The following is a 44,761-nucleotide window of genomic DNA, read 5'->3' as shown; positions in this document are numbered from 1 at the left end:
CCCGCCGCATCACCGCTGATCGTGCGACGAACGGTCGTTGTTAAATTTGTCTCAGCTTGCCGCAGACTGCGCGGGCCGCCTTTCAGGCACGGTGGCGTCAGGACGACGCGAGGCTGAACCTCAGTGCACGCTTGCCTTCTCCGCTCCGGCCTGGCCGGCGCCGCGACCGCGAACGCGAGGGCGACCAGGAACGCAATGTTCTGATTCTTTGCGGCCATGCTGAGCACGATGGACAGGCCCGCCCGGCGCGATGCCGGGCGGACCTCAGGGTCTGTCGTCAGGAACTACCCGTGTTGCTCATTGGATGTCGCAAGGTCGTGCCGAACCGCAGGACTGGGCGCAGACCGGCTGTGCCCACCAGTGAGCGGGAGCCGGTAGTGGATGATGACCACGCCGTCGTCGACCGAGCCCTTACCCAGCAGCAAGGTGGACGAGCCGAACCGCGCGACGGTCGGCGCCAGCGCGGACGTGGCAACCATCCCGCTGCCCCCGCCGCCGCCACCACCGACGGTCGCCCCCGCCGCACCGCCGCTGCCACCGGCATACCCGGCGCCACCGCCGCCGGCGCCGGTCGGGCCGCCGGCCCAGGTGCCCGAGTGCTTGATGGTCGTCGAGGCGCCATAGCCACCCTCGCCGCCGCCGCCGCCCCAGTTCGCGTCGTAGCCGCTGTGACCGTCCAAACCGAGCAGGGTTCCCAGGCCGGCCCCGCCCGAGGGTCCGCATGCCCCCTCGCCGCCCTGGCCGAAGAAGTCACCCTGCCCATCGTCGCCACGGTCGCCGCCACCGGCACCGCCACCCGCCTGCGAGACGGCCGTCGAGGCCATGGCACCACCGGCGCCACCACCGCCACCGGCCACGATGATGCGGGGGTCCTCGCCGGGCAACTTGATCCGGACGCTGGAGGCGCCACCGCCGCCCCCACCGCCGGCGGCGCCGCCGCCGCCGCCGCCACCACCGTTGCGTCCGCCCACACCGGGTTTCGTGCCGTCCGCGCTCCGGCCGCGCCCACCCACCAGAACGTGCAGGACCTCACTGGGGTGGACCGGGAAGGTGGCCGCGGCGTACCCGCCGAGCCCGCCCTTGGGAGCCGGAACCTTGGAGTTGACGGTGCCGCCGTCACCGCCTGCCGCGCCGTGCGCCTCGATGCTCACGTCGCTCACCCCGGCCGGGACGTGCAGCACGTAATCGGCGACGGTGGGGTCGTTGTAGACACAGGTCACGCGCCCGAGCGCCTCGGAGCATTTCCCCGGGATCTGCTCAGCGAAGGCCGGCACTGCCGTGCTGGCAATAACGAACGCAATGGTGGCGCCGGTGGCCGTGACCTTCACTGCACCCAGCGCGGTGCGCTTCACCGCCGCGCCTGCCCGGTCGTGCGGAGGGATCGCCGCCATTGCTCACTGCCTTTCGTCCGCCTACCTGAACCACCAAAGTATGTCTAGCCCAGTCACAAATGGTGCAAACCGGGTCGTTGTTGGAGAAGGCTAACCCGGGGATCCCGACAAGACGAGTCTCCCGCACGGAGTGAGGGCCCGACCGGTGGTGACCGGTCGGGCCCTCGTTGTGTCGCTGATGTTGGGTGAACCACCCAACAACTACCTACCTACATGTGCTGCGAGGCATCCTTGATGGCTTCGCGGATACGCGGGTAGGTGTTGCACCGACAGACGTTGCGGATCCCGTCGAGATCGTTGTCGGTGATCTTCTTGCCCTTCTTCTTCGCGATCAGGGCGGACGCGGCCATGATCTGGCCGGGCTGGCAGTACCCGCACTGCGGGACTGAGTGCTTCATCCAGGCTTCCTGCACCGGGTGAAGACCCGCGCCCTTGTGGGTGTCGGCCAAGCCCTCGATCGTCGTGACGTGGTCGTGCGGCTTGATGTACTTGATCGAGACGGAGCACGGCGTGAAGGCCTTGCCGTTGAGGTGCGACGTACAGGCCTTGCACTCATTGATAGCGCAACCGTACTTCGGACCACGAACCTTCAGGATGTCACGCAGAACCCAGAGCAGGCGGACGTCATCCTCGACGTCGACGCTGACCTTCTTGCCGTTCAGGATGAACGAGTGGTTAGACACGGAGAACTCCTTTCGTTTTCAGAAGGTCAGGTCAGATGGGAAGGGCCTTGGTGGGGCTCTGCGGAATCGAAGGCGACTTCGGGATCGGCGTGAACTGCTGTTGCCGGAAGAACACCGGCAGTTCGGTGATCTTCTTGCCGAGCGCCTTCTGCAGGGCGATCGCGGCGGCGGCGTAGCCGGCACCGTTGCCCGTCTCACCAGTACCACTGGGCACCAGGCTGCCATCGTCGATGACGATGTAGTCGGACTCGAACGGGGTGTCCCACTGACGGGTCCAACCGTAGTCGTCCCAAGCACCCTGGAGGGGCAGACCATCCTGGTAGTCCAACGCCTCGGCGAACGCCGATGCGATGCCGTCCATCATGCCGCCCATGAACTGGGCCTTGCACGCGTCCGGGTTGACCGGGATGCCCATGGCGCCCGCGAAGATCGCCTTGGTGATGCGCGGGCCGATCCCGCCCATGGCCTTCTTCTTCGCGATCGTCGCCGGCCGGTAGTCGATCTCCATCAAGCAGGCCAGCTGGCACTTGTACTCGCCGTGGATGGCGATGGCCTGCGCGGTGCCCTTGGGCATCGTGCGACCCCAGTCGCCGCGCTTGGCAACCGCGTCGAGCGCGGCAACCATGCTCGGGTTCTTGGCGAACGCGCGCCGGAACTGGTAGCCGTCCATGCCGAACGCCTCGGCGAGGTCCTCGACGAGCAGTTCACGAGCAACCGCGACGTCGGGGGAGTACACGTTACGCACCGGCCCGGTGGGCAGGAAGTCGTACGTGAACGCCTCGGTGAGGGCGGTCCGGGTGGGCCCGAAGTTGTACGGGACCGAGGTGACGATTTGGTAGAACCAGTCGGTCACCGAGGTGTTGCCCCAGTAGTGACTCGGGTCCTTCTTCATCATCCGACCGGTGATGATGTCACCGGCGCTGTGGGTGAAGTCGCAGCAGCCGGAGCCGTGCCACTGGGTGTAGCTGGTGACGCTGTTGCCGACCTTCGTCGCCCGCACGTGGGAGACCGAACCGGGGTGCGCACGGCCGAACCGGACCTGGTCGGTGCGGTGCCACATGAGCCGCACCGGCTTGCCGATGGCCTTCGACGCGTACACGGCTTCCATGATGCGGTCACCGTGCAGCGTGGTGCCGAACGAGCCGCCGCCATAGATCACGTTGAGGGTGACCTTGTCCAGCGGCAGGTTCAGGTATTCCGCCGTCATCGCCAGCGGGGTACCCGGAATCTTCGACGCCGCCCAGATCTCGGCCGAGTCCTCGCGGACGTCCGCGACCGCACTGTTCGGCTCCAGCGGCCCGGAAACGCGGTACTGGAACGTGTAGCTGTTCTCGTACACCTCGGAACCCGGCAGTGCCGGCTCCATCGGCAGACCCACCGCGGCGACCTTCGACATGATGTCGTCGCTGTTCACCGGGCCCGTGCTGCCGACGTTCCAGTCGACATCGAGCGCGCGAACGGCGTCGATGCACTGGCCGAAGGTGTTCGCCCGTACCGCCACGACCTGGGACTGGTGCGTCCCTTGGCAGACCGCGACGTCCTGGACACCAGGCATGGCCTTCACCTGGTCCATGTTGTTGACCTTGTTGATCGTCCCGTTGAATGTCGGGGGCCGACACATCATGGTGGGCAGCGCACCCGGAATATCCAGGTCCATCGCGAACTGCTTCTGCCCGGTGACGATCTCGCGGATGTCCTTACGGGGCACGGACTTGCCGATCCAGCCGCCCTTGGGCGGGCCGAGAGCCGCGTTGAGCAGGGTGCCGACGAACTGGTTCTGCGCGGACGCGGCAATGTTCACCAGCGAGCCGTAGCTCGCGCGCTGGCCCTTCGGGCCGAGCACGAAGCCCTCGCCGTTGGTACGCAGGTTCTTCGGCGAGGTGTTCCACTGCTTCGCCGCAGCACCGATCAGCCGCTGCCGAGTGAGCTCACTCAGCTCACGCAGGGGCTCCCACAGCGAGTAGAGCGACGAGGACCCACCGGTGAGCTGTGCGTCCATCAGGTCAAAGCGGGCCTTGGACAGGGTGACGTCGACCTGGTCGTAGGCGATCTCCATCTGGTCGGCGATGATTTGCGCGACACCGGATTCCACGCTCTGCCCAACCTCAACGCGGGGCATGTCGAAGTGGACGCGACCGTCGGGCTTCATCTCCAGAGTCAGCAGCGGCGTGACCGCACGGGTCTGCTCCCGCATGAAGTCCATGAAGTCGTAGTCGTCGGCCGGCTCGTCGTTGCTCGGGATGGGGGACGCGCCGCTGTCGGCCGGGATCTTGTTGTCGGCAACAGCGGTGCCGTTGCCATTGCGCAGCGCAGCTGCGGAACCGTCCGCCGCCGCCGCGTTGTCGGGGTCGACGACGTACCGGCCGGCCACGACCAGCGTCGAGCCCGCGAGCACGTAACCGACGAAGCGCCGACGGGGGAGACCGGCAGCACCGTTCGGGGCAGTCGTACCGAAAGCAGTGGAACGGGACATGAGCGCGCTTGTGTCCACAGCGTTGTGGGACGCGTTAGGTAAGGAGTTAGTGCCAGATTGCGGTTGGGGCGACATATAGAGGCTCCCCTTCGCGCCGGATGTCGAGAACACCGGCATCGTTCGCCGCGAACCGCTTCGGAACCTGACGGGTCCGGAACGGGCGACTTAGTGGACATGGCCTTAAAATTCTAACCACCCGGGACTACTTCGGACGGCCGATCCTTAACGTTTGTTGAAGAGAATCCACCTGTGCAATCCCGCGCATAACGGACATCGCTGAGCGGTGGGTTTGCCGCGCCAAGCGGCGGACCGGCGGCTAATTCAACAATTCGCGAATGCGAATCTTAGACGCCATTGGCGAAGCAAATGCCCCACCCTAAGTCGCTCTGTGGCCGCAACTGCGAGGGCCACACCGGGATCCTCTTTATCTGACCGCCCGGGCTGTGGGCCAACCCGCAGGCTGCCCCGGAGGTCCGTCGGTCTTACCGTCCGCTCGCTTGGCGGAGCGCGGTCCTGAACGGGCGAGGGGTGATCGTCGAGGAGTCTCGGACCACCTTTGCCGCCCCCAATGTAGGGCCCGTCAGGTCCGCTCACCAGACCGGGTTCCCCGGTACGCCGGGCAGATCTCTTCCGCACGCCGCTGCGACCTGATCGAATCAGCCGCACCAATGGCGTGCGGTCCACCCGAAGGGGACGAGACATGCTCAGTTCGCTGGAGAACGTCCAGGCGCCCCCCGCCGCGGCCGATCTCGAGGAAGCAGCGTTTGAGGAATGGAACGCAACCTTCGAAGCCCATCGTCAGGTGTGGGGCGACGTGCTCCAGGAGAACCTCGATCGGCTCGAGCGGGGCTCGTACTCGCTGCACTGGACCAACACCGAGGACGCCCATTGGGGCACCCGGGCCAAGCCGTCGCCCCGCGGTCTGACCTTCAACGACATCAACCGGTCCAAGGCCTACGGGACCATTCCCGACGTTGCCGAGTGCCGGAACCTCTCGCCCCGGGGCTCGGTCCGCAAGCCGTATGCAGACCGGATGCCGGTCATCGAGGAGTACACGCTGCTCGAGAAGTACGAGGTGTGGGCCGACAACGTCACGACCCTCTACGAAGAGGCGAAGGCCCGGCAGTGGAACTCGACGACGGACATTCCGTGGGCCGAGCTGGAGCCGGCGTCCGAAGAGCTGGAGATGGCCATGTGCCAGTTCTCCACATTCCTCACCGAGGTCGAATTCGTCGCCGGTGACTTCCCGTCGCGGTGGATCCACAAGATCCCGGCCGACTACTACGAAGTGAAGAACTTCCTCGTCAGCCAGATGATGGACGAGGCCCGGCACACCGAGGTGTTCCGCAAGCGGGCGCTGGCCGGCGGTGGGGGCCTGCTGCACGCCAGCCCGGCCTTCGAGTGGTCGCTCAAGGCCATCCTGGAGGCACCCACGCACACCTCGGGCACGTATTTCCTGAACGTGCTCGGCGAGGGCTTCGTGCTCTCCATCTTCCGCGCCGGGGAATTCCTGGCCAAGACGCACACCGACCGGGAGATCTTCCGCCGCTGCATGCAGGACGAAGCTCGCCACGTCGCCTACGGAACCCTGGAATTGAAGAGCTACCTGGAGAACCACCCCGACCCCGCGGCCGCCATGGAGCGCATGCACAGGTTCGCGGACCTGGGCGAGAACATCCTGCTCACCTCGTTCGTCGATCCCTGCCTGCTGGAGCCCGTTGCGGTGCTCATGGGCGGCAGTCTCAAGGACATTGACGAGGGCATGGACGGCGTGGGCTTCCTGTGGACCACGCTGCGCGAGGAGTACCTGCAACGCTGCGATCGGGCCGGCTTCAACCGGCGGGACCGCTGCGGAATCCCGGAGAACCTGCCCGGGCGGTCGTGATGGCGGCGGCCGTCGGCTTCCCGTCCGTCGAATGGTTCGAGGTTCTCGGCAAGCTCATGGATCAGCAACGAGACCTGCACATGCGGACCGGAACCATCGATTGCGTTGCCCAGTTCACTGTTTTCGAGGCGACCCCGCACGGCGGTGCCCGGCACTTCCAGGTCACCTTCGAGGAGTTCTCGGTCACCAGGGTCGACGAGGTCGACGACGAGGAGGTGGACCGCGCAGATTTCGTGCTGGAGGCCGACCTGGACATTTGGCAGGAGATGATCGAGAACGTCGCGGCGGGTAATGGACGACCGGACCTCGAGCACTCGCTGAACCGGTTGAGCCTGCCGGGGACCCCAATGCGCGCCTGGTCCGAGGATCCCCTGCGGCGGGACCTGTTCTTCCGGTTCAACCAAAGCCTGCAGGAGTTCTTCAACGCCTCGGCGGAGATATCGACGATCTTCCCCGAAAGCCGCTGACCGGTGGCGTCCGGTCGTCCCGGCCATTTCTATGTCGACGAAACCTGCATCGGGTGCGGTGCCTGCGTGCCGGCGTGTCCGGGCAAGGTCGAGGCCATAGAGCAGGTCCCGGACGACTTCATGGGTCGCGTGGTGATCGAACTGGAGAAGTGCATCGACTGCGGACTGTGCGTGCCCGTGTGCCCGGTGGACGCCATCCACGATGCGCGGAAGCTGGGCTTCATCGCGGGATCCGGCGGCTACATGAAGATCAAGGATCTGCAGGCCTGGGCGAAGGGCCGGGGCTGAGCGGCGGTGCACAGGCCGTTCTCGAAGGTGTTGGTCGCCAACCGGGGCGAGATTGCCGTCCGGGTGATCCGCGCCTGCCGGGAACTCGGTATCGCCACCGTGGCCGTCCATTCCGACGTGGATGCCGATTCTCTGCACGTGCGACTGGCCGACGAACGGTATGCCCTGGGTGGACAGACCGCGGCCGAGTCCTACCTGAACACCGCGGCCGTGCTGGATGCGCTGGCGCGGTCCGGCGCCGAGGCCCTGCATCCCGGCTACGGGTTCTTCTCGGAGAACGCCGATTTCGCCCGGGCGATCACCGCCGCCGGAGTCGTGTTCGTCGGGCCGCCGCCCGCGGCCATCGAGATCATGGGCGACAAGGTGTCCTCCCGCATCGCCGCGGAGAAGGCCGGCGTGGCCGGCGTGCCGGGCACCACCGAGGTCTTGACCTGCGCCGACCAGGTCGTCGCCTTCGGTGAGCAGTGCGGCTGGCCGGTGGCGATCAAGGCGGCCTTCGGCGGGGGTGGCCGGGGAATTCGGGTGGTGCGTTCCCCCGAGGAGGTGCCCGCCGCCTTCAAATCCGCGCGCTCGGAGGCGCTGGCGGGTTTCGGGCGGGCCGAATGCTACGTCGAGAAGTACCTGACCTGGCCGCGCCACGTCGAGATGCAGATCCTCGCCGACGCGCACGGCAACTACCTGTGGTTGGGCGAGCGCGACTGCTCGGCCCAGCGCCGCCACCAGAAGTTGGTGGAGGAGGCGCCGGCCCCGGACTTCCCCGACGACCTGCGCCGGGCCATGGGCGAGGCGGCCGTGCGGGTGGCCCGGGCATGCGGCTACATCAACGCAGGGACGGTGGAGTTCCTCTACGACCCGCCCGGGGATTTCTGGTTTCTCGAGATGAACACCCGGTTGCAGGTCGAGCACCCGGTCACCGAGCTGACCACCGGCATCGACCTGGTGGTCGAGCAGTTGCGGGTGGCGGCCGGGGAACCGTTGCGCCTCACCCAGGCCGAAGTCGCCTGTCGAGGGCACGCCATCGAGTGCCGGATCAACGCCGAAGACCCCACCGGGGGAAGGTTCCTGCCCTCCCCCGGCACGATCACCGCACTGGTCGCGGCCGGTGGGCCCGGTGTGCGGTGGGACGCGGGTTACCAGGCGGGCGACGAGGTCCCACCGTTCTACGACAACCTGGTGGGCAAGCTGGTGGTGTGCGGAGCAGACCGCACAACGGCCATCGCGCGCATGGTCCGGGCGCTGGGTGAGACGAAGATCCAGGGCATCGCCACCACCATCCCCGCCCATCTCGCGATCCTCGCCCACGCCGACTTTCGCGCCGCGCGGCATTCCACCCGCTGGGTCGAGGAGCGGCTCGACCTGGCCGGCGTCGTCGTCCCGCAGGCCGCACCGGCGGCCGGCCCACCGTGCCCCGCCGCCGAGGTTGAGGTGGGCGGACGGTGGTACACCGTGCCCCGTTTCACCAACGCCGTCGAGGCCGCAGCGCAGCGCGGTGTGGCGGCGAGTGCGCCGCCGAGCGGACGGCGTGGGACCAAGTCCGCCGGCTCACGCGGGTCCTCGGGCACCGTCATCAGCCCCATGCAAGGGCGCATCGTCAAGGTGCTGGTGGAGGTCGGTGACCGGGTGGTGGTCGACCAACCGGTGTGCGTGATCGAGGCAATGAAGATGGAGTCGACGCTCACCGCCGAACGCGCCGGCACCGTGCTCGAGGTTGCCGTGACGCCAGGGCAGGCGGTGCGCGCCGACGAGGTCGTCGTGCTGATCGGCGACGGCGACACCACCGAGGAGGCGCGGTGACCACCGAACGCGACGTCCACGCGGAACTGGCCGATCGGCTCGCGACGGCCCGCCTCGGCGGGTCGGAAACGGCCCGCGCCAAGCACGTGGCCGCGGGGCGACTGCTGGTGCGTGATCGCCTCGCCCTGCTGCTCGACGACGAGCCGTACTTCGAGGACGGCCTGCTCGCCCGGTCCGAGGAGGGACTGGCCGGCGACGCGGTGGTCACCTGCATGGGCCACGTCGACGGACGGCCGGTGGCGGTGATCGCCAACGACTACACGGTGAAAGCGGGCACCTGGGGGCGGCGCACCTTCGAGAAGATCACCCACCTGCAACAGCGGGCCGACGCCATCGGCGTCCCGATCCTGTATCTGGTCGACGCGGCCGGGGCCCGCATCGACGAGCAGTTCGACAGCTACGCCGGCCGGCACGCGTGGGGCAACATCTTCTACAACCTGGTGCAGTTCTCCGGGCGGGTGCCCCAGGTCTGCGCGCTGTTCGGCCCATCGCCCGCCGGTTCGGCCTATGTGCCGGGGCTGTGCGACTTCGTGGTGATGGTGCGCGGTCATGCCACCGCGTACATCGGGTCGCCCCGACTGGCCGAGATGGTCACCGGGGAGCAGGTGAGCATGGAGGAGATGGGCGGCGCGGAGATGCACTGCCGCGACTCGGGGCTCGGCGACATGCTGGTGGACAGCGACGCCGAGGCGATCGCGGCGCTGCGCGTCTGGCTGTCCTACCTACCGTCCTCCTGGGAGCAGCAACCGCCGGCGGTCACCGGGTGGCCGGCCACCGCGGGCCGGTCGATCGAGGAGATCGTGCCGACCCACGAAGCGGTGCCCTTCGACGTCGAGGAGCTCATCGACGCGATCGTCGATGAGGGCACGTTCTTCCCCTACAAGGAACTGTTCGCCCGCGAACTTGTCTGCGGATTCGCCCGCCTGGGCGGGCGTTCGGTGGGCATCCTCGCCAACCAGTCGCTGCACAAGGCCGGCGTGCTGTTCGCCGATTCCTCGGACAAGGCGGCGCGCTTCATCTGGATCTGCAACGCGTTCAACGTGCCCCTACTGTTCCTGTGCGACAACGCCGGCTACATGGTCGGGGCCGAGGTGGAGCGCCAGGGGATCATCCGGCACGGTGCCAAGATGCTCTTCGCCGTCTGCCAGGCCCGGGTCCCCCGCATCTCGGTGCTGGTCCGAAAGGCCTACGGCGGCGGCTATCTGGCCATGTCCGGCAGCCCGACGGCGCCGGACGCCGTGTTGGCGCTGGCCACCGCGAAGCCGGCGCTGATGGGGCCGGCCGCGGCCGTCAACGCGATCCACTACAACCGGATCGTGGCTATCGAGGACGAAGTGGAGCGCGCCGCGTTCATCGACGCCAAACGGGTCGAGTACGAGGCGAACATCGATGTGTTCCGGGTCGCCTCGGAGAACTCCGTCGAGGAAGTCGTGTCCGGTGCCCGGTTGCGCGACGACCTCATCGTCCGGTTCACCGCCTACTCCCGCCGGCCGGCCCTTCCGGCCGAGCGCCGCAACGGCATCTACCCGGTCTGAGGCGGAGGTCGCTCACGTGAAGCTCGACCTGTTGCTGGTGAACCCGGTTCTGGAGGATGCGGCCACCACGGTGCGGCTGGCCGAGGACGCCGGCTTCGACGGCGCGTGGACCACCGAGGTCGCCGGCAATCCCTTTCTGTCGTGCGCCACCGCCGCGCAGGCGACCAGCCGCATCGACATCGGCACGGCGGTCGCGCTGGCGTTCGTGCGCAGCCCAATGGTCACCGCCCTGACCGCCTGGGAACTGCAGCGGGCCAGCCGCGGCCGCTTCATTCTGGGCCTGGGCACGCAGGTGAAACGGCACAACGAGCGGCGCTTCTCGGTGCCGTTCGCCACGCCATTGGCCAAGCTGCGCGAACAGGTTCTGGCGTTGCGTCAGATGTACGCCGCCTTCCAGGGCGATGCACCGCTCAAATTCCGCGGCGAGCACTACCGCCTGGACATGCTGCCCGACTTCTTCAACCCCGGCCCGATCCAGTTCGCGCCGCCGCCCACCTACCTCGCGGCGGTCAACCCCGTCGCGTTGCGCATGTCCGGCGAGGTGGCGGACGGGGTGCACATCCACCCGTTCCACAGCGCCCGGTACCTGCGCGAGGTGGCCCTGCCGGAGATAGACGCAGGTCTGTGCAGGGCGGGCCGCGATCGGGCAGATTTCACGGTCAGCGCGCAGGTACTCACCCTGGTCGGGCAGGGCGAGGAGGGCCGGCGGATGGATGAATACATCCGTACTCAGTTGGCCTTCTACGGCTCCACCCGGACCTACCGCCCGCCGTTGGAACTGCACGGCTACGGGGCGCTCAACGACCGGCTGCATGAACTGATGGCCAACGGCGACCAGGCGGGTTTGCTGCGCGCGGTGCCCGACGAGTTGGTGCCCGAGTTCGCCGTGGTCGCGGACACCTGGGAGGAGGCGGCACGCAAGGCCCGGGAACGCTACGACGGCCTGTGCGACCGGATCAGCCTGTACACGCTGCCGCCGCTGGCCGATCCCTCCGCGCGCAAGATCACCGCAGCGTTCGCCGGCTGATCGGGATGCGCCGGGCGTTCGCCGAAGGCGGACTGTTACCGCTCATTTCGCGTAATTGCTCGCGCCCCACCAATCCACGACCACGACGGGCTCCTCACCCACCACCCAGGCGTCGTGTCCGTGCGGCAAAGCGGTGACGTCGCCGGCCACGGCATCGAACTCGCTGCCGTCGTGCATCCGGATCCGCAGCGTGCCCTGGACGTGGTACTGGAAGTGCGGGGCCTCGCACAGCTCGGTGCCCGCGAGCGGCTTGACGTGGTCCGACCAGCGCCAGCCCGGCTGCAGGGTGAGTCGACCGATTTCGCTGCCCGCGATCTTCATCAGGTCCAACGCGCCGCGTTCGAAGGCGCGCGTCTCGTCGGGAGTGGAGAAGTTGCGCTGCTCGGCGGTGCTCATGGTGTGCTCCTCGGGTCAATGTTCGGGTGACATCGACGAGCGTGGCCCTACGGGTTTGCAGCCGGCTTGCAGATCAGTGGCGCGTTGGGTGCCGGCGGCGGTTGGATCTGGCTCGTGGCGACGCTGACCGTGCGGCTACTGGGGGCCTTCGCTGTCGACGGCGTCGATCTCGCCGATCTCGGCAGCCGCAAGGCCCGCCAGCTACTTGCCCTGCTCGCCCTGGGTCGCGGGGTGGGGGTGCGAACCGACGTCATCGTCGAAGCGCTGTGGCCGACGACACCGCCGACGAACCCGAGCGACCAGGTCGCGGTGCTGGCAAGTCGCATCCGCCGCCGCATCGGCACCGACCGGGTGCAGCACGGCGACGGCAGCTACCGGTTGGCCTACGACTGGCTCGACCTCGACGAGCTGGACGCCGTGGTCGCGGAAACCGAGAGACGGGCCGCGGCGGGCAACCCGGCCGGCGCGGTGGCCACCGCCCGGATCGCGCTGGCGCTGGTCCGCGGCCGACCCACAACGCTCGATCTGCCGGGCAACTGGGCGCAGACAGAGGTGGCCGCGGTGCAGCGCACCGTGCGACGGGCCCGACAAACGGCGGCCGGCGCACTGGTCGCGGCCGGGCACGGTCTGGACGCCGTAGCGATCCTGGACGCGGACGTGGCGGCGGAGCCGTTCGACGAGCATGCCGTGCGGCTGCTGATGCGGGCTCAGATGGCGGCCCGTCGGCCGGGTGAGGCGTTGGCTGCGTACGCACGGCTGCGCGACCGGTTGGTCGATGAGTTGGGTGCGGAGCCGGCCGCGGAGACCGCCGCACTGCACGTGGCAATCCTGCGCGGCGAACAGGCCGCCACCCCAACCACCGGCCGGAGCGAGCGCGCGGTGCCGGTCGGCCGACGGGCGGAGTTGGCGCGGCTGGACGAGTTGGCAGCCCGCGGCACTGCGGACACCGAGCTGGTGACGGTGATCGGCGAAGCGGGAATCGGCAAGACCACCCTGCTGCAAGCCTTCGTGACCCGTCGGCGGGCCGCGGGTGACGCGGTGCTGGCCGCGGCGTGTGGCCGGTTGGAACGGTCGGCTCCGCTGGACGCGGTGCTGGTCGCGCTGGGCGAAGAGCTGCGCCGGCTGCCCCCGGCCCGGGCTGCGGAGGCACTCGGGTCGGATCAGTCGATGCTCTCGCCAATGCTGGACCCGACGCTGGGCGGGGCCTCGACGGAACCGCTGTTGGCCAACCGAGAGGTCGGTCCGGCGGTGCTGTACACCGCGTTGGCCGGCGTGCTCGCCCGGCTGCCCGCCCGGGGCCGGGTGCTGCTGGTTCTCGATGACGTGCACCTGGCGGGATCGGCGCTCGCGGACTGGTTGCGGTTCCTGGTGCGTCGGCGGTTGGGGTTGTTGGTGGTGGCCGCTGCCCGTACCGGCGAGGGCGAGGAGTTGCCCGCTACCGCGACAATCGAGCTCGGTCCGTTCGACGCGGACGCGACCGCCCAACTGGTGGGTGTCGCGCGGGCCGAGGAACTGCACGCCCGCTCCGGCGGCCACCCGTTGTTCCTGTCCGAGCTGATGGCCGCACCGCCCGGCGAAGTACCCGCCTCGCTGGTCGTGGCAGTGTCGGCGCGCTGCGCGGAACTGGGCCCGGCCGGTGATGCACTGCGCGCGGCCGCGGTGCTCGGCCCGCGCCTGGACGTCGACCTGTTGGCCACGATCCTCGGGTCGAGCTCGCTGACCATGCTGGACCATGCCGAGCTCGCGGCCCGGCGGGGACTGCTGATCGAGGATGGCGGGCAGTTCCGGTTCCGACACGAGTTGGTGCGGGGGGCGCTGACCGCCGACGCGACAGCGGGCCGGGTCGCGCTGCTGCACCGGGAGGCCGGGCGAGCAATGGCCGGGCGCCCGGACGCCGACCCGCTGACGTTGGCCGAGCACGCGCGGCTGGGCGGCGACCGACCGTTGGCTGCGCGCTCGTTGGTGGTGGCCGCATCGCGGGCCGGGGAGCGATTCGACCACGCCACGGCCGAACGGTTGTTGGACGAGGCGCTGCAGTTGCACCCGCACGGTGAGGCGCGGCGGGCGCGGGCCCACGTGCGGACCCGGCGGGGCCGCTACGCCGACGCGCTGGCGGACGTCGAGGCGGCGCAGGCCGATGGCATCGACGCGCAGGAGGTCGGCGCCTGGGCGGCGTATTTCGACCGCGATTTCGACCTCGCGATCTCCTACGCCCGCGCCGGTGAGCTGACCGCGGCCGACCCGGCGGTACGGGTGCGTTGTCTGATGGTCGGGGGTCGGACCCTGCACGCCCGCGGTGAACTGGGCGAGGCAGAGCACCGGCTGATCGCTGCGCTGGCCGCCGCGACGGGGCGGGACCGGATCACCGCCTCGGCCTGGCTCGGCATTCTGAGGGCCCATCAGAGCCGCGTCGACGAGGCGCTGACGCTGATGCGGCCGGCGGCCTCGCACGGCGCCGTGGAGCACACCGCGGCGACGTTGCACGCGCTGTTGTTCAGTGGGCACGCGCAGGCCCTGGCCGGGCGCCCGGCCGAGGCCTTGGCGGCGTTGGCCCGGTACACCGAGGAGGTGGAGCGGCGCGACATGCCGCGGTTCGGCGGCCGTGGGGTGAACTTCTCCGGCTGGGTGCTGCGCAACATCGGCGCGATCGACGAGGGCGTCGAAGCGCACCGAACGGCACTGGCCCTGGTCGAATCGGAACGGACCGCCGACGTGCAGATCGCGGCCCTGCAGGACCTCGCCGACGAACGGCTCACCGCCGGGGATCCCGACGGCGCCGCGGCGTGGTTGCGGCGGGCGGATGCGCAGGCCACGGCGACCCTGGTGTTCGGCTGGCGCTTGGCGTTGAAGTCGCGGTTGCTCCGCGCCCGGTTGGCGTTGCTGACCGATTCGTTCGAGCAGGCGGCCGACCTGGCCGGAAAATTGGCCGAGCATGCCGAAGCGCTCGGGGTGCCGCGATACGCCGCACCGGCGCGGCTGCTCGCGGCCCGGGCCCGGCGCCGACTGGGTGTGCCGATCGACCTCGACAAGATCGCTGCCGACCTCGCCGAGATCGAACGCACGGTGGCCATTGAGGCATGGTGGTGGGTCGGTGATGCCGGCGCCGATCTCCGCGTTACCGACTGGGTCGATCGGGCAGAGGCCTCGGGCCGCCGACTGGCGGCCGACTGTGGCGAGCGCAGTGCGCTGGCGTTGGCGCACGTCGCTCAGCAGGCCGCGCAGTGGCGGCGCGGCGCCTGCTGAGGGTCGCCGTTCGACTCAGTCGTCCGCGGCTTCCATCTCGGCCAGCAGCGCCGCCGGCCAGCGGCCGCCGCAGATGACCGTGTCCCGCGCGATCCGACCACCGTCGATAGCCAGCACGTGCAAATGGTGCGCCGCATGCGGCATGCCCTGCTCGGTCCAGGACAGCAGGTAGCCGACCACCTCGCCGCCGTCGATCGGCCAGCGTCGCAGGTCCTCGAAGGTGCCCTTGTCGGCGAACCAGCGCGCGTACTCGCGGCGGATCTCCGCGGGACCGCGACGGTGGAAACGCCAATTCGGCACGGTGGCATCCAGTACCGCGTCGATGGACCACACGTCGCAGTCGGGAATCGTGGCGTTCTCCACCGCCGCCAGGAACCGGTCCACCGCAGCAGCCATTCGTTCCTCCTCAGTCCGCGGCTACCGTGCGCCGGCCGGGTTGCAGTGGCTTTGCAGTGCGCGGCGAGTGCGTGCCTACCGCGGCAGGAAGGTCAACGTTTCCGCGATGCACGCCGGCTTGGCCGCACCCGCCACCTGCACCACATAGCGCATGGTCAGCAACGAGCCGGTCTGTTGCCGGGTCAGGTCGAGCACCGTTGCCGAGCCGTGCAGCGCTGATCCCACCGGCACGATCGAGGGGAACCGGACCTTGTTCAGGCCGTAGTTGATTCGGGCTGTGGCGAAATCCAGCGAGTACAACTGCTGGGCGAAGTATGGGATCAGCGACAACGTCAGGAAGCCGTGCGCGATCGTGGTCCCGAACGGGCCATCCGCCGCCCGGGCCACATCGACGTGGATCCACTGATTGTCCTGCGTGGCGCCGGCGAACCCGGCGATGCAGTCCTGGTCAACCATGAACCCCTCGGTGGGCCCGAACGTGTGGCCCACCGCCTCCGCCACTTCCTCCAGCGAGGCGAAGGCGTGCATCACACACGCTCGAAGATTGCCGCCAGGCCCTGTCCGCCGCCGATGCACATGGTTTCCAGTCCGTAGCGGACCTCGCGGCGCGCCATTTCCCGGGCCAGCGTGGTCAGGATCCGGGTGCCGGTGGCGCCCACCGGGTGGCCCAGCGAGATGCCCGAGCCGTGCACGTTGAGCCGGTCGAAGTCGCTCGCCGCCAGTCCCCACTCCCGAGTGACGGCGAGCACCTGCGCGGCAAACGCTTCATTGAGTTCGATCAGGTCGATGTCGGCGAGTTTCAACCCGGCGCGGTCCAACGCCGCCGCGGTGGCCGGCACCGGGCCGATGCCCATCCGGGACGGCTCCACGCCGCCGACGCCCCAGGACACCAGCCGCACCAACGGGCGCAGCCCGAGTTCCACGGCCCGCTGCGGGTGGGTGACCAGGCACACGGCCGCGGCGTCGTTCTGCCCGCTGGCATTGCCTGCGGTCACGGTGGCCTCGGGGTCCTGTTTGCCCAGTACCGGACGCAACTTGGCCAGTGATTCCGTCGTCGTGTCCGCCCGCGGGTGCTCGTCGAGGGTGACCACCGTCGGGCCGCCCTTGCCGGGCACGGGCACGGGCACGATCTCCTCGTCGAACACCCCGGATTGCTGCGCGGCCACGGCGCGCTGGTGTGAGCGCACCGCGAGTTCGTCCTGTTCCGCGCGGGGGATGCGGTACTCCCGACGCAGGTTCTCCGCGGTCTCCAACATGCCGCCGGGGACGGGGTAATCACGCCCGCCCGCCGTGGCCCGCCCGCGGGCCAGGGCGTCGTGCAGACTGACCGCCGGAGTCCTCACGCCCCACCGCATGTCGGTGGCGTAGAAAATCGCGTTGCTCATGCTCTCCGCGCCGCCGGCCACCACCACGTCGTTGACACCGGTGGCCACCTGCATGCCGGCCTGCAGCACGGACTGCAGGCCCGAGCCGCAGCGGCGGTCGAGCTGCATGCCGGGGACGGTGATCGGCAGCCCGGCGTCCAACGCGACGACCCGGCCGATGGCCGGCGCCTCGGCGCTCGGATAGCAGTGCCCGAGCACCACGTCGTCAATCGCGGCCGGATCCACTCCGGTGCGCTCGAGCAGACCGCGCAACACGATCTCGCCCAACGAAGCCGCGGTCAGGGATTTGAACGAACCACCGAAGCGCCCGATCGGCGTACGCACCGGCTCGCAGATCACCACATCACGCACGCCGAACACTCCTTCTCACATGAACCGTCCGCCGGACACCTCGAGCACGGTGCCGGTCATGTACGACGACAGATCGCTGGCCAGGAACAGCGCCACCGACGCGATGTCGCTGGGCTCCCCCACCCGTTGCAGGGGAATCTCGGAAACCTTTTGGTCCCAGATGTGCTGGGGCAGCGCCTCGGTCATCGCCGAGCGGATCAGGCCGGGTTGGATGACGTTGACCCGCACCCCGTGGTGCGCCATCTCCTTGGCCGCGGCCTTGGACAACCCGACGATCCCGGCCTTGGCCGCGGAGTAGTTGGTCTGCCCGACCATGCCGACCTTGCCGGACATCGAGGAGATGTTCACGATCGCGCCGCGCTGCTGCCGGCGCATGATCGCCGACGCGGCTCGGGTGCCGTTCCAGGTGCCCTTCAGGTGCACGTCGATGACCTGGTCGAACTGCTCCTCGGTCATCGTGCGCATGGTGGCGTCGCGGGTGATGCCCGCGTTGTTCACCATCACGTCCACCGATCCGAAGGCCTCGACCGCGGCGGCCACCAACGCGTCGACCTCGGCGGACTGCGTCACGTCACAGCGCAGCCCGCGGGCCACCTCGGGGCCACCGAGTTGCTTGGCGGCCAACTCCACTGCATCGCCGTTGAGGTCGCCGAGCACCACCCGGGCGCCCTCGGCCGCGAACAACTCCGCGATGGCGTAGCCGATGCCCTGCGCGGCGCCGGTGACCACGGCCGTGCGGCCGGCCAACAACGGCTGTCCCATGTCCACTCCTTGCCTCAGCCGCGGGCGCGCCGCTGCGCCGCGCGCACCAGCCCGCCGCCGATGATCAACCGCTGGATCTCGCTGGTGCCCTCGTAGAGCCGCAACAACCTAACCTCGCGGTAGATGCGCTCCACCGGCACGTCGCGCATGTACCCGCTACCCCCGTGCACCTGCACGGCCAGGTCGGCGACCTTGCCCACCATCTCGGTGCAGAACAACTTCGCCGCCGAGGGGCCGATGCGGGTGTCCGAGCCGTCGGCGTACGCCCGGGCCGCCTCGCGGACCATCGCGCGCCCGGCCATCACCCCGGTCTGCTGGTCGGCGATCATCGCCTGCACCAACTGGAAATCCCCGATCGGGACGCCACCTTGGGTGGCCACCGCGGCGTAGCCGACAGATTCGTCCAGCGCCCGCTGCGCGATGCCCACGGCGAAGGCGGCCACGTGAATGCGGCCGGCGGCCAGTGAGGTCATCGCGGCGCGGTAGCCGGCCTCCTCGTCGGCGCCGACCAGTGCACCTGCGGGCACCCGTACGTCGGTGAACGAGACATCCGCGGTCCAGGCGCCCTCCTGTCCCATCTTCTTGTCCTTGGGCCCGACCTCGACGCCGGGCGTATCGGCGGGCACCAGGAACACCGCGATGCCGGTGCCGGTCTCGTCGGCCGGTCGAGTGCGGGCGAACACCACGAACAGCCCGGCCAGCGGCGCGTTGGTGATGAACCGCTTCTGCCCGTTGATCACCCAGTCGTCGCCGTCGCGTTGGGCACGGGTGCGCAGCCCGGCCGGGTTGGAGCCGGCGCCGGGTTCGGTGAGCGCGAAGGAGGCGACCACATCACCGGAGGCCAGCCGGGCCAACCAGGCACCCTTCTGTTCCGGGGTACCGAAATTGACCAGTACCTTCCCGGCGATGCCGTTGTTGGTGCCGAACATGGAACGTACGGCGACGGAGCTGTAGCCCAGCTCCATGGCCAGCTCGGCGTCCTGCACCACGTCCAGCCCGAGCCCGCCCCACTGCTCCGGAATCGTGTAGCCGAACAGGCCCATCTCCGCAGCCTGCTTGCGCAGGTCCTCGGGTACCGCGTCGGTGTCCATGATCTCTTGCTCGCGCGGCATCACCCGGTTGCGCACGAAGTCCCGGACCAGCAGCCGGATGGCCTCGAAGTCCTCGTCGGACACCTCGGGGGTGCGCACCGCGCGCTCACTCATGCCAGAACCTCCGCGATCCGCCGGATCCTGTCAAACCTAGACGGGCCCGCCGGTTTACATTCACATAGCTCTTGTAAAGTTACTTGACATCTTGTACTTTTGTGTCAAGTCGACCAGAAGGGAGCCTGCGGTGAGTGCAACGACAATCCCCGCGCCGAACGCGAGCCTGGCGTGGCGGGACGGCAAGCGGTACCTGTGGCTGCTCGGGGCGTTGATCCCCGGCCTGCCGCTGCTCGGTTGGGGGCTGGTCGCCGCCACCGGGTGGAGCGTGTTCTGGTTCTCCGGGCCGTTGTTCCTGTTCGTCGTGGTGCCGCTGGCCGATGTCATCGTGCCGACCGATCCGAACAACCCACCGGAGGAGATGGTCCCGTCGCTGGAGGCGGATCGCTACTACCGCTGGCTGACCTACCTCTATCTGCCGTTCCAGGTCGCCGTGTTCGTCTGGGGCGCCTGGATGCTGAGCCGCGGCTCGTTGTCCGTGGTCGACAAGATCGGCATCGCGTCCAGCCTCGGTGTGGTCGGTGGCGTTGCCATCAACACCGCGCACGAACTCGGGCACAAGAAGGAGGAGCACGAGCGCTGGTATGCCCGCGTCGCCCTCGCCCAGAGCTGGTACGGCCACTTCTTCATCGAGCACAACCGCGGGCACCACGTGCGGGTGGCGACGCCCGAGGACCCGGCCAGCTCGCGGTTGGGCGAGAGCCTGTGGGCGTTCCTGCCGCGGAGCGTGGCCGGCGGCGTGCGCAGCGCGTGGCACCTGGAGCGCGAGCGGTTGGCTCGCTGCCGGCAGCGCACGTTCTCCCCCACCAACGACGTGCTCAACGCCTGGGCCATGTCGCTGGTGCTCTGGGTCGGCGTCACGGTTGCCTTCGGGCCGGGGATCCTGCCTTACCTGCTGGCGCAGGCCGTGTTCGGCTTCTGGCTGTTGGAGGTCGTCAACTATCTCGAGCATTACGGCATGCTGCGCGGGCGCACCGCCTCCGGCCGCTACGAGCGGGTGGCGCCGCGGCACTCGTGGAACTCGAACAACATCGGCACGAACGTGCTGCTCTACCACCTGCAGCGGCACAGTGATCACCACGCCAACCCGACCCGGCGCTATCAGGCACTGCGCGACTTCGAGTCCGCCCCGGTGCTACCCACCGGGTACGCCGGGATGATCCTGCTGGCCACCGTCCCGCCCTTGTGGCGCCGGGTGATGGACCACCGGGTGCTGGCCCACTACAACGGCGACGTCACGCTGGCGAACCTGCAGCCACGCAAGCGCGAGCAGCTGCTGCGCCGCTACGCCACGACGGCCGCAGCGAGCATCGGATGAAGTTCCGCTGCCCCGGATGTGGTTACGTCTACGACGAGGAGAAAGGCGCTGTCCGGGAGGGCTGGAAGCCGGGGACGCCGCTGAGCGCGATCGATCCCGACTGGTGCTGCCCCGACTGCGGCGTGCGCGAGGCACAGGACTTCCAGGAGGTCGGCTCGTGAAGATCTGGCGTTGCGCGGTGTGCGGGTTCGAGTACGACGAGGCCGAGGGCTGGCCCGAGGAGGGCATCGCGCCGGGCACCCGTTGGGAGGACCTCTCCGACGACTGGTCCTGCCCGGACTGCGGCGCCGCGAAGGCCGACTTCGCGATGGTCGAGGTCACCCCGGCATGACCGCCGCGCAACCGGACTTCCACCAAACCGTGGCGACGCTGCTGCACGAGCGGTTGCTGGACGCGGCCGCGGCGATCACCACCGAGTCCGGATGGACCGCGGTCACCATGGCGAAGATCGCCGAGGTGGTCGGGGTCAGCCGGCAGACCGTCTACAACGAACTCGGCTCCAAGCCACAGATCGCCCAGGCGCTGGTGGACCGCGAGCTGGCCCGGTTCCTGGAGATCGTGCGCGACCGGATGACCGCGCAATCCGAGCTCGGCCCGGCGCTGCAGGCCGCCTGCCGCGGCGCGTTGGAGACCTCGGTGGCCAACCCGTTGGTGCACGCCATTTTCGAATCGGCGCACACCGGCGGCAGCGACCTGCTCCCCCTGCTCACCACCGACTCCGCCGACCTCATCGCCAACGCCACCGGCTTCCTCGGCACGGTGATCACCGAGCACGGCTACCCCATCCCGGTTACCGCCGACCGGCTGGCCATGATCATCGAGAACCTGGTCCGCCTGACGCTCAGTCACATGATGCAGCCGAGCGGCACCCCGGAGCAGACCGCCGCCGACGTCGGCTGGCTGATCGAGGCGGCCCTGGGCTAGACCTGCTCGAGGACTTCGCACAGGTGTTGGCGGTGAGTGACAGTGTCGCCGACGCTGACGCGGAGGTCGGTGATGGTCCCCGCCACGGCCGCGGTGACCGGGTTCTGCATCTTCATCGCTTCGAGCACCGCGATCAGGTCGCCCGGGGCGACGACGTCACCCTCCTTGACCGCGACGCTGACGATGGTGCCCTGCATCGGGGCCAGCACCAACGAATCGGCGGGGCCGGCGTCACCGGCCCCGCGCAGGGTGGCCGCGACCTCGGCGGCACGCTCGCCGAGGGTGGCCAGACCGGGCAGGTCGACCGGCATGCTGCGCCGGCCGACGCGGACGACGATGCGATCGAGCGGGACCTCGGGTTTGGGCAGGTCGGCAATGACCGCCTCGACCCAGCGGTTGTGCACCGCGAAGTCCGGGCCGGCGAAACCCGGGTGGTCCAGTAGCCAGCGGTAGAAGGCGATCGGCGTGGGCACCCCCGCCACCTCGAACTCGGCCAGCGCCCGACGGGCCCGGCGCAGCGCGCTCGGCCGGTCCGGACCGGACACGATCAGCTTGCCGAACATGGAGTCGTAGCGGCCCTCGACCGTGTCCCCGGCCTCCACTCCCCCGTCCCAGCGCACCCCCGGACCGCTGGGCAACCGCAGCGCGGTGACCGTGCCGGGGGCGGGGACGAAGCCGGCATGCGGGTCCTCCGCGACCAGGCGGAACTCGATGGCGTGGCCGTGCGAGACCGGGTCCTGCGCCGACACCAACCGGGCACCCGCGGCGATCCGGAACTGCTCGGCGACCAGGTCCACGCCGGTGGTCTCCTCGGTGACCGGGTGCTCCACCTGCAGCCGGGTGTTCACCTCGAGGAAGGACACCTCACCGTGGGGGCCGACCAGGTACTCCACCGTGCCCGCACCGCGGTAGCCCGCGGCCACACAGATGGCCCGCGCGGAGGAGACCAGGCGATCCCGAACGCCGTCCGGCAACGACGGGGCCGGTGCTTCTTCGACCAGTTTCTGGTTGCGCCGCTGCACCGAGCAGTCCCGCAGGCCGATGACCAGCACGGTGCCGTGGTCGTCGGCGAGCACCTGCACCTCGACGTGCCGGGCACCCTCCAGCAGTCGCTCCACGTAGACGGTGCCGCGACCGAACGCGGCTGCCGCCTCCCGGCTCGCCGCGGCGAACGCCTCCGAAATAGCGGCCGCCTCGCGCACCACGCGCATCCCGCGCCCGCCGCCGCCGAACGCGGCTTTCAGCAGCACGGGCAGCCCGTGCTCGGCGACGAAGTTTTCCACCGCAGCGATGTCGTCAATGGCATCGGTGCCCGCGGTGAGCGGCGCCCCGACGGACCGGGCGATCCGACGGGCCGTCAGTTTGTCGCCCAGAGCGGCAATCACCGGCGCCGGGGGGCCGATCCACACCAAACCCGCGGCGGTCACCGCGGCGGCGGCCTCGGCGTTCTCGGCGAGAAAGCCGTAGCCGGGGTGCACTGCCTCGACGCCGGCCCGCAGCGCGGAGTCGACCACCGCGTCGATGTCCAGGTAGTCCTCGATCGCGACCGACTCCACGGCGCGGCGCACGTGCAGGGCGCCGGCATCGGGCGGGGTGTGGATGGCCACGCCGCGCATCCCGGCATCCGCGGCGGCCCGCAGGATGCGCACCGCGATCTCGCCGCGGTTGGCGACCAGCACCGAGCGCAGCGGTCGGCCGGGCTCGTCGGTCAGCCTCATCGCAGTTCCCCGGCCCGGCTCAGCACGTCACGGGCCATGCGCACGTGCACCGCGTCGACCATCACCCCGTCGACCATGCCCACGCCGTGGGTGGCGGCGGCCAGTACCGCGTGCGCGTGCGCCACCGCCGCGGCGTCCGGGGTGAACACCTCATGCGCGATGGCCACCTGCGTGGGGTGCAGGCAGATCTTGCCGCCGTAGCCCAGGTTCCGACCGACGTTCGCGTCGCAGCGGAACGTGTCCTCGTCGCGCACCGCGACGACTGCCTGGTCGAGGGCGGGTACCCCGGCCAGGGTCGCGGCCAGCAGCACCGCGCTGCGGGCGTACAGCACCTCGGTGCCGGCGGCCGTACGCCGCCCGCCGAGGTCGGCGACGAAGTCGTCGGAACCGAAGTACACCGACTGGGGTTCGGCGGCGAGCAGGGGGCGGGCATCAGCCACGCCGAGGGCGTTCTCCACCCCGACCATGATGTGGCTGCCGCCCGGCAGCGCGGCCTGTAGCTGGGTCAGTTGGGCGACGGCTTCGTACTTGGGCAACACCACGCCGTCCAACTCGCCGGCGCCGATCAACCCCGCACACGCGGCCACGTCCGCCTCGTGGTGCTCGCTACCCACGGCGTTGATGCGCACCAGCAACAGCCCGCCGAACTCCGGTCGACCCGCGCGCAGGGCGGCGGTGACCTCCTCGCGCGCGGCGTCCTTGCCGTCCGCCGGGATGGCGTCCTCCAGGTCCACCGCCACGGCATCCGGCGCGGACCGGCCGACCTTGGCCAGCAGCTCCACGCGGTTGCCGGGGACGAACAGCAGGCTGCGCATTCAGCCGTTCCCCCGTCGATACATCAGCACGGTGCGCTTGCACCGGCACACGACCTCACGGCGTTGGTTCACCCCGACATGCGCGATCTCCAGCACTCCGACCTCCGGTCGGGACTTGGACTCCCGGGCCATGGTCACCTCGGAGGTCACCGAGATGGTGTCCCCCTGGAAGACCGGGTTGGGGAACACCGCCTCGCTGACGCCCAATTGGGCAACCACGGTGCCCTGGGTGAGTCCCTGCACGGACAGCCCGACCACCAGCGCGAGGGTGAACATGGAGTTCACCAGCGGGCGGCCGAACTCGGTGCGCGAGGCATAGTCGTGGTCCAGGTGCAGCGGCGCCGGGTTCATGGTCATCGTGGTGAACAGGACGTTGTCCGTCTCGGTCACCGTGCGGCGGGTGGCGTGTTCCACCGTGAACCCGACCGGGCAGTCCTCGAAATACAGGCCGGTCACGGCGCTCAGACCGGGCTGATGTGGTGATGGCGCCGGCCGGCCTCGCGGGTCCAGCCGTCGGCGTCGGCGAAGCGCGCGATCAACTCCGCGCGCAGGTCCCCCGGCTCCACCACCGTGTCCACCACCAACTCACTTCCCATCCGCAGCAGGTTGATATCCGCCTGTTGTTCCACGATGCGGGCCGCGATGAACGCCGCCCGCTCCGCCGGGTCGGCGATCGCGGCGATCTTGTTCGCGTACACCGCATTCACCGAGGCCTCGGCTGCCATGGGTCCGATCATGGCGGTCGGCAGGCCGAGCGTGGCACGTGGGGCGAACCCCGGGGCACACATCGCGTAGTACCCGGCCGCGTAAGCCTTGCGCAACACCACGCTCATCTTCGGCACCTCGGCGGAGGACATCGCGACGATCATCTTGGCGCCGTGCCGGATGATGCCCGCGCGTTCCACCGCGACGCCGACCATGAAGCCCGGCACGTCGTGCAGGAACAGCAGTGGGATGTTGTACGCGTCGCACAGGGTGATGAACCGCGCCGCCTTGTCCGCGGAGTCGACGAAGATCGCGCCGCTGCGCACCTTCGGCTGGTTGGCCACGATCCCGATCACCCGGCCGTCCAGCCGAGCCAGGCCGACCACGATCTCCTCGGCCCAACGGGCCTTGATCTCGAAGAACGACCCGCTGTCCACCACGCCCTCGATGACGTCGCGCACGTCGTAGGCGGCGTTGGGGTCCGCCGGCACCATGCCTTCGGCAAGTCGATGCTCGGGCGGCACGGAGGGCGCCGGCACCGGCGCGGAACGGAAGTCGTCGGGCAGGTAGGACAACAGCAACCGCAGCGCGCCGAGCGCCTCGATGTCCGAGCCGAACACCTCATCACCGCACCCGGAAACGGAGGCGTGCATGAGCGCACCGCCCATCTCCTCCAGCGTGGTGATCTCGCCGGTCACCTTCTCCGCGACCCGGGGGCTGGCCAGGTACATCGAGCCGTTGCCCTGGACCATGCCGACCCAGTCGCAGAACGCCGGCTGATACGCGCCGCCGGCCGCGGACGGGCCGTGCAGGATGCACAGTTGCGGCACCCGGCCGGACAGCCGCACCTGTAGGTGGAAAATCGCCGAGGCGCCGCGTCGGCCGGGGAAGAACCCCATCTGGTCGGTGAGCCGGCCACCGGCACTGTCCACCAGGTGCACCACCGGCAGCAGGTCGCGATCGGCCCGCTCCAGCAACCGGATCTGCTTCTCACACGTGCGTGCGCCCCAGGACCCGGCCTTGACGGTGAAGTCGTGCGCGATCACCGCCACCTTGCGACCGTGCACCCGGCCCACGCCGCAGATGACCCCGTCGGCGGGCAGTCGATCGTCGCCCTCCGCGGCGGCCAGCAGCCCGTCCTCGACGAACGTGCCGGGGTCGTAGAGCAACGCCAACCGGTCGCGCACCGCCATCTTGCTCGGCCAGCGCGACCCGTCCGATCCCGCCCGCGCCCACGCCGCAATCTCCGGCAGCGTGGGAGCTGTCACGGGGCCAGGCCCTTGGTGAGGATCTCCAGCTGGATCTCGTCCGTGCCGCCACCGATGCGCAGGATGCGCGCGTCGCGGTAGTGCATGGAGATGCCGGTCTCCTCCAGGTAGCCGGCTCCGCCGAACAACTGCATGGCGTCGTCCACGACCTTGTTGGCCACCACGGCGGCGAAGTACTTGGCTTGCGCGACGGTTTTCAGCGCCACCGGGTGGTCGGCGTCCAACCGAGTGGCGGCCTGATACACCATCAGCCGCGCGGCGGCCACCTCGAGATCCATCACGCCGATCTTGTGCCGGATGGTCTGCAGCTGGGTCAGGGGGGCGCCGAAAACCTCTCGCTCGCTGACGTAGGCGCGGGCCAGGTCCAGACATTCCGCGGCGTGCCCGATAGCCATAGCGGCAAGGGAAACCCGCTCCAGCTGGAAGCCCTCCATGATCTGCTGGAAGCCGCGGCCCTGCGTGCCGAGCACGTCCTGCGGGCCCACCACCACGTCGTCCAACAGCACCTCGCGGGTGTCCGAGGAGTGCCAGCCCATCTTCTTCAACGGCGCCCCGAAGGACAGCCCGGGTGTGTTCTTCTCCACCACGAACAGCGTCACGCCGTGGTGGCGGTCGGTCACGTCGGTACGTGCGGCGATGATGATCACGTCGGCGATGCCGGCGTTGGTGATGAACATCTTGCGGCCGTTGAGCACCCAGCCGCCGTTGGCGGTCGGCTTCGCGGTGCTGCCCAGGCCGGCCACGTCGGAGCCGGCGCCCGGCTCGGTGACCGCGATCGCGCAGATGGCCTCACCGTGCGCGAGCGGGGCCAGCCAGCGCGCCTGCTGCGCGGCGCTGCCGTGGCGGACCAGGTGCGGGCCCGCCATGTAGGCGCTGACCAGCGGAGTGATGGCAATGCCGCCGCTGGCCCGGGCCAACTCCTCGGACAGCAGCGCCACCGCCAGACTGTCCCCCTCGACACCGCCGTGCTCCTCCGGGGTGCACAGGCCGAGCAGGCCCGCCGCGCCCAGGCGCTTCATCAACTCGACGGGGAACGTGCCGGTGGTCTCCGCCTCGTGCACCAGCGGGCGAATCTCCCGATCGGTGAACGCACGACAGGTTTCCTGGAAGGCGACGTGCTCAGGGCTCAGCTCGAAAGTCATCTCGGCACTCCGAAACTCGACCGACCGGTAGGTCGAGAATAGACTGCGCGGGTACATCTCCGTCAAATCGGCCCCCTGCTGAACGCATGTCATGCGCAATATGCGCTTGTCGTGCGTCCAGACGCCGGACAACGCCGTATTGCGGATGACATGCGCAACGAGGGGTGGGGCATGACCGGGACTGCGACGGCACGGGCGGACGCGCAGCGCGCGCGGATCGTGGACGTGGCCATCGACATGTTCAGCAGGCAGGGCTTCCGGGCCACCTCGATGAACGAGATCGCGGGCGCGGTCGGACTGTCCAAGCCGACCCTGTACCACTACTTCGGGAGCAAGGAGAAACTGCTCGTCCACATCTATGCCGCGGTGCTGGACGAGAGCCTGGACGGCGCCCGCCGGGTCATCGCCGCCGCACCGGACCCACTGAGCGCGATCCGCGATTTGATCGCCGCGCGGGTGGTCTACACCTGCCGCAACGCCGCGCTGCTCAAGGTCTGCTTCGAGGAGGAGCACGAGTTGCCCGTTGATCTGCAGCCCGCGCTGCTGTCCCGGCGCAGGATGTTCGAGGATCTGTTCATCCAGACCGTGCGAGCGCATCTCGCGGAGCACCCCGATGCACTCGGCGGCGTCGAGCCGAAGATCTGGGTGAACGCCGGACTGGGTGCGATCAACTGGACTTACAAGTGGTACCGGCCCAGCGGCCCCGCCACCCCGGAGCAACTGGGCGAGCAGATCGCCGCATCTTTGACCGCCGGCCTCAGGCCCTGACCCATACGGAGACGCCGATGTCGCATCCGTTCCACCGCACCCTCGATGTCGGAGTTGCCGGCGGCACCCTGCACGTCGGCGTGGCCGGACCGGATCCCGGCGCGGGCGCCCCGGTGGTGGTGGCCGTGCACGGCATCACCGGCTCGCACCGCTCCTGGGCCCCGGTGGTGCGGGCTCTCGGCGAGGACGTCACCGTGCTGGCCCCGGACCTACGCGGCCGCGGTGCCTCCTCGGGCATCACCGGCCCGTTCGGCATGGCCGCACACGCCGCGGATGTGTTGGCACTGTTGGATTTCTGCGACGTGCCGAACGCGGTGGTGGCCGGGCACTCCATGGGCGGGTACGTCACCACCCGATTCGCGGCCCTGGCCCCGGACCGGGTCAGCGCCGCAGTGCTGGTGGACGGCGGCCCGCCGCTCCCTCGCCCGGAGGGCATCAGTGCCGACGACCTGCTCGCGGCGATCCTCGGGCCGGCGCTGGCTCGGCTGTCCATGACGTTCGAATCGCGCGCGGCCTACCACGAGTTCTGGCAGGCGCACCCGGCGCTGGGTGGGCCCGACAAGTGGAGCGACGACGTCAGTGATTACGTCGACTACGACCTCGACCCGAACGCGGATGTCATCCGCTCCCGGGTCAACGGCGAGGCGGTACGGGCCGACGGCCGGGACTTGTTGGACGGCGACAGCGCGGCGGGCTCGTTGGCCGCCCTGAAGTGTCCGGCGACGTTGCTGTGGGCGCCGCGCGGTCTGCTGGACGAGGACCGGCCGTTGCTGCCCGCGCCGATTCGGGACGCGGCGCTCGCCGCGGCCCCCCAATTGGTGGTGCAAGAAGTGCCGGACACCAACCACTACCTGATCCTGCTGCGCGACCGCGACGCGCGTCCGGTGAGCGCCGCGATCCGGGCTGCACTGGTGTGACTGGCCGTCAGAGATCGAGCACGATCGTCCCGCACTTGGCGCGCGACACACACAGCGCCATCTTGGTGTTCGCCGCCCGGTCCTGCACCGAGAGCACCGCGTCCCGGTGCTCGATGTCACCGGACACCACCGAGGTGATGCAGGAGCCGCACACACCCTGCGAGCAGGACCACGGCACCTCGACCTCGCGCTCCGCGAGCACGTCGAGGATCTGCTTGTCCGCGGGCACGGTGAACGTGATGCCGGTACGAGCCAGCTCCACCTCGAACGGCTCGCTGTGCGTGGTGTCCACCACCGGCGCGGCGAACGACTCGCGGTGCACGGTGTCCAGCGGCCAGCCCTGTGCGGTGGCCTGCCCGGACACCCAGTCCATGAAGCCGTTCGGGCCGCACAGATACAGCTCGGCCCCGCCGCCCCAGCCGCCCAGCTCGGTGGCCGGGTCGAAGTCCGCCCGGCCCAGGTGCACGCGCACCCGGTCGGCGAACGGCAGACTCGCGAGCTCGTCGCCGAACGGCACGCTCGCCGCGTCCCCGGCGACCACATGCAGGGTGAACTCCGCTCCCGCGGCGTATAGGTCGTGGGCCATGGACAGCAGTGGGGTGGCCCCGATGCCGCCGGCCACCAGCAGGTAGCGGCCGGCATCGGCCAGCTCGAAGTTGTTGCGGGGTTCGGAGATGGTCAGCTCGGTGCCCACGGTCAGCGCCTCGTGTACCTCCAACGACCCGCCACGCCCGTTCGGGTCGACCTTCACCGCGATCCGGTAGGTGCTGTCCGGGGCGTTGCACAGCGAGTACTGGCGCACCCGGCCGCTGGGCAGGTGCACGTCCACGTGCGAGCCGGGGGTGAACAGCGGCAACGGGCCATCGACGCCCTCGAACACGAACGTGCGCACTCCGGTGCCCACGGCGCGGGCCTCAACGACCCGCACCTGACGCACCGTCGCATACGGTGTGCGCGGGAAGCCGAGGTCCGTCGGCCCGCGGAACAGCCCGCGGACGGGGATGCCCTGGTTGCGCAGCACGCCGCCACCGAGGTCCCACACGCGCTGGTACTTGTGGAACGGGATGTGCGGCAGGGCGTGGTGGACGCAGTGGTCGGTCTGGCCCAGCCAGTAGACCTTGCCCACCGCGGTGCCGCGCAGCACCACCGTGGACTGGAACGGCGCGTTCTGCCAGTTGGAGTCGTGCGGGTGCTGCACGTGCGCGAACGTGTAGGCCAGGATCAACATGCCCAGCTTCTGCGGGATCAGCCAGACCAGGATGAAGTCCATCCGGTACGGGGAGATCAGGAAGGCGGCCTGCAGGCCGACGTAGACGACCAGCGCCCACACGAACAGGGCAATCTCCCGCTTGGGGCGCGTGCGCCACAGCCGGGTGAAGTAGAACCAGGTCCAGATCCACTCCGGGCCCATCAGCACGAACGGCAGCACCGGCCGCGGCGCCTCGACCAGCAGCAGGTCCGGGTCCTTGCGCTTGTCGCCGACCCACCGGTGGTGCTCCATGTGCAGGATCCGGTAGACGGTGGTGCTGATGCCGGGCAGCAACAGGAACGCGGACACCGTGCCGATCAGATCGTTCAATCGCTGGTTGGACGAGGCCGAGTTGTGCACCGCGTCGTGCAACGGGGTGAAGCTGGCGTAGATCGCCGCCTGGTTGATCACCAGCATCACCAGAAACGGAAGGTGATCCGTCAGGTAGCCCCAGGTGGCCAGGCCGAACGCGCTGTAGGCACCGACCACCACCGCAATGTGCGGCCAGGACAGCAGCGGTTTGCGAGCCACCTGCGGGTACCGCGGGTCGCGAGTGACCTGTGCGAGCACCTGGCGCACGGACGGATTCGCGGTGATCGTCATCGAGGCCCCTCGGCAGCGGGTATGGACTCCCGGGCGATTCTGGCCCCTTTTGGGCGCCGGCGCATCCGCAGTAGCGTCCGGCGGTGGACTCTCGCCCGGCGGATCTGTTGGCGTCGATCGCCGCCACGCTCGTGCCGGATACCGCGACGGTGTCCAAAGCACTGACCGACCGCATCCTGGCCATGGAACCGGCCCTGGCCGAGGACAGCGAACTCATCGACGCGCTCTACCTGAGCGTGGCGGAGAACGTCGACCAACTCACCGGCACCCTGCGCGACGGTCCGCTGCCCGCCGATACCCCGGCACCCGGTGGCGCCCTGACCTACGCGCGGCTACTCGCCCGGCGCAACATCCCGATGGCCGTTCTGCTGCGCGCCTATCGGGTCGGCCAGGCCCAGTACCACCAGCTGGCGATGGCCGAGATCGCTCGGCTGGCTCCGGACGCGGACGGCGCCGCGGCCACCGCGACGTTGCTGTCCGAGGTCACCTTCGCGTACGTGGACCGCACCTCCGAGGACGTCATGGAGGCCTACCAGGCCGAACGCGATGTGTGGGTGCAGAACCGGGCAGCAGCCCGAGCCGCGCAGATCGTGGCCGTGCTGGACGGCGGTCCGGTGGACCTGGCCGAGGCCGAGCGGATCCTCGGCTACGCGCTGGACGGACCGCATGTGGGCGGGGTGTTCTGGTCCGACGACGGCGCGCTCATCGACGCGTCGGGGTTGGAGCGGGAGGTCACCCGGCTGGCCGAGCACCTGGGCGCACCGCGCGCAGCGCTGGTGGTGCCGGTGCACGCGAACACCGTGGCCGTCTGGTTCCCGCAGCGGAACCTGGTCCGGCCGAGCTGGCCGTGCAGCACCGAGAGTTCAATGCGCCTGGCGCTGGGCGACCCGGCGGCCGGTCCGGACGGCTTCGCCCTGACACACCGTCAGGCCATCGCCGCGCGCGGGGTCGCCGAGTTCGCCGACGCGCATCGACGGCGTGCGGTGACCGCCTGGTCGGCGGTCGGGCCGGTGGCGTTGATGTGCGCCGACCGCACTCAGCTCGCGGTGTGGGTGCAGGCCACGCTCGGCGGGCTCGGCGCGGCCGACGACGGCATGGAGCGGCTGCGCGAGACCTTGTTGCTGTTCCTGGGCAACCGCAGCTTCACCAGCACCGCACGCGAGCAGCACCTGCACAAGAACACCATCCAGTACCGGGTCAAGCGCGCCGAGGAGGCGTTGGGCCGGCCCTTGGAGGAGCACCGCGACGACATCGAGTTGGCACTGCGGGTGTGCCATTGGGTGGGTACCCCGGTACTGCGGGCAGTTCCGGGCAGGTAGCTACGGGGTGCGGATCAGCGAGGCCAACTTCATCGCCAGCCACGGCTTGCGGCCCCATGCGCGCAGCTTGAAGCGGGCCACCGCGGGCCACTGACTGGCTCGGCCCCACATCACCAACAGCAATACCGCCGGGTCGGCGGCGACCTTGCAGTCCACCCGCCGGGCCGGGTCCGGGTCGTGAATGTGCAATGCACCGTCGTTGATCAGGAAGTGGCGTGGACCGCTGCCGCCGGTCAGCCGCACCTCATAACAGGCCCGGAAGCCCCGACCGGCCTCGGCGTGCACGAACGCGGTCGGCCCGCCGAAGGAACCCGACGCGCCCACCGCGTTGACCAGCGGCACCACGAAGTCCTCCAGCGCGGCCAGTGCGGCGTCGGCGGGCACGGTGTGCGAGCGACCCAACGCCCTGGCCACGTCCACGGTGTGCACGGACAGCTCGCTGACGACGTGCCCATGCAGGGTGCGCAGCGGCAGCTTGGTGCCGCCCAGCCAGTCGTAGAGCTCCTCCGGATCCCGGCCGACGGTGAGCGCGGCGTACTCCGCTGCGGCGGCCTCGATGCGCCCGGCGAGCTGGTGGGGGTCCTTGACCGGCGCGTCCGCCACGTAGCTGACGGTGTACCGGCCCAGCGCGTCGAAATCGGCGACGTCGGCGATCGGCTCGCGTCGCGCCCGACCGAGCTCGAAGTCGAGCACGTGCAGCATGTGCACGGCCAGCTCACCGATATTCCAGCCGCCGACCGCCGCCCTGCTCGGGTCGTCCACCGCGCGCAGCATCGCGGCAGCCGCGCCCGCCGTGCGCACCACAGTCTGCTCCGTCACGTTGCTCATCGGGGCCTCCTCACACGCCGCCCAGCCGCTCCGACCGATCCGCCCAGAACCGTTCCCGTACCTCGCGGCGCAGCACCTTGCCCAATCCGGAGCGGGGCAGCGCTTCGACGAACTCAACCGCAGTGACCTTGTGCACCGACCCGGCCGCGCCCCGGGACAACTCGATGATCTCCTGCGCATCGATGGTGGCGCCGGCCAGCGGCACCACCACCGCGACCGGAGTCTCTCCCCACCGCTCGTGCGGAGCGCCCACCACGCAAACGTCCGCGACCAACGGATGCGCAGTGATGGCCTGCTCCAGTTGGGCGGGCCAGATGTTGTAGCCGCCGGAGATGATCAGGTCGTCCTTGCGGTCGACCAGGTACAGGAACCCCTCGTCGTCCAGCCGGCCCACGTCGCGGGTCAGCCAACTGCCGTCGGGCAGGGTGCGGGCGGCGGTGGCGTCGGTTTCTTTCCACAGTTCCCACATCCGCGCCGGGCCGCGCACCGCGATCTCTCCGACGTTCCCGGCGGGCACCGGATTGCCGTCGTCGTCGACGATGAACAGCACGTTGTTCGGGGTGGCCCGGCCGACCGAGGTGGGCCGGTCTCGGTGCTGGTGCGGCAGCAGCATGGTGATCGGCCAGGCCTCGGACTGCGCGTACATCTGATACAACACCGGGCCGAACACCTCCAGCGCCGCGGCCACCGTGGCCCCGGAGATCGGCGCGGCCGCGTAGTTCAGGCAGCGCAGGCTGGACAGGTCGCGCGTTCGCGCGTCCGGGTGGTTCACCAGCGCTTGGATCATGGTGGGCACCATCAGCGTGAACGTGGCCCGCTGGAGTTCGATGTCGGCCAACACCGCCGCGGGATCGAAGCTGGGCACCACCACGATGCGCGCGCCGACCTGCAACATTGGCCACAGAAACACCGCCGCCGCATGGGTGAGCTGACCGACCGCCAGGTACACATCGTTCTCGTCCAACTGCGGGGTCACCCAGCGGTACTCGTCGTCGCTGCGCAACCATGCCTCGACGGTGTGCAACACACCCTTGGGCCGCCCGGTGGTGCCCGCGCTGAACCGGATCACATGCGGGTCGCCGGCCTGCGTGCGCACCAGCGGATCGGCGTCCTCCGCCTTGGCCAGCAGTTCCTCGTAGTCCACCGCGCCGGGCGGCGCTTCGCCGTCGTACACGATGATGTGACGCAGCGTCGGCATTTGTGCCCGGCGGGCCAGCAGCTCCGCGGCGTACGGCGCCTGCACGATCAGCGCCACCGCGTCGACCAGGTCCACCAGGTAGGCGTTGACCTCCGCGGTCTGATGGCTGTAGAGCGCGGCGCGGACGTACCCGCCCATGGCCACCCCGGCGGCCTGCTCCACGGTCCACGCTGAGTTCACCCCGAGCAGCGCCACCCGGTCGCCGCGTTGCACGCCCAACCCGGCGAGCGCGTTCGCCAACCGGCAGCCGCGGTGGTGCAGGTCGGCGTAGCTCTGGTCGACGCGCAGGCAGGTGACCGCGACGCGGTCCGGGTGCCGCGCGGCCGCGGTGCGCACGATCTCGCCGAAGTCCCGCACGCCCGGGAGGGTACTCCCATGGATTCCGTGCAGCTGGAGATCACACCCCCGGTCGCGGTCGTCGCGATCAACCGACCTGAGCGTCGCAACGCGGTCGACCCGGCCACCGCGGCCGGGCTGCGCGAGGCGTTCGCCGCCGTCGACGCCGACGACGCCGTGCACGCCGCGGTGTTCACCGGTCGGGAGGGCTGCTTCTGTGCCGGCTACGACCTGCAGTCCTTCGCCGAGACCGGCGGCGAGCCCGGCGCGCTGGATGCCCTCGGCCCCGGCGAGCCCGGCCCGATGGGCCCGAGCCGACAGATCCCCGGCAAGCCCACGATCGCCGCGGTCGAGGGCTACGCGGTCGCGGGTGGCCTGGAACTGGCCATCTGGTGCGACCTACGGGTGGCCGCGGAGGACGCCATCTTCGGGGTCTTCTGCCGGCGGTGGGGGGTGCCGTTGATCGACGGCGGCACGGTGCGGCTACCGCGGCTGATCGGGCAGGGCCGGGCGATGGACCTGATCCTCACCGGCCGCCCGGTGGACGCGCAGGAGGCGTTGCGCATCGGGCTGGTGGACCGGGTGGTCCCCCGCGGGCAGACGCTGGGTGCCGCCCTGCAGTTGGCCCGGGAGATCGCCGCGTTCCCGCAGGAATGTGCGCGCGCCGACCGGGATTCCGCGTATGCGCAAGCGAATCTGGACTACGCCGCGGCGTTGGACAACGAGGCCATCGGCGGTCTGGCGGTGCTGCGCTCCGGGCAGAGTCGAAGCGGCGCCGCGCAGTTTGCCCGCGGCGCCGGCCGGCACGGCTCGTTCGGGAACTAGGACATGCCCTAACCCCTGGTCCAGGCGCGGCCTTGGATCAGCACCCCGTTATGGATGAGGAAGCCGCGAATCACGTTCGCCATCCGCACGGCATCCTTGCCGATCCAGTCGTTGGTCTGCACCCAGGCGTCGATCATCTCGTTGACCTCGACGCGGCGCTGCCGCGACAGGAATCGCTCGCCGGTGGCCCTCTTTTTCAGATAGCAAAACGCGACCATCTCGTCGGGATGCTTGCCGACGCCGGTCAGGAATCCGTCCAACGCCTCCAGGTAGCGCACCTGATCGGTCTCGGGTAGCTCGTCGTGGTGCGCGCCGGCGAACCAGGTGCGCACCCGCGCGTGCTGCTTCAGTTCGGCAACGGTCACAACGGCAGTCCGAAGCGGTCGGCGAGTTCCCGGAGCTCCTGGCGGCGCTGCGCCTCGCGGCCGTGCATACCGGGCTGGATCATCCCGGCCTGCTGCAACGTCTCGGTGACCGCCGGGTCCTCGTTGAACGGGTTGCCGACGTGACCCTCGAAGTAGTTCGCGGACAGCGGCGCGCGGGGGCGTTGGCCGCCGCCGTCGCCCTCCGCGGAGTAGCCGACCAGCATGGCCCACATGGGGATCCAGGTGTCCGGGACCTTGAGTAGTTCCTTGACCGCGTCGACGTTATAGCCGGACAGCGCCACCCCCAACCCCTCGTCGACCGCGGCCAACATCGCCTGGCACATTGCCAGTCCGGTCTCCACGTTGACCATCCAGGGTCCGAGCACCGGGTCGTCTGCGATCGGCTTGACCACCTGCGGATAGGCCACCTCGTCCACGTAGTTGTGCGACCAGCCGTGGGTGGGGGCCAGCGCCCCGAGGTCGAACAGCTCCTTGAGCCGGGCCTGCGCGCCGACGTGGAACTCGGTGTCACCGAACCAGAAGATGGCCACCGGGGCCAGGTCGAACTGCACCGTGGCCGTTGGGGTCTTCAGCGCCTGCAGCACCTCGGGGTCCATCTCGTCGCGGTAGCACACCACGGCCTTGGCGTAGTCGGCGTTCACCGAACGCGAGCAGCGGTTGGCCGCCTCGAGGATGGTCTGGATCTTCGCCCGTTCCACCGGCTTGTGGGGTTCGAAGAAGCGGATGGTGCGGCGGTTCCCGATGACCTGCTTGAACTCCACGGAAATCCTCCTCAGACGGACAGCACGGTGACCACGGTGGCGGCGTTGTCGGCGGACAGGAATCCGCCCGCATTCTCCGCCAGGGCAATGCGGGCCCCGGTGACCTGCCGGTCCCCGCACCGCCCGCGCAACTGATCGGCCAGTTCGACGAGTTGCGCGCAGCCGGTCGCACCGATCGGGTGGCCCCTGGACAGCAGGCCCCCGCTGGGGTTGACCACATGCCGACCACCGAGTCGGGTCTCCCCGGAGGCCAAGAGCTTCGGACCCGCACCGCGTTCGCACAGGCCCAGGTCCTCGTAGGCAATGAGTTCCGCGGACGCCGCGGCGTCGTGCACCTCGACCACGTCGACCTCGGCCGGGCCGACACCCGCGACGTCATAGGCCCTGCGCGCGGCGCGTTCCACCGCGTTGGGTTCACCCGCGGCGCGATCGGTGCCGGATAGCAGCACGCTCGCCCGCACCGAAACGCCCTGCACCCCGAGGTGACGGGCGTAGTCCGCGGAGGCAACCAGGACCGCTGCGGCGCCGTTGCCCACCGGTGAGCACATCAGCAGGGTCAATGGGTCGGAAATCATCCGACTGGCGAGTACCTCGGTCACCGTGACGGGCCGGCGGAACTGTGCCTTCGGGTTCAGCGACGCGTGGTCGTGGCTCTTCACCGCGATCTGCGCGAAATCCTCCGCGGTGGCCCCGGAGGCCTCCATGTAGGCGCGGGTCAGGTTCGCGTAGAGATCCATGAAGAACGACTTCCGTGCGCCCCCGGCACCGAATTGGGCCTGCAGATCGGCCAGCGCCTCCAGATCCACCGCGGTGCCGATGGCGTCGAAGGCACGCTGGGAGTCCGGGTGAGTCATCTTCTCCGCGCCCACCGCCAGCGCCACGTCCACCGAGCCGGACGCCACCGCGCTCACCGCCAAGGAAAACGCGGTGGAGGCCGAGGCGCAGGCGTTCTCCACGTTGACGATCGGCACGCCCAGCAGGCCGGTATGCCGCAGCGCCTGCTGGCCGCGGATCATCTCCTGGCCGGTGATCAAGCCGGCCACGGCGTTGGCGAAGAACACGGCGCCAACGGCGTCGGTGCCCACGCCCGCGTCGGCCAGTGCCTCGGACACCGCCGAGGTGGCCAGTGAGCGGACCGTCGCGGAATCGAACTTGCCGAACGGGGTCATCCCCGTCCCGATGATGGAAACGCCGGTCATGTCGCCATCGTGCCTGAGGTCACGCCGCGGTCGGGATGTCCCGGGCGGACGAACTTGCGGGCAGGCGTTGGCACCTACCGACGAAAAGGGTTCAGAAGGTGACCGGCAGCGTGCGCACCACGTGGATGAAGTTGCCGGTGAGGTAATCGGGGTCGCCTGCCGCAAGGTCCGGGAGTTGGCTGAACAGCTCTCGGAACACCGCGCGAAGCTGGGTGCGGGCCAACTGTGCGCCCAGGCAGAAGTGCACGCCGCCACCGCCGAAGGAGACGTGTGGGTTCGGGTGGCGGGACAGGTCGAAGGCCGCCGGGTCGGTGAACACGTCGGTGTCCCAGTTCCCGGACGGGTACATCATCACCACCTTTTCGCCCTCGTGCACCGTGATGCCGTGCACCTCGACGTCCGCCACCGCGGTGCGCCGGAAGGTCATCACCGGGGTGGCCCAGCGCACGAACTCCTCGATGGCGTGGTCGATGCGCGCGTCGAAGTCGGCCGCCAGCCAGGCCCGCTGTTCCGGGTATTTGGTCAGCGCGTGCACCGCGTGACTCATGGTCTGCCGGGTGGTGTCATTGGCGGCCACCGAGAGCAGCGTGAAGAATGCGCCGATCTCCTCGTCCAGCAGGGTCTCGCCGCCTACCTCGGCGGCCACCAGCGCGCTCATCAGGTCACCGGTCGGCTTGCTGCGCCGGTCCTCGGCCAACGCCAACGCGTGGCGCAACAACACCAGCTGCGCCTCGAACATCACGTCGAGCGGGTCGCGGTCGCCCAGGTAGATCGGGTCCGCCCAGGACACCAGCGCGGCGGCCGCCTCGGCGACCTCCTCGCGCTCCTGCTCGCCGACGCCGACCATGTCGCAGAACACCCACTGCGGCAGCGGCCCGGCGCATTCGCGCACGAAGTCGGCGCCGCTGCCCGCTGCCGCGAGCCGGGCCACCGCCTGCTTCGCGCGGCCCTCGATCTGCTCGGAGATGCGGGAGATCTGACGGGGCGTAAAGGCGGCGCTGACCAGCTTGCGCAGCTTGGTGTGCCGCGGCGGGTCGGTGGCCAGGAACGACTGGGAGGTCTCCAACAGCATCTCCGGCGCGTTCTCGAAGATCACGCCCTGACCGGACACGAACACGTCGTGCCGACGGCTGACCTCCACGATGTCCGCGTGCCGGACCACGGTCCAGAAGCCGGGGTCGTCCTCGTCCACCAGCAGGGCATCCTCTACCGGCGGGTGCCAGCTCAGCGGCCGCTGCTCGCGCAACGTCGCGAAGCTCTCCTCGCGCACCGCGGCGGGCTGCGCCCAGAACTTGCGGCTGGACAGATCGATCTCGTCGTACGGGCGCTCCCGGCTGATGTCCGTCACAGCCGGAAAGCTACAACGAGGTCAAAGTGGTTGCGGAGACATCATCATGACGTCACAATGATGTCATGCAGGTGCAACCGTACGTCATACAGGTCCAGGATCAACTTGCCGCCGCCGCGGCGCTGGGCGACGAGCGCGTCCGGGCCACCGCCACGGCGTTGGCCGCCGCGGCCGATCCGGCGGTTCGCCTGGCCGTGCTGACCGCGGTATCGGCGGCCGCGGATGAGATCACCGCCGCCCTGCTCGATCTCCCCGGGGCCCCGGCCGTCGCGGTGCGCACCGACGGCCAGGACCTGCACATCGAGGTCCGCACCGAGGCCGCCGACCTCAACCCGGGCGGTCCGGTGACCGCGCCCGGCGAGGACGCCGAGCACTCCGCCCGGATCTCGCTACGACTGCCCGAGGCACTAAAAACGCAGATCGAGCAGGCCGCCCGCGCCGAGTCCATCTCGGTGAACACCTGGTTCCTGCGCGCCGCCGGGCGTGCCCTGTCCGGCCCCGAGGCGATTGCCCGCCGGGTGACCGGCGGCCGCATCACCGGCTGGATCAACGGCTAACTCACGATCGAGGAGTCCGACATGGCATCGCCCGTCACCACGTTCCCGCTCACCGCACCGATTGACCTCGTCGTCCGCCTCGGCCGCGGCAGTCTCACCGTGCACACCCGCGACGACGCCGCGGAGGCGATCGTTCGACTCACCCCGCGCGGCCAGGGGGATGCCCTGGAGCGGTTCAGCGTCGAGTTGCAGGGCCACACGTTGTCCGTGCTCGGCCCGCGCCAGGGTGGCCTGCCCGACCTGCTCGGTGGCCGCCGCAAGGACAGCGTCGACATCGTGGTCGAGGTCCCACACGGCACCGCACTGAAGCTGACCAGCGTGGACGCCGACATCACCGTCACCGGACGGTGCGGCCGCGCGGACGTGGCCACCGGCTCCGCCACCGTCCGGCTGGCCACCGTGGACGGCGACCTGCGACTGCGTTACGGCAGCGGGGAGAGCAGCGCGGATGCCGTGCAGGGTTCGGTTCAGGTGCGGGCCGGATCCGGATCCGCGCGGTTCGGCGAGGTGGCCGGCGGGCTGCACTGCGGCTTCGGCACTGGTTCGCTGGATGCCGCCGTGGTGCGCGGCGCCCTGCACTCCCGCGCGGGCTCCGGTTCCGTGTCGGTGGGCGCGGTGCACGGCGACGTGGACGTGGCCGCCGGCTCCGGTGGATTCACCCTCGGCGTGCCCGCCGGGGTGGCCGCCAAGCTGGACGTGACCACCGGCTCCGGGCAATTGCACTCGGACCTGCCGGTGGAACCATCCCCGGCGGCCGGCGCCCGGGCGATCACCATTCGGGCGCGCACCGGCAGCGGCGACGTGCACCTGGTCCGCGCGGCCTGACGTCAGTCCGTCGCGGCGGCGGTAAAGCGGGCCGCCTCGGCGGCATCCGCGCGCAATGCCCGCCGCGCCCGGTCGCGGATCATGCTCATCCCGGTGACGGTGACCGCAACCGGCAGTCCGGCGGACAACAATGCCTGCACCCCGACCGACGCGTGGTGCTGGTGGGCCAGGGCGAGCGCCAGGAACGGACCGACGTCGTACAGCCCGTGCAGCAGGATCGCGGGCAGCAGTCCCCCGATCAACCCGGCGCCCTTGCCGTCGAAGCGCTTGCGCATCACCGCGTAGCCGGACAGCCCGGCCCAGATCGCGTGATTGGGCACCGCGAGCACCGCGCGGGTCACGAAGGTCATGACGTAGGCACCGGAGGTCGGCGCGCCGGCCAGGTAGAGCACGTTCTCCACGACCGCGAACCCCAACCCGATCCAGCCCGCGTAGACGATGCCGTCGAAGCGCTCGTCGAACTCCGGATTCCACCGGAACGAGCGCAGGCACAGCGCCTTGCCGGTCTCCTCCACCACCCCGGCCACCACGAACGCCGCGAACACCGCGCCGGCCACACTCAATGTGTCCGGCGCCGCCACCGAGAGCACGGCTTCCACCACCACGATCGGCGCGGTCGCCAGCACGCCGAGCAGCGCCGCCCGGGTGAGCACCGCGGGCGACTCCGGGCGTACCCGGTCCTCGCGGCGCAGGTACGCCATCCAGGCGAACCCGGGCAGCACGCCCAGCGCCGCGGCCGGACGGGATGCCAGCGCAGCCACCAGCACGATGGCCACGGCGGCGATCACCAAGACCGTCATGATTCGGCGCGAACCCGGGCCGGCCAGCGCGCTGGGCAGATGCTCCCGACCGGGATAGTGCGCGTACGGCTCGACCGGCGCGGGCCGCCCACGTTCGCCGCGTCGCGTGTACGCCCGCCAGGGCGACTCCCCCGGCATGCTGACGTCGACCAGCCGGAACGGCTCCCCCGCCAGGTCCACCCCGGCCCGGTCGTCCAGGTAACGATCAAACTTCTGCTGCACCGTCACCGCGGGGGCGAACCAGCGTCGATGAAACTCCAGGTCGTCATCCCCGGTGAGGACGACCGCCAGTCGGGCCGGCGATTCCTCCTCGGCCGGATACAGCCCGGAATAGGTCGCCGACCGATCGACGTCGCGCGTCCACCGACGCAGCAGCACCAACTCGGCACCGATTACCGTGCGGGCCGCCTCGCGCCGCCCGCTGTAGATGTACACCGCCACCGGACGTCGACCCCCAGCACTCCTCGGGCGTGCGTGGCCCATTCTGGACCCGCCACATCTTCCCCGCCGGCGCACACACCCGGTCGGGACGGCACCCCGCCTGCGAACCGCCCGGGTGACCTTGATTGCATCCGGGGACGAGGTCGACTGCCGGATAGCGGGGTTCCGTGGAGAATCAGCGGGTGAGCACCCCCTCCGAGCGCGCGCTGCGGGTGCTGCTGATCGAGGACGACCCCGGCGACGCCATGTTGGTGCGGGAGATGCTCGAGGAGGCCGGTTCGCAGGTCGACCTCACCTGGGTGCAGACCATCGCCGAGGCCAAACCGAAATTGACCCCGGACACCCGGTGCGTCCTGCTCGATCTGCAGTTGCCCGATGCCGCGCAGTTCTCCGGGTTGGACGCGGTGCTGGCCGCCGCGCCCCGGGCGGCGGTGATCGTGCTGACCGGATTCACCGATCAGGCCCGCGGCGTCGACGCGGTGGCACACGGTGCCCAGGACTATCTGACGAAGGCCCAACTGGAGCCGGAACTGCTCTCCCGCACCATTCGCCATGCGCTGCAACGGCGAACGACGCAGGACACGGCGCGGGAGCTGGCCGATTCGCGCGCCCGCGCCACGGAGAACGCCCGACTCGAGCGCGGCCTGTTGCCGGTGGCGATCACCCGCGACGACTCGATACAGGTGGTCGCCCGCTACCGACCCGGCCGGGATCGCGCGTTGCTCGGCGGCGATTTCTACGACGTCGTGCAATGCCCGGACGGCACCGTCTACGCCATGATCGGCGACGTCAGCGGACACGGCCCGGATGAGGCGGCGCTCGGCGTCTGCCTGCGGGTGGCCTGGCGGACGCTGGTGCTGGCCGGCATCGACGAGAAAACGATCCTGCCGCTACTGGACGAGGTACTCGGGCACGAGCGCGCCGAGGATTTCATCTTCGCCAGCGTGTGCATGGTGCGCATCGCGAGCGATCACGGGAGCGCGCGGGTGTACCTGGCCGGCCACCCGCCGCCCCTGGTGCTGGGTGGCGCCGGTTCGCAACAGCGAGGGGGCGTACCGCTGGGCGTACTGGATGACTACGTGTGGGCCGCGGAAGAAATCGCCCTGCCACCGCGCTGGGAGTTGGTGCTGATGACCGACGGCATCTTCGAGGGCACCGCGACGCCGGACACTCGTGAGCGGCTGGGCATGGAGGCGCTGGTGGAACTCCTGCTCGCGCAGCACGCCGCCACGCCCGATCCGGACGAGTGGACCGACGCGCTGATCGGTCAGGTGATCGAACTCAACGGCGGTCCCTTGACCGATGATCTGGCCCTGGTGGTGCTCACCGGCAGGCCGTCGGAGCCCTCGTGAACCAGCGGTTCGACACGCTGCGGGCGCGCCTGCGGTTGATGCTCTCTCTCGCCGCGCTTTTCGTGGCCATCGGCGCCGTGATCACGTTCAGCGCGGTGCATCGCCTGGACCAAGACACCGGTGAGTTGACCGACCACTTCTCCCCCGCCCGTGCCTCGGCCGCGGACCTGACCGGCGGTTGGCTGGATCAGGAGACCGGGCTGCGCGGCTATCTGCTGACCCGGGACCAGAGCCTGTTGACGCCGTACACCCAGGGCCGGCAGGGCGTGATCGCCGCGGACGCGGAGATCCGGCGCGTGCTGCCCCGACCGGGCATCAGCCGGGCATTGGACGAGGTGGCCGCGGCCGGCCGGGCCTGGCATACCGACTTCGCCGATCCCACCCTCGCGGCGGTGAAGGCGGTGCCGAAGAACCAGCCGTTGTCGTTGAACCAGGACCTGGGCAAGGCCCGTTTCGATGCGCTGCGCACCGCGCTGACAGGGCTGACCAACGAGATCGCCGCCGAGCGGGCGACGGCCCGACACAACGTGAACACCGGCCTGCGCCGGACGCGGGAGCTGACCCTCTCCGCGTTCGCATTGATCGTGCTGGCCGGAGTGGCGCTCTGGCTAGCGCTGCGGCGGTTGGTGCTGCGGCCGATCGACCGTCTCGCCGCCGAGACTCGAGTGGTCGCGGACGGCGAGTTCGACCACCGGGTCGAGGTGGCCGGTCCCAGGGAGATCCAGAACCTGGGCCACGACGTGGAATCGATGCGGGTCGGCATCGTCGCCGCGCTGGCCGCCTCCCGGGTGGCCGAGCACGAGGTGCGCGCGCAGGCCCTGGAGTTGGCGCAGCAGGCAGAGGAACTGCAGCAGCAGGCAGAGGAACTGCAGCAGCAGGCCACCGACCTACGCCGATCCAACGACGAGCTGGAACAGTTCGCCTACGTCGCCTCCCACGACCTGCAGGAGCCGCTGCGCAAGGTGGCCAGCTTCTGCCAGATGTTGCAGCGCCGTTACTCGGGTCGGTTGGACGAGAAGGCGGACCAGTACATCGAGTTCGCGGTCGACGGCTCCAAGCGCATGCAGCAGTTGATCAACGACCTGTTGGCGTTCTCCCGTGTCGGGCGCACCTCCGAGGGCATGACCGTGGTCGATACCGAGCAGGCCGCCGGCCGGGCTCTGACCGCGCTGGCCGCCGCCCGGCAGCAGGCCCGGGCCGTGGTGGACATCGGCGAGCTACCCGAGGTGCCCGGCGACGAGACCCTGCTGACCCAGATGTTCCAGAACCTGATCGGCAATGCCATCAAGTTCCGCGCGCCCGGCCGGTCGCCCCGGGTGCAGCTGCGCGCGGCCCGCGAGGGTGAGTTCTGGCACTTCACCTGCAGCGACAACGGCATCGGCATCGACCCGGAATACGCCGAGCGCGTGTTCGTGATCTTCCAGCGGCTGCACCCCAAGGACCAGTACACGGGCACCGGCATCGGCCTGTCGATGTGCAAAAAGATCGTCGAGTACCACGGCGGCCGTATCTGGCTGGACACCGACCGGCCGGCGGATGCGGTGGGCTCCGTGGTCCACTGGACCCTGCCCGTTTCCGAAGCGGTCGGGCAGTCGGCGAACGGAGGCCGGTCGGCATGATTGTGCGACTCATCGAGGTGCTGCTGGTCGAGGACGACCCGGGCGACGTATTGATGACCCAGGAAGCCTTCGCCGAGCACAAGGTGAAGAACAACCTGTCGGTGGTCAGCGACGGGGTTGAGGCCCTGGAGTTCCTTCGCCGGGAGGGAAAGTACGCCGACGCCCCCATTCCCGACTTGATCCTGCTCGACCTCAACCTGCCGCGCAAGGACGGGCGCGAGGTGCTCACCGAGGTCAAGGCCGATAGCCAGCTGCGCCT

At 69.8% G+C, this 44,761-nt stretch carries 42 protein-coding genes; 20 read left to right on the top strand and 22 right to left on the bottom strand.

Going from position 1 to position 44,761, the window contains the following annotated elements; all coding sequences use genetic code 11:
• Positions 1-284 precede the first annotated feature (284 nt).
• From VGJ14_19165 to VGJ14_19155, 3 genes are all read right to left on the bottom strand, one after another.
• Positions 285-1,391 (bottom strand): hypothetical protein, encoded by a 1,107-nt coding sequence (locus tag VGJ14_19165; protein HEY2834549.1) that lies wholly within the window; start codon positions 1,389-1,391, stop codon positions 285-287.
• A gap of 209 nt (positions 1,392-1,600) precedes the next feature.
• A complete protein-coding gene (locus VGJ14_19160) occupies positions 1,601-2,074 on the bottom strand; it encodes a (2Fe-2S)-binding protein (protein HEY2834548.1) in 474 nt (157 codons plus the stop codon).
• 31 nt (positions 2,075-2,105) lie between these two features.
• Complete coding sequence (locus tag VGJ14_19155; GenBank protein HEY2834547.1) at positions 2,106-4,469, bottom strand: molybdopterin cofactor-binding domain-containing protein; 2,364 nt, start codon at positions 4,467-4,469, stop codon at positions 2,106-2,108.
• Positions 4,470-5,247: 778 nt separating this feature from the next.
• Here VGJ14_19155 and VGJ14_19150 point away from each other — a divergent pair.
• Genes VGJ14_19150 through VGJ14_19125 form a run of 6 tightly spaced genes read left to right on the top strand, consistent with a single transcriptional unit; the run spans position 5,248 to position 11,543 of the window.
• Entirely contained in the window at positions 5,248-6,432 is a 1,185-nt protein-coding gene (locus tag VGJ14_19150) for a ferritin-like domain-containing protein (protein HEY2834546.1), read from the top strand.
• A complete protein-coding gene (locus tag VGJ14_19145; protein HEY2834545.1) occupies positions 6,432-6,899 on the top strand; it encodes a hypothetical protein in 468 nt (155 codons plus the stop codon). Before VGJ14_19150 ends, VGJ14_19145 begins: the two co-directional genes overlap by 1 nt.
• A 3-nt stretch (positions 6,900-6,902) precedes the next feature.
• Positions 6,903-7,187, top strand: a complete 285-nt coding sequence (locus VGJ14_19140) for a 4Fe-4S binding protein (protein ID HEY2834544.1) — start codon at positions 6,903-6,905, stop codon at positions 7,185-7,187.
• A 6-nt stretch (positions 7,188-7,193) separates the two neighbouring features.
• A complete protein-coding gene (locus tag VGJ14_19135) occupies positions 7,194-8,981 on the top strand; it encodes an acetyl-CoA carboxylase biotin carboxylase subunit (GenBank protein ID HEY2834543.1) in 1,788 nt (595 codons plus the stop codon).
• Positions 8,978-10,516: an acyl-CoA carboxylase subunit beta gene (locus VGJ14_19130; GenBank protein ID HEY2834542.1), complete on the top strand. Its 1,539-nt coding sequence runs from the start codon at positions 8,978-8,980 to the stop codon at positions 10,514-10,516. Before VGJ14_19135 ends, VGJ14_19130 begins: the two co-directional genes overlap by 4 nt.
• Before the next feature lie 16 nt (positions 10,517-10,532).
• On the top strand, positions 10,533-11,543 hold the full coding sequence (locus VGJ14_19125; protein ID HEY2834541.1) for a TIGR03617 family F420-dependent LLM class oxidoreductase: 1,011 nt from the start codon (positions 10,533-10,535) through the stop codon (positions 11,541-11,543).
• A 42-nt stretch (positions 11,544-11,585) separates the two neighbouring features.
• Here the strand turns inward: VGJ14_19125 and VGJ14_19120 are convergent, their stop codons facing one another.
• A complete protein-coding gene (locus VGJ14_19120) occupies positions 11,586-11,939 on the bottom strand; it encodes a cupin domain-containing protein (GenBank protein ID HEY2834540.1) in 354 nt (117 codons plus the stop codon).
• A 114-nt stretch (positions 11,940-12,053) separates the two neighbouring features.
• Here VGJ14_19120 and VGJ14_19115 point away from each other — a divergent pair, with 114 nt between their 5' ends.
• Positions 12,054-15,182: a BTAD domain-containing putative transcriptional regulator gene (locus VGJ14_19115; GenBank protein HEY2834539.1), complete on the top strand. Its 3,129-nt coding sequence runs from the start codon at positions 12,054-12,056 to the stop codon at positions 15,180-15,182.
• A gap of 15 nt (positions 15,183-15,197) precedes the next feature.
• Here VGJ14_19115 and VGJ14_19110 read toward each other — a convergent pair whose 3' ends face one another.
• The 5 genes from VGJ14_19110 to VGJ14_19090 all read right to left on the bottom strand — a co-directional run bounded on the left by VGJ14_19110 (position 15,198) and on the right by VGJ14_19090 (position 19,281).
• Entirely contained in the window at positions 15,198-15,578 is a 381-nt protein-coding gene (locus tag VGJ14_19110) for a hypothetical protein (protein ID HEY2834538.1), read from the bottom strand.
• Between the two features lie 75 nt (positions 15,579-15,653).
• Positions 15,654-16,106 (bottom strand): MaoC family dehydratase, encoded by a 453-nt coding sequence (locus VGJ14_19105; GenBank protein ID HEY2834537.1) that lies wholly within the window; start codon positions 16,104-16,106, stop codon positions 15,654-15,656.
• A complete protein-coding gene (locus VGJ14_19100) occupies positions 16,106-17,314 on the bottom strand; it encodes an acetyl-CoA C-acetyltransferase (GenBank protein HEY2834536.1) in 1,209 nt (402 codons plus the stop codon). The genes VGJ14_19105 and VGJ14_19100 overlap by 1 nt, the downstream gene beginning before the upstream one ends.
• Before the next feature lie 15 nt (positions 17,315-17,329).
• A complete protein-coding gene (fabG, locus tag VGJ14_19095) occupies positions 17,330-18,076 on the bottom strand; it encodes a 3-oxoacyl-ACP reductase FabG (protein HEY2834535.1) in 747 nt (248 codons plus the stop codon).
• 14 nt (positions 18,077-18,090) lie between these two features.
• Entirely contained in the window at positions 18,091-19,281 is a 1,191-nt protein-coding gene (locus tag VGJ14_19090; protein HEY2834534.1) for an acyl-CoA dehydrogenase family protein, read from the bottom strand.
• Positions 19,282-19,411: 130 nt separating this feature from the next.
• On the opposite strand from VGJ14_19090, the gene VGJ14_19085 reads away from it, so the two are divergent.
• The 4 genes from VGJ14_19085 to VGJ14_19070 are packed head-to-tail and all read left to right on the top strand — an operon-like array spanning position 19,412 to position 21,523.
• Positions 19,412-20,599, top strand: a complete 1,188-nt coding sequence (locus VGJ14_19085) for an alkane 1-monooxygenase (GenBank protein HEY2834533.1) — start codon at positions 19,412-19,414, stop codon at positions 20,597-20,599.
• Complete coding sequence (locus VGJ14_19080; GenBank protein ID HEY2834532.1) at positions 20,596-20,760, top strand: rubredoxin; 165 nt, start codon at positions 20,596-20,598, stop codon at positions 20,758-20,760. Before VGJ14_19085 ends, VGJ14_19080 begins: the two co-directional genes overlap by 4 nt.
• Positions 20,757-20,930 (top strand): rubredoxin, encoded by a 174-nt coding sequence (locus tag VGJ14_19075; protein ID HEY2834531.1) that lies wholly within the window; start codon positions 20,757-20,759, stop codon positions 20,928-20,930. The genes VGJ14_19080 and VGJ14_19075 overlap by 4 nt, the downstream gene beginning before the upstream one ends.
• Positions 20,927-21,523 (top strand): TetR family transcriptional regulator, encoded by a 597-nt coding sequence (locus VGJ14_19070; GenBank protein HEY2834530.1) that lies wholly within the window; start codon positions 20,927-20,929, stop codon positions 21,521-21,523. Before VGJ14_19075 ends, VGJ14_19070 begins: the two co-directional genes overlap by 4 nt.
• Here VGJ14_19070 and VGJ14_19065 read toward each other — a convergent pair.
• The 5 genes from VGJ14_19065 to VGJ14_19045 are packed head-to-tail and all read right to left on the bottom strand — an operon-like array spanning position 21,520 to position 27,171.
• A complete protein-coding gene (locus tag VGJ14_19065) occupies positions 21,520-23,241 on the bottom strand; it encodes a biotin carboxylase N-terminal domain-containing protein (GenBank protein HEY2834529.1) in 1,722 nt (573 codons plus the stop codon). The two genes, VGJ14_19070 and VGJ14_19065, sit on opposite strands and share 4 nt — an antisense overlap.
• On the bottom strand, positions 23,238-24,056 hold the full coding sequence (locus VGJ14_19060) for a CoA ester lyase (protein ID HEY2834528.1): 819 nt from the start codon (positions 24,054-24,056) through the stop codon (positions 23,238-23,240). The genes VGJ14_19065 and VGJ14_19060 overlap by 4 nt, the downstream gene beginning before the upstream one ends.
• The gene (locus VGJ14_19055; GenBank protein HEY2834527.1) at positions 24,057-24,512 is read right to left on the bottom strand and encodes a MaoC family dehydratase; all 456 of its coding nucleotides are present in this window, start codon (positions 24,510-24,512) and stop codon (positions 24,057-24,059) included.
• A gap of 5 nt (positions 24,513-24,517) precedes the next feature.
• Positions 24,518-26,029: an acyl-CoA carboxylase subunit beta gene (locus VGJ14_19050; GenBank protein ID HEY2834526.1), complete on the bottom strand. Its 1,512-nt coding sequence runs from the start codon at positions 26,027-26,029 to the stop codon at positions 24,518-24,520.
• On the bottom strand, positions 26,026-27,171 hold the full coding sequence (locus VGJ14_19045) for an acyl-CoA dehydrogenase family protein (GenBank protein ID HEY2834525.1): 1,146 nt from the start codon (positions 27,169-27,171) through the stop codon (positions 26,026-26,028). Before VGJ14_19045 ends, VGJ14_19050 begins: the two co-directional genes overlap by 4 nt.
• A 171-nt stretch (positions 27,172-27,342) precedes the next feature.
• Here VGJ14_19045 and VGJ14_19040 point away from each other — a divergent pair, with 171 nt between their 5' ends.
• Positions 27,343-27,939 carry a TetR/AcrR family transcriptional regulator gene (locus VGJ14_19040; GenBank protein ID HEY2834524.1) on the top strand — a complete coding sequence of 199 codons (597 nt, stop codon included), beginning with the start codon at positions 27,343-27,345 and terminating at the stop codon, positions 27,937-27,939.
• Between the two features lie 17 nt (positions 27,940-27,956).
• Complete coding sequence (locus VGJ14_19035) at positions 27,957-28,856, top strand: alpha/beta hydrolase (GenBank protein ID HEY2834523.1); 900 nt, start codon at positions 27,957-27,959, stop codon at positions 28,854-28,856.
• Positions 28,857-28,863: 7 nt separating this feature from the next.
• Here VGJ14_19035 and VGJ14_19030 read toward each other — a convergent pair whose 3' ends face one another.
• Positions 28,864-30,708, bottom strand: a complete 1,845-nt coding sequence (locus VGJ14_19030) for a fatty acid desaturase (protein ID HEY2834522.1) — start codon at positions 30,706-30,708, stop codon at positions 28,864-28,866.
• A gap of 83 nt (positions 30,709-30,791) precedes the next feature.
• Between VGJ14_19030 and VGJ14_19025 the strand changes: the two genes are divergently transcribed.
• Positions 30,792-32,027, top strand: coding sequence for a helix-turn-helix domain-containing protein (locus tag VGJ14_19025; GenBank protein HEY2834521.1), 1,236 nt, complete (start codon positions 30,792-30,794; stop codon positions 32,025-32,027).
• On the opposite strand, the gene VGJ14_19020 is transcribed toward VGJ14_19025, so the two are convergent.
• On the bottom strand, positions 32,028-32,855 hold the full coding sequence (locus VGJ14_19020; GenBank protein HEY2834520.1) for an SCP2 sterol-binding domain-containing protein: 828 nt from the start codon (positions 32,853-32,855) through the stop codon (positions 32,028-32,030).
• Between the two features lie 10 nt (positions 32,856-32,865).
• On the bottom strand, positions 32,866-34,410 hold the full coding sequence (locus VGJ14_19015) for an AMP-binding protein (GenBank protein ID HEY2834519.1): 1,545 nt from the start codon (positions 34,408-34,410) through the stop codon (positions 32,866-32,868).
• An 18-nt stretch (positions 34,411-34,428) separates the two neighbouring features.
• On the opposite strand from VGJ14_19015, the gene VGJ14_19010 reads away from it, so the two are divergent.
• The gene (locus VGJ14_19010) at positions 34,429-35,214 is read left to right on the top strand and encodes a crotonase/enoyl-CoA hydratase family protein (protein ID HEY2834518.1); all 786 of its coding nucleotides are present in this window, start codon (positions 34,429-34,431) and stop codon (positions 35,212-35,214) included.
• An 8-nt stretch (positions 35,215-35,222) separates the two neighbouring features.
• Here VGJ14_19010 and VGJ14_19005 read toward each other — a convergent pair whose 3' ends face one another.
• From VGJ14_19005 to VGJ14_18990, 4 genes are all read right to left on the bottom strand, one after another.
• Positions 35,223-35,579: a hypothetical protein gene (locus VGJ14_19005; GenBank protein HEY2834517.1), complete on the bottom strand. Its 357-nt coding sequence runs from the start codon at positions 35,577-35,579 to the stop codon at positions 35,223-35,225.
• Entirely contained in the window at positions 35,576-36,361 is a 786-nt protein-coding gene (locus VGJ14_19000; protein ID HEY2834516.1) for a nitroreductase family protein, read from the bottom strand. The genes VGJ14_19005 and VGJ14_19000 overlap by 4 nt, the downstream gene beginning before the upstream one ends.
• Before the next feature lie 11 nt (positions 36,362-36,372).
• Positions 36,373-37,560 carry a thiolase family protein gene (locus VGJ14_18995; protein HEY2834515.1) on the bottom strand — a complete coding sequence of 396 codons (1,188 nt, stop codon included), beginning with the start codon at positions 37,558-37,560 and terminating at the stop codon, positions 36,373-36,375.
• A gap of 91 nt (positions 37,561-37,651) precedes the next feature.
• Entirely contained in the window at positions 37,652-38,908 is a 1,257-nt protein-coding gene (locus tag VGJ14_18990) for a cytochrome P450 (GenBank protein ID HEY2834514.1), read from the bottom strand.
• A gap of 65 nt (positions 38,909-38,973) precedes the next feature.
• On the opposite strand from VGJ14_18990, the gene VGJ14_18985 reads away from it, so the two are divergent.
• Together VGJ14_18985 and VGJ14_18980 are read left to right on the top strand one after the other, a co-directional pair.
• Complete coding sequence (locus tag VGJ14_18985; protein ID HEY2834513.1) at positions 38,974-39,465, top strand: hypothetical protein; 492 nt, start codon at positions 38,974-38,976, stop codon at positions 39,463-39,465.
• A 21-nt stretch (positions 39,466-39,486) separates the two neighbouring features.
• On the top strand, positions 39,487-40,290 hold the full coding sequence (locus VGJ14_18980) for a DUF4097 family beta strand repeat-containing protein (GenBank protein ID HEY2834512.1): 804 nt from the start codon (positions 39,487-39,489) through the stop codon (positions 40,288-40,290).
• A gap of 2 nt (positions 40,291-40,292) precedes the next feature.
• On the opposite strand, the gene VGJ14_18975 is transcribed toward VGJ14_18980, so the two are convergent.
• On the bottom strand, positions 40,293-41,531 hold the full coding sequence (locus tag VGJ14_18975; protein ID HEY2834511.1) for a PrsW family intramembrane metalloprotease: 1,239 nt from the start codon (positions 41,529-41,531) through the stop codon (positions 40,293-40,295).
• Positions 41,532-41,713: 182 nt separating this feature from the next.
• On the opposite strand from VGJ14_18975, the gene VGJ14_18970 reads away from it, so the two are divergent.
• The 3 genes from VGJ14_18970 to VGJ14_18960 form a co-directional block, all read left to right on the top strand.
• On the top strand, positions 41,714-42,883 hold the full coding sequence (locus tag VGJ14_18970) for a SpoIIE family protein phosphatase (GenBank protein ID HEY2834510.1): 1,170 nt from the start codon (positions 41,714-41,716) through the stop codon (positions 42,881-42,883).
• A complete protein-coding gene (locus VGJ14_18965) occupies positions 42,880-44,502 on the top strand; it encodes an ATP-binding protein (protein ID HEY2834509.1) in 1,623 nt (540 codons plus the stop codon). The genes VGJ14_18970 and VGJ14_18965 overlap by 4 nt, the downstream gene beginning before the upstream one ends.
• Positions 44,499-44,761, top strand: a 263-nt coding sequence (locus VGJ14_18960; GenBank protein HEY2834508.1) for a response regulator, incomplete at its 3' end; no start/stop codon positions are given. The genes VGJ14_18965 and VGJ14_18960, both read left to right, overlap by 4 nt.

Source organism: Sporichthyaceae bacterium (genome assembly GCA_036493475.1).
In the GTDB taxonomy this organism is placed as follows: Bacteria; Actinomycetota; Actinomycetes; order Sporichthyales; family Sporichthyaceae; genus DASQPJ01.
Note: the sequence above shows the minus strand (reverse complement) of the source record. Positions and strands in the feature narration are given on the sequence as shown.

Bases quoted from the DNA above. Each gene is read 5' to 3' on its own strand.
- VGJ14_19090 (HEY2834534.1), bottom strand. From the start codon at position 19,281: ATGAGTGAGCGCGCGGTGCGCACCCCCGAGGTGTCCGACGAGGACTTC.
- VGJ14_18985 (HEY2834513.1), top strand. From the start codon at position 38,974: ATGCAGGTGCAACCGTACGTCATACAGGTCCAGGATCAACTTGCCGCC.
- VGJ14_18980 (HEY2834512.1), top strand. From the start codon at position 39,487: ATGGCATCGCCCGTCACCACGTTCCCGCTCACCGCACCGATTGACCTC.
- VGJ14_18995 (HEY2834515.1), bottom strand. From the start codon at position 37,560: ATGACCGGCGTTTCCATCATCGGGACGGGGATGACCCCGTTCGGCAAG.
- VGJ14_19120 (HEY2834540.1), bottom strand. From the start codon at position 11,939: ATGAGCACCGCCGAGCAGCGCAACTTCTCCACTCCCGACGAGACGCGC.
- VGJ14_19105 (HEY2834537.1), bottom strand. From the start codon at position 16,106: ATGCACGCCTTCGCCTCGCTGGAGGAAGTGGCGGAGGCGGTGGGCCAC.
- VGJ14_19020 (HEY2834520.1), bottom strand. From the start codon at position 32,855: ATGAGCAACGTGACGGAGCAGACTGTGGTGCGCACGGCGGGCGCGGCT.
- fabG (HEY2834535.1), bottom strand. From the start codon at position 18,076: ATGGGACAGCCGTTGTTGGCCGGCCGCACGGCCGTGGTCACCGGCGCC.
- VGJ14_19010 (HEY2834518.1), top strand. From the start codon at position 34,429: ATGGATTCCGTGCAGCTGGAGATCACACCCCCGGTCGCGGTCGTCGCG.
- VGJ14_19165 (HEY2834549.1), bottom strand. From the start codon at position 1,391: ATGGCGGCGATCCCTCCGCACGACCGGGCAGGCGCGGCGGTGAAGCGC.
- VGJ14_19060 (HEY2834528.1), bottom strand. From the start codon at position 24,056: ATGCGCAGCCTGCTGTTCGTCCCCGGCAACCGCGTGGAGCTGCTGGCC.
- VGJ14_19080 (HEY2834532.1), top strand. From the start codon at position 20,596: ATGAAGTTCCGCTGCCCCGGATGTGGTTACGTCTACGACGAGGAGAAA.
- VGJ14_19145 (HEY2834545.1), top strand. From the start codon at position 6,432: ATGGCGGCGGCCGTCGGCTTCCCGTCCGTCGAATGGTTCGAGGTTCTC.
- VGJ14_19150 (HEY2834546.1), top strand. From the start codon at position 5,248: ATGCTCAGTTCGCTGGAGAACGTCCAGGCGCCCCCCGCCGCGGCCGAT.
- VGJ14_19110 (HEY2834538.1), bottom strand. From the start codon at position 15,578: ATGGCTGCTGCGGTGGACCGGTTCCTGGCGGCGGTGGAGAACGCCACG.
- VGJ14_19030 (HEY2834522.1), bottom strand. From the start codon at position 30,708: ATGACGATCACCGCGAATCCGTCCGTGCGCCAGGTGCTCGCACAGGTC.
- VGJ14_19070 (HEY2834530.1), top strand. From the start codon at position 20,927: ATGACCGCCGCGCAACCGGACTTCCACCAAACCGTGGCGACGCTGCTG.
- VGJ14_19040 (HEY2834524.1), top strand. From the start codon at position 27,343: ATGACCGGGACTGCGACGGCACGGGCGGACGCGCAGCGCGCGCGGATC.
- VGJ14_19065 (HEY2834529.1), bottom strand. From the start codon at position 23,241: ATGAGGCTGACCGACGAGCCCGGCCGACCGCTGCGCTCGGTGCTGGTC.
- VGJ14_19035 (HEY2834523.1), top strand. From the start codon at position 27,957: ATGTCGCATCCGTTCCACCGCACCCTCGATGTCGGAGTTGCCGGCGGC.
- VGJ14_19045 (HEY2834525.1), bottom strand. From the start codon at position 27,171: ATGACTTTCGAGCTGAGCCCTGAGCACGTCGCCTTCCAGGAAACCTGT.